Origin of the sequence: Variovorax multivorans (genome assembly GCF_051216835.1) — a bacterium.
Classification (GTDB): Bacteria; Pseudomonadota; Gammaproteobacteria; order Burkholderiales; family Burkholderiaceae_C; genus Variovorax.
Genome location: NZ_JBPJZL010000010.1, coordinates 169,361 through 223,597, shown reverse-complemented (window position 1 = coordinate 223,597; position 54,237 = coordinate 169,361). Strand labels below are relative to the sequence as shown.

Genomic DNA, 54,237 nt, shown 5'->3' with positions numbered 1-54,237 from the left:
GTGCAATTGGGTCGAGCAGCCCAACGCGCCTTCTCGTGCCAAGTTTTCTTGGGGTAACAGTCGAACCTACCGTCAGTACTTTCAAGACTATCGTGCGTTCCTGGCAAGGCCGCGACAAGTGTGCGCCGAGTTGCTGTCGCAGTTGCCGCCCAGACGCGAGCTGTTTGTGGTTTCTCTCGACATCAAATCTTTCTTCGACAGGATCGATACGGCGGCACTCTTGCAGGAACTCCGCCGGATTGAAGTGGAGCATCGGCAGGCCTTCGGGCTGCCTGACAGGACGGCAGCGGATGAGGCGTTCTGGCAGCGCGCCGAGCGCATCTTTCGTTGGCAGTGGCGGTCGGAAGATCACAAGCAAGCAGAGCTGGTTTACGGGGCTGGTCAAGAAGAGCTGGAACTGGGCCTGCCACAAGGGCTGGTTGCCTCCGGTTTTCTGGCGAATGCGTACCTGCTGAGGCTGGACCGCCAGCTTTATCAAGCAGCAGCTCAGACAACCAGCGTCGGTAACGATGTCAAGCTGCTCGACTACTGTCGATATGTGGACGATATGCGCATGGTCGTCGAAGCCCCCAGCGGCACGGGTGGCCTGGGACAAGATGCGATCCTGAGGCTCGTGGTCGCATTTGTCACCGACGCCCTAAAGAGCCACAGCGAACTGCTGAAGGCACAGAAGGTTCTTGAACTGTCGCCCGACAAGTGCGTTGTGACGCCCTACCGCTCGATTTCGGCTCAGAGCAACATGTCTGCCCTCATGGACGTGCTCAACGCGGAACTCAGCGGAACCTTCGACCTGGAGTCGCTGGCCCAGGCTGCTGGCGGGCTCGATGGCCTGTTGTGGATGTCGGACCAGATTGACGATGCTGAGGAGCCCAAGCCCTCGCGACTGCGTTTAGCCACTGTCGCGGCGCCCAGCACGGACGTACGCGACGACACGGTCAAGCGCTTCGTGGCGACGCGTTTGGCACAGCTGATGCGACATCGCCTGGCGATGACGGATGCCACTGCACACACGTCCGCTGGCAACGTGCTCAGCGACCGTGTGACCAATGGCATGGCCCTGGCCCATGAGTTCGAATCCACGGCGCGCAAGCTCATCAAGTGCTGGGCCGAAAACCCATCACTGGCCCTCTTACTGCGCTGCGGACTGGATCTGTTTCCACATCCCAGATTGTTGTCGCCGGTTACCGAAGCGCTCAGCGTCAAGTTGTTCTACCCTCAGGTCGGCCTCAATTCAGCTCAGCTGAGGCAGGTGCGGGTCGCCGAGTACGTTCTCGCAGACCTTCTGCGCGCAGGTGCGGTCGAAACTGGCTTTCGTGCAGAGGAGGACTATCCCGAGTCCGTCGATATTGCCGGCTATAGAGAGGATTTGGGCGCACTGGCTCGTCGTGTTGTTCTTGAGCGTGCGGATTCCCCCTGGTATCTGCTGCAACAGGCGCATCTGTACCTGTCCTCCATTGGCGATGTCTCGCTGGCGGTGACGGACGAAAGCAGCTTCGCATTGGTCCAGCCTTACAGGGCGCTCAACCGCGCAATCATGTTCGAACCCGCGCATTCCGAAGCGCTGATGGAGGTGCTTCCGTTGGCGCTTGTCGCCCAGCAGTTGCACCCCAATCCGAGGCGATTCGGCGTCTGGTTGGCAGAAGGCCTGCGTCTAACCAAGGACGACGCCATGCAGGCGGAGGTGGTGACGACCGTCTCGCTTCACCGACCAGACCTCATGTTGGCGGCCTTGAATGGGCGGGGCAGCAGGGCTCCGCGCTGGCGCAAATTTGTGCCCCCCGCACTGATAGAGACCAGCAAGCGAACGTCTTCCCGCCGCACCAGTGGGGCGCGCCGGAGTGTCCGGCCGCTCCATCACGTCATGATGGAAGCCGACAATGTGTTCGCGCAGGAGAACGGAGTCCTGATGCTTGCCAAGGCACTGCTCGGCGTAGACGGCATAGAGGCGCACCTGAGCTCAGGCTTGAGCGCGATGGACATCACGCTCGCCTGCGACGACTGGACACGGGTTCATGCGCTGCCCGACGAGAAGGATTTCTTGTCTGTGCAGCCCTTGGTGCGCACCGAACCGGCAAGTCCTCTGTACGGCAACCCACCTTGGGTCGACGACGATAGTGCGTGGCTATACGGATTGGGCCGGATTCTGCGAGCGGCGCTGACCGGCGAGTTTGACTTCACGAGCCGACGCTACCTCGTGACTGAGGAGGTAGGTCACTACACCGGTCTTCGGAGCAGCTGGTTCAAACGCAGATTCGGGCTAATGAACTCTGGGCGCGGACTGTTGGATGAACCGGGGCCTGTGTCTCCGTGGCTATCGGGGTTGCTTTCCACATTGCTGCGCTGGCCTGGGGTCGAGTTTCGTGCGCATCACGCAGCCGCGGCAGGGACGGCCCGAACAGCCGATGAGTTGCTTGCGGTATTTGAGGAGCGGATTGCCGTACAGCGGGCCCTGTTCGGGACGCGAAGCAAGACACCTATGTACGTTGTGCCCACCGACGACCACGCGCCGTTACAAGACAGGCCCTTGCGTATCGCCATCGTTCAGCCGATGCGTCCACGCAGGGACGAGTTTGATGTCAAGGACCCCACGCACTGGACCCCCGGTGTCCTCGCTGAGCACCGTAGGCATTTGGCGGAGGTTTGCAGGCTGACTTTTCAAAAGCTTCGAACCTGGGCCTCGGCACAGAGCTCAAAGTCGGCCGGCGAAGAAGGGGATGGACCGATCGTGGATGTCATCTTGTTCCCAGAACTGGCCGTACACCCCGAGCATGTTTTTTTGCTTCGCCGACTGTCCGACAAGCTTGGCGCGAACATCTTCACTGGGCTGACGTTCCAAGCGTCGGCCAAGCTGGGCGCACCGATCAACCAGGGGCTGTGGTTAATACGCACAGAGTCTCCCGATCATGGTCGCAGCATCCAGTACGTGTGGCAAGGCAAGCTTCATCCGATGAAGCTGGAACGAGCGATGGGAGTGAAGGGATATCGGCCACACCTGACGCTGGTCGAACTACCGGTCGGCTCGAAGACGCGAACACGGATTGCCGCTGCCATTTGCTACGACGCAACAGACCTTGACTTGGTTGCCGACCTTCGGGATCGATCCGACGTGTTCTTGGTGGCAGCACTCAATCAGGACGTCCAGACCTTTGACAACATGGTGGCGGCGCTTCACTTTCACATGTATCAGCCAGTGGTGTTGGCCAACTCCGGCGAGTTCGGAGGCTCCACTGCCCAAGCGCCGCTCCCGAAGCATGAACGCCTCATTGCACATGTTCATGGGAACAACCAAGTCGCTGTAAGCGTGTTCGAGGTTGACCCCGCGCCCTTCAAATCGACCAATCCTGCAAAGGCGCCGAAGGAGCTCAAGGCAGCGCCGGCCGGCTACAGGGGAAGACCGTCGTGATGCGTCCTTCGGCTGAACGGCCAACACACTGCCGGCGAAAGCGCGGTGGCGCCGCAGCCTGGGCGCAGATGTGTGCTCAGTGGGGCATGTCCTGCGCGGAGTTCCAGACGACGCGCCAACTGCCTGCCGCAGGCGCCGTGCGTGCAGGCCGGCAAAGTTTTAATGGAGGCGCTGCATGACCCCTCTGGACCGCCTGCGGCTGGAGAAGGCCGGGTCAGATTGCGGCTTCGAAATGACACCTCGCATGACCGATAGTGGCGTGCTTGAGCTGCGATCGGCGGCATTTCCAGAGACCATTTGTGTCTCGGTTTTGATCACTGAGGCTGCCAGTTTCAGGGTGTCGACATCATCGGGTGCTTTGTTGGACCGTGCGGTTGGTGATGCTGTCGAGGTCCATGCGTATGGCGAGCTTTACGCCGTCCTGCAACGCGCGTCAGCCGTCGCCAGGACGATGCCAAACCGGGTGGCCGACAAGTTTCGGCAAGAGAAGGCCAAGCTCCCGCAGTCGACCGAGGCAGAGCGCTTCGTTGTTCAACGTGTGGGGCAGGGCTTATTCAGGGACGCTCTGCTCGACTATTGGCAGGGGCGATGCTGCGTTTCGGGTTTGGCGTTTCCCAGCCTGCTGCGTGCTTCCCACATAAAGCCTTGGGGCAAGTGCGTGACCGATGACGAGCGACTGGACGTCTTCAATGGCCTGCTCCTGGCGCCGCACCTTGATGCCCTGTTCGATGGGGGCTGGATTTCGTTTGAAGACGACGGGACGCTGTTGACCTCAGCATCACTTCCTGGGGCAGCACGACTGCAACTGGGGCTGTCGGGCGATTGGCGCTTGGATGGCCTGAAGCAAGAGCACGCCGGCTATCTTGCCTTCCATCGGCAACACGAATTTCGGCCGGAGAAAACTGTATCAAGGTCGTCTGACTGGCAATAGAGATTGCTGTGGGCTTGAAGCTCTCCGGCTCGCTGGCTGATCGGGCCATCTGCTAGCCTCGAAAGAACAGCGTCCAGTGCCACGGAAAGGAGGGCCGAAGATGTGCAGAATGCTGTTACGAGCTTTGGCGATCGTTGACGATTGATGTGCTGGAGTAGCCGCCCCGCAAAACGAGTCCATCTCCCGCGCCAGCAAAAGCGCTCGTTTTTGGACGGTAGAAGTGACGGTAAAGTACGATGTCCCGACCCCACAAAGCTAGCATTCATGCGGGTTTTCGACCCTCGGAAACCATTGAGTGGGAGTGACGAGGTCGAGCAGTGGCAGCGGATTCTCCGGGACACCGGCAATCGCGGCCACTGACTCCGACATCTAGGCGTGCTTGCTGCGGGCCCGTGTCCTTCGGCGTGATGTGTATTTCAGAGATTGCCGGGCTGTTCATCCAAGTCGCCGCGTAGCAGTGAGATGTCGCGAATGGGGGGATTACCGAACAGTCGCCTGTACTCACGACTGAACTGGGTCACGCTTTCATAGCCGACACGATACGCGGCAGAGGTCGCGTCCAGCCCCTCGGTCAACAGCAAGCGTCGCGCTTCATGGAGCCGAATGTGCTTTTGATACTGCAGCGGACTCATGTGCGTGATGGCGCTGAAGTGATGGTGCAGAGTCGAAACCCCCATTGCAGCTATTTCCGCCAGATCCTCGATGCGGATCGCTTCAGCGTAATGCTCACGCAGCCAGGCGATCGCAGTCAGGATCTTGTCGCGCCGGGGGTCTTGTCTGGCAATGCGACGAAGATGACCGCCCGACGGCCCCATAAGCAGACGATAGGTAATTTCGCGCAGCACCAGGGGCGCCATGATCGCGGTGTCCTGAGGCTTGTCAGCAAGCGCGGAAAGTCGCACGAAAGCGTCAAGCAGCTCCGTGGTCATATGGCCGAAAGTCATGCCAGATTCGGCCTTGCCCGTCGCGGCGATGCCTTGCAGGTCGATCTCCCCTCCGATCGCCTGCACCATGGCAAAGTCCAGCTTCAGCATCATGGACAGGCAGGGGCGGCTGGGATTGGCCTCCAGTACATGCGAGATCGTGGGTAGATCCACCGCCGTCAGAACAAATTTGGCCGCGTCGTACTCATGTGCGTCCGAGCCCAGGACGACACGCTTGCGGCCCTGAACGACGAAGCCGACGCTGGACTCGTAAAGCATCGAGGCGGGTTCGGTCGGGCCATCGCGACGATACAGAGTCAGGCCCGGCAACGCGGATACGTGGTCGCCAGCTTTAGGCAAGTGCGCCAATAGATGCGAGCGAAGCCGCGCGCGCAGCCACGCTCCCTCCGAATCTTCATCGGGCCGAGCCGGCTGAAGCCGAGCGTCATTCATCAGAACCATGGAGTCATTGTGCCCAGCGGGCTGCTGCTCGGACGAGGAATCCGCGCCCGGCAAGACGATCGGGCAATGATCGGGAAGGATCAGGCTAACGACCACCTGCAGCCATGCATAGAGTTAGACCCCATCACAAACTGATGGATACGAGATCGAATATGTCTAAGGTATGGCTTGTTACAGGTAGTGGCTCCGGCTTGGGCCGGGCAATCACAGCTAAAGCACTGGAGGCGGGCCACCGTGTCGTAGCGACTGCGCGTGATGTGAGCCAGTTGGATGACTTGGTCAAGTCTTATGGTTCCCGCGTAATGCCGGTCCGTCTTGACGTTACCGATGAGCGAGAGGGCGTCGCTGCCGTAGACGCTGCCATCTCGGCTTTCGGACGCCTTGATGTTCTCGTAAACAATGCGGGGTTTGGTGAAACGCGGCCATTTGAAGAAGTTTCATCGGACGACTTTCGCCGCGTTGTGGAAACCAATTTCTTTGGTGTCGTGAACCTCACGCGGGCCGCCCTTCCTGTGATGCGCCAACAGAGGAGCGGTCACATCATCCAGATTTCATCCGTCGGTGGGCGGTCCGCCTTGGCCGGCAATGCTGCTTACGTTGCTTCCAAGTGGGCGGTGGGTGGCTTTGCCGAGACAGTCGCTCTTGAATCCGCATCGTTTGGAGTCAAAGTGACCGCACTCGAACCAGGCGGCATGCGCACGAATTGGGGTAAGCGAGCGTTTGGAAGCGTGCCTGCCATGCTGCCGGACTATGAAGCCTCGGTTGGGGAAACTGTCCGGCAACTCGCAGCATATTGGGGCAATGAACCAAGCGATCCTGAAAAGGTCGCGCAGGTTGTAGTCGGTGTTGCCGGAGCCGATCGTCTGCCGCCCCACATCCTCCTTGGCTCAGATGCATTCCAAGGAGCACTTGGAGCTGACGCGGCGAGAAATGCTGCTGCTGAGCGCTGGAAGACCGTAAGCGCATGGACGGATATTGCCTCCGAGGGGGCGCTGCCCGAATTCCCTTCCGAGTAACGGAGCGAGTCCTCCCGCTGGATGACTTCTCGGGTTGGCGGCGCGCCAAAGCGGCGCGCGCCTTTCTTCTTACTCAGAAGCTCGCCTTCAGACCCACCGTAAGCATCCCGCCCTTGGCCTGCTTCGACAGCTTGCCGAAGTAGTCGTAGTCCGCGGTGATCGCCAGGTTCTGCGTCACGCGGTACTCCGCACCAAAACCAGCCATCACGCCCGTGGAACTGCCCGAGATGCGCTGGGCGGTCGGCATCCAATTGTTGTTCTCGCCGGAGACGCGGCCGCGCGACACGCCGAGGCGTGCGTTGATAGCGAAAGCGTCGCCCAACGGCAGGCGCGCAGTGGCGGCTGCGTAGAAGGCCTGGCCGGTGCCGCGCTGGAGCCTCGAATAGCCGCCGGCCGACGACCACTGGCTCACGCTGCCGAGGCGTGCATAGCCGGCTTCGACACCGAAGTTTTCCGTAAGGCGATAGCCGCCGTAGAGCTTGTAGGCCGTGCCGGCCTTGTTGCTCTTCTGGCCGCCCCATGGCACGGGTACGCGATTGGAAGACGACAAGCTGTAGCTCGAGCGGCCGATGGCGCCGCCCACATAGAGTCCGGTGTCGGCGTTCGGGGCGGCGGCGTGCGCGCCGATGGCGGTGGTGCCGAGCAACAAGGCGGCGAGGGTGGTGCAGGCAAGCGAATGCTTCAAGATGAAATTCCTGGTTGGAGCTGTTGAGATCAATGCGACGCGTGACCGGCTGTTTCGCCCAGTCACCGACGTGCGACGATTCTCAAATTCCAATCTGAAGAAGAGCTTCGCGCTTGCTGAAGGGCTCATGAAGCGCACCCTCGATGCGCGATGATCGGAGCAATGCCAGAACAGCTTTTTCTTCCCGGAATCGATCCCCCGCCGCGGCCCCTGCCGCGTCCACGAAGCAAGGTGCGTCGCAACGAGCCACTGCCGCACGCGCTCTTTCTCGCACTGATTCCCGACACACAAGACGCCGCGACGATCGCCGCACTCGGCGAGCGCATGAATTCACAACACGCACTGAAGGGCACGCTGGTCGAGGCGCACCGCCTGCATGTCACGCTGTTCGATCTCGGCGATTACGCGCAGGTGCCGGCCGACAAGGTGGCGCAGGCTTCGAACGCTGCCGCCTCGGTGCCCATGCCGGCATTCGATGTCGTTTTCGAGAAGTCCATGAGCTACGCGAAGGGCGCCCTGGTGCTTTGCGCCGACGACGAAGCGAACGTCTCGGCCCTCCGGGTTTTCAGGCAGCGTCTGGGCGAGGCGCTGGCCGATGCCGGCCTGAAACCCTCGCGCTCGTTCACGTCGCACATGACCGTGGCCTACGCGCGGCGCAAGCTCGAGAAGCACGCGCTCGAAGCTCCGGTCCGATGGACCGCGGCTTCGCTCGTGCTGATCGACAGTCACGTCGGCGAGGGCGTGCACGAGGTGCTGGGCCGGTGGCCTGCCGCTGCGCAGAGTGAGACGACTGCCTGAGATGCGAACGCGCCACTGATCACCGCGCAGGCATGGCCGTCGATGCGGCCCAACGGCGCTGCAACAGCTTCACCTTCCGAGCGCTCTGCTCATCGACCGGCGTGTAGACCACCAGCCGCATGTCCGGCGACTCCTCGACCATGAAGGAGCTTTGTTCCAGTTCCATCCGGCCGACGCCGCGCACCTCGAAGCGCTTGGCCCTGTCGGTGCGCATGCTGACGTCGTGGTCCGGCCACCATTGCCTGAACTCGGGGCTGGCGATCTGCAAACGCTCGATCAATGCCAGGAAGGCCGGATCGTCGCGGTGCCGGCCGAACTCGACGCGAAAGCGCGCGAGCATGGCGCGCGCATCGGTCTCCCACCGCGGAATCGCAGCGCGGTGTACCGGGCTGGCGAACACCAGCCACAGCATGTTCCTGTCTTCGGGCGCAAGCGCTGCGAGGTCACCGAACACGGCAGCAAGCGCGGCGTTCCACGCGATCACATGCATCGAGGCGGTAGCCAGGTAGGCCGGGCCGGTGACCGCATCGAGCATGCGGCGCAGATGCGGCGTGACCGTGAGAGAGGGGCCGGGCACGATCGGCGGCGGCCGGTTGTGGGCCAGCGTGAAGAGATGGGCGCGCTCGGTTGCATCGAGTTTCAGTGCCCGCGCAATGCGATTGAGGAAATGCGCCGAGACATCGATCTCGCGTGCCTGCTCCAGCCACGTGTACCAGGCCAGTCCGACGCCTGCGAGCTGGCAGACTTCTTCGCGCCGCAGACCCGGCGTGCGCCGCCTCGCCGTCGTCGGCAGACCGACTTCCGCGGGCTGCAGGCGCTCGCGCCGGCTCCTGAGGAATGCGGCCATTTCAGCGCGCGCAGGCTTGGTCAGCGGTGGGGTCATGGTGCGAGGCTGGTGGTTTTTATACCCGGATAACTTCTTGTCTTGTCGAGGGATGGTAGGCCTTCTACGCTGCCTTTTTCAACCGACCAAGGACCATTGAATGACATCCACCGCCCGCATCAGGGAACGCTTCCTCGACTTTCGCCGCCGGCTCTACAACGCACACGATCTCACTGCCATCGACGACCATCTGCATCCCGAGTTCTCGAGCCACAGCGCGAATGTGCGGCCACTGCTGGAGGCCGCGCGCCAGGCGGCGCTGGCGGCCGACGTACCGCATATCGACGTGCGGCCGGCCTACAAGGAGTTCGCGAAGACCTTCCATGTCGGCCTGCCCGACCTGAGACCGGTGCGCCAGGAGGTGCTGGTCGAAGAAGCGAGCCTCATGGCGATGACGTTCTGGGAAGGAACGCACACCGGTGTCTTCTTCGGCGTGCCGGCCACGGGCAAGGTGCTGCACTTCTCGACGGCAGACCGCTATCGGCTGCAAGACGGCCTGCTGATCGAACACTGGGATGTGGTGGACGCGCTGGAGGCATGGATCGCGCTCGGCATCGTCGTTCGTCCTGGGGGCGCCTAGCCGCCATCCGCGAAGTTGTCGAACAGCAATCCGCGCAGCCACTGGTTGCCCGGATCGCGGTGGGCCTTCGCGTGCCAGAACAGGTTGATCGCAATCTGCGGCAGCGCCACCGGGTGAGGGCGCCACACCAGCCCGAAAGGCTCTGCGATGCTCTGCGCGAGGCGCTCGGGCACGGTCGCGATCATGTCGCTGGAGCGCAGGATGTGGCCGATGGCCACGAAGTGCGGCACCTTGAGCTTGATACGCCGGTGAATACCCTGCGCCGCCATCACGTCGTCGGCCTTGCCGTGGCCCGTGCCGGCGGCCTGCACCTGTACGTGGTCGGCCGCGCTGAAGTCCTTGAGCGACACGCTGCGCTTGCGTGCGAGCGGATGCTCCTTTGAAAAGATGCACACATAGCGCTGCAGGAACAGCCGGCGCTGGAACACGCCGGCTTTCAGCTGCGGCAGCAGGCCGATGGCGATGTCGACGTGGCCGGCTTCCAGCTCGTCGCGCAGGCTGGCCGCGGTGTTGTTGCGCACTGTGCTGATGGTCACGCCGGGCGCTGCCACTGACAGCGCCTCCATCAGCCGCGGCGTGAAGTAGATCTCGCCGATGTCAGTCATCGCGAGTGTGAAGCCGCGCGTGCTCGTGGCGGGGTCGAACACCACTTGCTGGTTGAGCGCCGTGTGCAGCGCACCCATCGCGTAGGCCACCGGTTCGGCCAGTTGCAGCGCGAAGGGCGTGGGCTCCATGCCGCGCGCGGTGCGCAGGAACAGCTCGTCGCCCAGCAGCTTGCGCAGCCGCGCCAGCGCATTGCTGATGGCCGGCTGCGAGAGCCCGAGCGACTCGGCCACGGCCGACACGCGCTTCTCGGCCAGCATGCGGTCGAACACCAGCAGCAGGTTGAGGTCGATGTCCTTGAGTTGCATGGCACACCTTTATTCATCACGGTGATGGAGAGGATTCACCAAATTCTATTGGTCAATCGGCAGGGGCCGCGCATCATCCGGCCCCAGAGACAAGCCGGCCATGACGCTGGCGCAACAGAACCCCACGATGGACCTGCATATTCACCCCCTTGCCCGCACCCTCGAAGTTCGCCCCGGCGCGAACCTGCTCGAAGTGCTGCGCGAACACCATGTGCCGGTGTCGTACAGCTGCATGTCGGGGCGCTGCGGCACCTGCCGCTGCAAGGTGGTGTCTGGCCAGGTGCTCGACGCTGGCCAGGACGCGATCCGGCCAGACGGGCAGGGCGAGCGCTACGTGCTGGCCTGCCAGAGCACACTGACCGAAAGCTGCGCCATCGAGATCCCGGAGCCCGACGAAGTGGTGGTGCACCCGGCGCGCATCCTCAAGGCCACGGTCACGGGCATCGACGCGCTCACGCACGACATCCGGCGCTTGCGCCTCAAGCCGAACAAGCCGCTGGAGTTTTCTCCGGGGCAGTATGCGCAGCTGCAGTTCGCGCCCGACCTGGCGCGGCCGTATTCGATGGCGGGGCTGAGCCACGACGCGGAGCTTGAATTCCACGTGCGCAGGGTGCCCGGCGGGCGCGTGACGGCGCACATCTTCGAACAACTGCGCGTCGGCGATTCGGTGCGCGTGAGCGGGCCGCTGGGCACGGCCTACCTGCGCACCAAACACCGGGGTCCGATGCTCTGCGCGGCGGGTGGCACGGGGCTGGCGCCCATCCTGTCGATCGTGCGAGGCGCCATCGCGGCCGGGCTAACGCAGGCCATTCACCTCTACCTGGGCGTGCGCTCCGACGCCGACGTCTACGGCCTGCAGGAACTGCGCGAGCTGCAGGCGCAGCACCCCGGCCTGAAGGTGCATGTGGTCGTCGTTACCGGCCCTTCGCGCGACGGCCAGCGAATCGGCCTCATCACCGACGCCATCCGCGCCGACTGGCCCGGCAGCCTCGACGGCTGGCGTGCCTACCTCTGCGGCTCGCCGCCGATGGTCGAGGCCGTGACGCAGTTGGTGCGCGGCCGCGGCCTTGCCCCCGAGCAGACCCACGCCGATGCCTTCTACCTGCAAGGCACCTGAAGCGAAAACCCACGAGAAAAGAAAAGGAGACCCACGATGACCACGCAAGCCGTGTTCCCCGTCGAGCTGAAATGGGAAAGCGAGAAGAGCAACCGCATTCCCTTCATGGCCTACACCGACGAGGCGTTGCACAAGAAGGAGCTGCAGCGCTTCTTCTATGAAAAGCACTGGTGCTACGTCGGCCTGGAAGCCGAGATTCCGAACCCGGGCGACTTCAAGCGCACCACCATCGGCGAGCGCTCGGTCGTCATGTCGCGCGACGAGGAGGGCGTGATCCACGTCTTCGAGAACGTCTGCGCCCACCGCGGCATGCAGTTCTGCCGCGAGCGCCAGGGCAACCGCAAGGAGTTCGTCTGCCCCTACCACCAGTGGAACTACACGCTCAAGGGCGACCTTCAGGGCGTGCCGTTTCGCCGCGGCGTGAAGCAGGACGGCAAGGTCAACGGCGGCATGCCGGCCGACTTCAAGACCGAGGAGAACGGTCTCACCAAGCTCAAGGTGGCCTCGCGCGGCGGCGTGGTGTTCGCGTCGTTCGAGCATGAGATCGAATCGCTCGAAGACTTCCTCGGCCCCGACATCCTTCATTACTTCGACCGCCTGTTTGATGGGCGCAAGCTCACCATCCTGGGCTACAACCGCCAGCGCATTCCGGGCAACTGGAAGCTCATGCAGGAGAACATCAAGGACCCGTACCACCCGGGCCTGCTGCACACCTGGTTCGTGACCTTCGGGCTCTGGCGCGCAGACAACAAGTCGGAGCTGAAGATGGACGCGCGCGGCCGTCACGCCGCCATGATTTCCACGCGCGGCAACGCCGGCAAGGCTGCGCAGGTCACGCAAGTGTCGAGCTTCAAGGAGAGCATGCAGCTGAAGGACCCGCGCTTTCTCGACATCGTGCCCGAGCCCTGGTGGGGCGGGCCGACCGCGGTGATGATGACGCTGTTTCCGAGCCTGATCCTGCAGCAGCAGGTCAACAGCGTCTCGACGCGGCATATCCAGCCGGTGGGGCACGACGCCTTCGATTTCGTCTGGACGCATTTCGGCTTCGAAGACGACACCGAGGAGATGACGCAACGCCGCTTGCGGCAGGCCAACTTGTTCGGGCCAGCCGGCTTCGTCTCGGCCGACGACGGCGAGGTGATCGAGTTCTCGCAGGAAGGCTTCGAGCAGAAGCCTTTCCACCGCACGCTTGCCGAGCTCGGCGGGCGCGAGGTCGAGAACACCGACCACATGGTGACGGAGACGCTGATCCGCGGCATGTACCGCTACTGGCGTGAGGTGATGGAAGCATGACGAACCTCGACGCCGACACCTACCTCGATCTGTCGCGGCTCTATGCGGCCTACGCGCACGCCGTCGATTCCGGCAACTGGGACCTGTGGCCCGCGTTCTTCATCGAGCAATGCAGCTACCGCCTGCAGCCGCGCGAAAACCACGAGCGCAACCTGCCGCTGGCCACGCTCTCCTTCGAGAGCCGCGGCATGCTGGAAGACCGGGTCTACGGCATCAAGGAGACGCTGTTCCACGACCCGTACTACCAGCGCCACGTCGTCGGGCTGCCGCTGGTGCACAAGGTCGACGACGACGGCACGATCCACAGCGAGGCCAACTACGCGGTGTTCCGCACCAAGCTCGACCAGGCCTCGACCGTGTTCAACGTGGGGCGCTACCTCGACACCGTGGTGCCCACGCACGAGGGCCTGAAGTTCGCCACGCGCCTGTGCGTGTTCGACAGCGAAATGATCCCGAACTCCATCATCTACCCCATCTGAAAGCAACCATGAGCACGATGACCTGGGTCGACGCCGCGGCGGTCGACGACGTTCCCTCCGACGACGTGGTCGGCATCGAGGTGCAGGGGAGGGATATCGCCCTCTACGGCACCGAAGACGGCATCCACGCCACCGACAACATCTGCACGCACGGCCACGCGCGGCTGTGCGACGGCTTTCTCGAAGGCCATGAGATCGAATGCCCGCTGCACCAGGGGCGCTTCGACGTGCGCACGGGCAAGGCGATGTGCGCTCCGCTCACGGAAGACCTGCGCAGCTACCCGGTGAAGATCGAAGGCGGGCGGGTGTTTCTCGCGTTCGAGGGCTGATCTGTTCTGCCTCTTGTCCGCGCCTTCTGTATCTGTTCTGCCGTGAAAGGGCTGGCGACAATGACCCTCCCTTTCACGGAACAGCCATGACAGCAGAAAAGACCCGGGACCAGATCGCAGACCAGATTGCCGCCGAGCTCGGCCACAGCTTCGACGGCGAGATCATCGCCGGCGGCCACTACGTGCCACTGGTGCGCGATGGCCGCACGATCTACCTCAGCGGCCAGGTGCCGCGCGTGGGCACCACGGTTGTGGTTACCGGCCGTGTCGGCGACGCGGTGTCGCTCGACAAGGCTCGCGAAGGCGCGCAGATCAGCACACTGCGCAGCCTCGCGCTGCTGCGGCGCGCGCTCGGTTCGCTCGATGCGGTAGAGAAGGTTTTGCGCGTCGGGGTGTTCGTGCAGTGCACGGCCGACTTCACCCAGCAGAGCGAAGTGGCCGATGCTGCATCCGACCTGCTGCACCGTGTGTTCGGCGAAGCCGGCGTGCATGTGCGCACGGCGGTCGGTGTCTATGCGCTGCCGAAGAACGCGACCGTCGAGGTCGAGATGACGGTCGCTGCCAAGCAGAACATCGGCTAACGCGACGTCAGGCCGGTGAGGTCGCGCGCCAGTTGGGCAATGGTCAGCGGCGCGCAGCCTTCGGCGTTGTTGCTCACCGTGACGAAGGCGTTCTGGCCCGCGCGGGTGGTGCCCGCGATCACCTTGGCCAGCGCCTCGCGCGTCTCTGGATCGGGGTCGACGATCTTGTCGAAGGGGCCGTAGAGTTTTTCCGCGTCTTCGTAGCCGAAGCGGCCGTGGCGCCGGTGCAGGTTCCAGCGGCACACCAGCGGGCCGGGCCACAGCGCGCGCAGCATGGGCAACTGGTCTTCGATGGGCGGCATCTTGGCGTGCAGGCCCATGCAGAAGGTGGCGCGCACGCTGCGCAACATTTCGGCGAAGGCGGGGTTCAGCAACTGCGGGTCGCGCACCTCGACGGCGATCACCGCGTCGGGCGCGACCGATGTGATGTCGGGTAGCGATTCGAGCATTGCCGCAATGCGCGCCAGCAGCGCGGGCTGGTCGGCCAGAATGTGCCCCGGGATCGGGCTCAGCTGGAACACCAGCACGCCGATGCGATGGCCCAGGCCTTCGAGCGCGGGCAGCACGAATTCCTGCCGCGCGATCTCGCTGCTGAGGAACACGGGGTTGGCCTGCATGCCGCGGCCGCTTTCGTCGCGCACGGTGGCATCGGTGACGAGGCTCGGCGCTTTCACCACGAAGCGGAAGTCGTCGGGCACCATGGCCGCGTAGCGTGCGTACTGGCTGGCAGTGAGGGCGCGGTAGAAGTTGCGGTCCAGGCTCACTGTGCGGAACAACGGGTGCTTCGCCAACGCGGAGAGGCCGTTTTTCGACAGCACGGTTTCTGCGTATTCGCCGTCCCACACCAGGTTGGCCCAGCCCGGATAGCTCCACGACGAGGTGCCGAGCCGTAGCTTGGGCGGCAGTGCCGCGGCGAGCTCGACCAGTTCCGGGTCGGTAGGCGCAGGCTCGACCGTGCCGGTGCGCGATTTCTTTTTCGCGGGAGGCTCGGGGGCGGGGGCTGCAGCCGTCTCTTGAGGGCGCGGCAGTTCGGGGAAAAGGGAGTCCTGTACTTCAGCCATGTCTGGGCTCGCATTCTGGGCCAACATCGAACACGCCTGCCGCGCCGGGCACAATCCGCGCCATGAAACAGTGGTTGCGGACGCAGGGTGGTTGGTGGCTGGCATGGCTGGCGCTCACCGCCGTGGGCGCGGTGTGGATTGCGCGCGCCGAGCTGGCGCAGATGCACCAGGACTTCGAGACTGACGTGCGCATCGCGCACCGGCTCATGAGCCAGCAGATGGTGCAGTACGACGCGGTGCTGGCCACGCTTGCGCTGCTGGAGCCAAGCACCGGCGCGGACCATCCGGAGCAGCGCCTGCCTTCGGTGTACTCGTCGATCCTGCGCGTGCAGCGGCGCGACCGCGACGAGCCCTGGGCAGACAGCACGCAGGCCAGCGCACTGGCCGCGGCGGAGGCGCGCTCGCGCAGCCAGCAGCGCGCAGAGTTGGCGATTCTCGACCTGGCCCGCGGCCGCTACGTGCTGGTGATCGGCGCCACGCCGTTCAGCTATGCACTCGACATCGACCTGGCCGGCTCCGTGCCTTGGCGTGACTGGCCAATGAACCCGCAGCGCAGCCCGGTGCGGCTGAGCCTGCAGCGCGACGGTCAGCAACTGGTGCTGCAACCGGGCGTGCCGGCCGCGAACGGCTGGCGCTTCGACCTGACAAAGCCGCTGGCGTCGCCGAGCCAGCCGTTCGACCTCGTCGCCGAGCGGCAGGTGGGCTGGGGCGAACTGCCGTGGCGTGGCATCGCCGGCTGGGCCGCAACCATGGCCGCGCTGCTGGCTGGCCTGTGGGCCGCGCAGCGCCAGCGCGTTGCACGGCGCCGGGCCGAAGAACTGCTGCGGCTCGGGCAGGTCGCGCGGCTCAATGCGCTGGGTGAGTTGTCGGCCGGTCTGGCGCACGAACTCAACCAGCCGCTCACGGCTGTGCTGGCCAACGCGCAGGCCGCGCGCCGCCTGCTCGACGACGACCCTCCTGACCTGGTCACGGCACGCGATGCGATGGGGCAGGCCGTGGAGCAGGCGCGCCGCGCGGCCGGTGTGGTGGGGCGCTTGCGCCGGGTCATCGAGCGGCCCGAGGCGAGTGGCGAAGAAGCGAAGCCGCTGGTGCTGCAGGAAGTAGTGCGCAGCGCCATGCACCTGCTGGTGCCGGAGTTCACAAAACACGCGATCAACGCGCAGTTCGACGCTACCGCGCAGGCGCCGGTGCGCGTACAGGCCGAGGCGGTGGCGCTGGAGCAGATCGTGCACAACCTGCTGATGAACGCGCTGCAGGCGCTCGACCTCGTGCCGGCGGCCGAGCGGCGCCTCGTCGTGTCCGTCGGCCGCAACGGGCAGGAGGGCGTGCTGACCGTGACCGACAACGGGCGCGGCATCGCCCCCGAAGCCCTTCCGCGCCTCTTCGAACCTTTTTTCAGCACACGCGAAGGCGGGCTGGGCCTCGGCCTGAGCCTCAGCGAAACGCTGGCCAGCGGCATGGGAGGCAGCCTGAGCGCGGCCAACGCCTCGCCGCGCGGCGCGCGCTTCACCTTGCTGCTCCCTCTCGTCGCACCGTCTCCATGAACACGCCGAGCATCCATCCGCCGCAATCTCCGCTGATCCACCTGATCGACGACGACCAGGCGGTGCGCGACAGCCTGTCGCTGCTGATCGGCACAGTCGGCCTGCGCGTGCAGAGCTGGGCCGATCCGCAGGCCTTCATCGACGGGTTCGATCGCGCGAGCGTCGGCGCCATCGTGCTCGACGTGCGCATGCCCGGCATCAGCGGTCTCACGGTGCTCGACCGGCTGATGGAGCAGGGCGTCGACCAGCCCGTGATCATGCTGACGGGCCACGGCACGGTCGAGATGTGCCGTCGTGCCTTCAAGGCCGGCGCGGCCGAGTTCCTCGAAAAACCGGTGGACGACGAGCAACTGCTCGAGGCGCTGCAGCAGGCGGTGCGGCAGCACGTGCGCTCACGCCAACGCTCGCAGGCCGACAACGCGGCGCGCGAGCGAGTGGCGCAACTGTCGGAGCGCGAGCGCGAGGTGCTGGCCTTCATCGTGCAGGGGCTCACCAACAAGGAGATTGCGCGCACGCTGGCGCTGTCGCCGCGCACGGTCGAGACGCACCGCGCCAATCTGTTCGCCAAGCTCGACTGCGATTCGCTCGCGCAGCTGATCCGGCGCTATGCCGTGCTGGTGGACAGCGCTCCGTAGTTCTACGGAGCGCCGGGCGTAGCCGTACGAATGGTTGCGGCGGCGCATGTTTTCTACAGTGGCGCAGCCGTCGGCAACAGCTGGCGCAACCACCCGTTTCACTGGAGAAAACGAACAATGCAATCCATCCTTCGCCTCGGCGGCCTCGCCGTTCTGCTCGCAGCTTCCGTCGCCCAGGCCCAGACGCCCGCACCTGCGGTGCGCACCGAAAAGAACATGTCGCTCGTGCTGGCCAACCAGATCGCGGCTGAAGCCGTGGCGGCCTGTGCTGCCAACGGCTACAACGTGGCGGCAACCGTGGTCGATCGCGCGGGCACCGTGCGTGCCGTGCAGCGCGCCGACAATGCCGGCCCGCACACGCTGGCGTCGAGCGAACGCAAGGCCTGGACTTCGGCTTCGGCCAAGAGCCCGACGCAGGCCATGATGGAAGGCGCACAGAAGAACCCGGCCGCCGCCAACCTGGTGTACCTGCCGGGCTTCCTGGTGCTGGGCGGTGGCGTGCCGATCAAGTCGGGCAATGAAGTGATCGGCGCGGTCGGCGTGGGCGGCGCGCCCGGCGGCCACCTCGACGAGCAGTGCGCCAACGCGGCGCTCGAGAAGGTCAAGGGCCTGCTCTGATGGTGGCGCGCGGTATCTGGTCGGGGGTGCTGGCGGCTGCGCTCGGGTTGGGCGTGACGGTAGGCGCGTTCGCCCAGGTGCCGCCGCTGGCGGCCGAGGTGCTGGCCTACGAGGGGCTGCACCAGGCTGCGTGGCATGGCGACCTGCCAAAGCTGAAGGCGCTGATCGCCTCGGGCGCCAATCTCGATGTGCGCGACACGCGCGGCCGCACGCCACTGCATGTCGCCACGCATGCGCGGCAGCGCGAGGCGATCAAGCTGTTGGCCAAGGCCGGCGCCAACCTCGACCTGCTCGAAGACGACCGCTACGACGCGGTCACCATCGCCTCCGTGGCCGACGATGCCGCGACGCTCTCGCTGCTGCTTTCGCTCGGTGCCAAGCCCGGGCAGACAACGAGCCGCTACGACGGCACGGCGCTGATCGCGGCGGCACACCTCGGGCATGACGAGGTGGTGCGCAAGTTGATTGCCGCCGGCGCGCCGCTCGACCATGTCAACAACCTGCACTGGACGGCAGTGATCGAATCCATCGTGCTCGGCGACGGCGGCCCACGCCACCAGCGCACGCTGGCCGCGCTGGTCGAGGCTGGCGCCAATCTCAAGCTGACCGACCGCCAGGGCAACACGCCGCTGCAGCTGGCGAAGGCGCGTGGCTACATCGCCATGGTGAAACTGCTGGAAGCTCCGCGCGCAAGATAGGCGGCTCGGGGACAATGGCGTTTCTCCACGAGGAAACCGCCCCATGTACATGCCCCCGCAGTTCAATGCCAAGGACCCGGCCATCGCGCTGGAACTGATGCGCTCGCACCCGTTCGCGAGCCTGATCTCGAACGACGACGACGGACTGCCGTACGTCACGCACCTGCCACTGGTGGCCGAGCAGCGAGAGGGCGATGAGCTTGTGCTGTGGGGCCATTGCGCCAAGCCCAATCCGCATTGGCGTTATCTGCAGGCGCGGTCCAAGGCGGCAGTGACCTTTCTCGGTCCGCACTCGTACCTGTCGCCTTCGGTCTACCCCGACCTGGCCCGCGTGCCGACATGGAACTACCTGGCTGTGCACTGCACCGTCGAAGCCCGGCTGATCGAGGAGCCGTCCGACAAGGACACGCTGCTCAAGAAACTCATCGGCGAGCACGAGCCCGCCTACGCGCAGCAGTGGCGCGACCTGGGCGAGGAATTCCAGCTCAAGATGCTTGCCGGCATCGTCGGCTTCGAGCTGCGCGTGACGGCGCTGCAATGCAAGATCAAGCTCAACCAGCACCGCCGCGAGTCGCATGCGGCAATGCACGCGGTCTACAGCGCAGGCACGCCAGACGAGCAGGCGCTTGCCGTGTGGATGGATCGCCTCGGCATGAACGCCGCGGCAACCGTGGCGGAAGGACGCTGAGATGCGCACGTTCGGGCTGATCGGCCTTGTGCTGGCGCTGGTGATCGTCGGGCTGGTCGCGAAGAAGCAGATGACGAGCATGGCTTCTTCCACGCGGCCGGCCGTGCCCGGCGTTGCCGCACCGGCCACCGGCGAAGCGCCTGCGAATGTGCGTGATCAGGCGCAGCAGGTGCAGCAGCAGGTCAAGGAAGCGCTCGACGCGGCGGCGAAGGCGCGGCAGATGCCGGATGACAACTGAGGCCCTTCCAACGCCGGCGGCGAGCGATGCTCACTGGATGGCGCTCGCACTTGCCGAGGCACAGCTTGCCGCCGAGGCGGGCGAGGTGCCCGTCGGCGCGGTGCTGGTCAAGGATGGCCAACTGATCGCGAAGGGCCGCAACACGCCGGTCGCACAGCACGATCCGAGCGCGCATGCCGAGATCAACGCACTGCGCGCCGGTGCCACAGCGCTCGGCAATTACCGGCTCGACGGCTGCGAGCTGTTCGTCACGCTCGAGCCTTGCGCGATGTGTTCGGGCGCCATGCTGCATTCGCGCCTGGCGCGCGTCGTGTACGGCGCGACCGATCCGAAGACCGGCGCGGCCGGCTCGGTGCTCGATCTCTTTGCCGAGCCGCGGCTGAACCACCACACGCAGGTGCAAGGCGGTGTGCTGGCCCAAGAGTGCGCTGCGGTGCTGCAGGCCTTCTTCCAGCAACGCAGAAGCGCCGCGCGCGCACAGGCCGAGCCCTTGCGCGACGACGCGCTGCGTACGCCGCCCGAGCGCTTCGAAGCGCTGGTCGGTTACAGCTTCGCACCGCACTACGTGCAGGACCTGCCGAGCCAGCAAGGCTGGCGGATGCACTACGTCGACGAAGGCGGCGAGGGCGATGTTGCCTGCTGCCTGTGTCTGCACGGCCCCGGCGAATGGGGCTACTTCTTCCGGCATCTCGTGGGCCTGCCCGGGTTGCGCACGCTCGTGCCCGACCTGATCGGCTTCGGCAAGAGCGACAAGCCAAAGCGCGAAACACCGCATCGCCTCGAATGGCATCGCGACGTGCTGCTCGAATGGTTGGCCCACGTGCAGCCCGCGTCGGCGGCGATGGTGCTTGCGCACAGCGCGACCGCCGCCGACCTGGCCGCGCTGCTGATGGCCGCGGCACCTGAACGCTTCGCGGCGGCGCTCGTCGTACCTGAGGGCCACGAGCACATCGAAGACGCGTGGCGCGCACCTTTCCCCGACCGGGGCTACGAAGCCGCGCTGCGCGCGCTCGGCCCCATCGCCACGTCGTCGGGACCAACGCTGGTGCAAGCCCGAACGTTCGTGCCGCTGGCGCGAAACGCAATGGGATACTCGAACACGTGACCAAACACATCTACATCTATTCCCCCTCCAGCGCGGTGCGCGACAAGGCCGCTTTCCGGCGCGGCGTGAAGCGGCTCAAGGCACTGGGTCATGAAGTCGAAGTCGACGATGCGGCTCTCTCGGTGCATCAGCGTTTTGCGGGTGACGACGCCACGCGGCTCGCCGCGATTTCACGCGCGGCCGCGAGTGGCGCCGACGTGGCGCTCATCTCACGCGGCGGCTATGGCCTCACGCGCATCCTCGACGCCATTCCGTACAAGGCCGTGGCCAAGGCGATCGACAAGGGCACCGAGTTCGTCGGCTGCAGCGACTTCACCGCGCTGCAGAACGCACTGCTGGTCAAGACCGGCGCCGTGACCTGGTCGGGCCCTGCGGTCGGCGAAGATTTCGGTGCCGAGGCCGGTTCCGACGACATCATGGAAGCCTGCTTCGACGACCTCGTCACGGGGCAAGGCGAAGGCACCGGCTGGCGCATGCCTGCGCGCGATGCGGAGCTGAAGTTCAAGCCGGTGCAAGACGCGGTGCTGTGGGGCGGCAACCTTTGCGTGCTGGCCAGCCTGATCGGCACGCCGTACTTTCCCGTGGTGGACAAGGGCGTGCTCTTCATCGAGGACATCAACGAGCACCCGTACCGCATCGAACGCATGCTCGACCAGTTGAAGATGGCCGGCGTGCTGGCGCGCCAACGCGCCATCGTGTTCGGGCAGTTCACGGGCATTCGCAAGGCGCCGGGCTACGACCGGGGCTTTGGCCTGAACACGGTGATCGACCGGCTGCGCGCATCGCTCAAGGTGCCTGTGCTGGCAGGCCTGCCGTTCGGCCATGTGCCCACGAAGGTACTACTGCCCGTGGGCGCGAAGGTGTCGATGGCAGCGGAAGGGCGCGATGTCTTTCTCGTCTGGGGTCATCGTCACGCGACGGCGCATGACGATCATCACGGCCATGACCATCATCATCACGGCCATTGAGCCGGCCATGGGGAGAAGAAAGCGGGAAAAAGAAAACGGCCCCGAAGGGCCGTCGCAGCTTCAACTGTTGTTGTTGGTAAAGCGCTGATGCGCGCGAGGCCCCATCGAGCCGGGCAATCCGCCCTTGAACATGCTGTTGATGGTTTTCATCTGGCGGCGTGCGGCGGTTTCGCCGTCGATGGCGCTCAGCGCCATCATCACGTCCTGCCGCAGATACCAGAGGGCTTCGACGTCGACCGCAAAGCGCACACGCTGGCTCACGCGCTGCACCGAGTGGCCGCCATGGCCCTGGAGCACCGACAGCATCGCCGTGCGAATGCGCCCCAGCTGGCTTTCCGTCGCCTGGCGGGATCCGAAGCCGGGTACGTTCAGCAGACGAAGAATGCGGCGGAAGAGCATGGGGTCGAAAAGCGTATTGCCGGAAGCCAGAACGGCCGCTACCTTAAGCCTCAGTTAAGCATTTCACAAGATCTGAAACGGTGTTTCTTGTTTGGAAACAACACGCTTTACTTAGCGTATTTAACAGACGTTGTATTTTGTAATCCAAAGTACTACAAATTGATGAATGACCCTCTTGCATCTGCTCCGTTGCCCGCGGCGTATACCTATGTGGTCAACACGATAGGTGCGAAGGCCGTTTCTCCCGTGCGTAAATGAACGTATGCCCTGAGCATTTACAACCTGCGATAGAAATCGAGAATCACAACAGTATGGGTGTCAATTCCACAGTCGTATTCGCGGACTTGACGGGGAGCACCAGGGTCTTCGAGGCCATGGGGAATGCTCGAGCCACCGAGACCGTGACGCGGCTGACGCAATGGATCGGCGGCGTGTGCCAGGCGCACGGTGGCCGGGTGGTGAAGTCGCTCGGAGACGGTGTGTTCGCCATCTTCACCAGTGGTGCCGCCGCCACGCACGCGGTCGTCGAACTGCAGCGCTATCACCAGAAGCGCCTGCTCGCATGGCCGGCGCCGTTGCGCATGGCGTTGCAGATCGGCGTGGCCAGCGGCGAGGTGGTCGAGGTCGAGGGCGATTGCTACGGCGACGCCGTCAACCTGGCCTCGCGCCTGAGCGACCTGGCCGGCCCGGGCCAGATCTGGGTGACCGACGCTGTCATTTCCCAATTGCGCGAAGGCGCGGTGCAGCACCGCGACCTGGGCCTCATCAACATCCGGGGCCGAAGCGAGATGTCGGTCGTGCACCGGATCGACTGGCAGGATGAGGTGACGAGCTTCCTCACCGTGCCCGCCGCGCTCGCCCCGCTGCGCATGCCGGATTCTTCCTTCGGCCAGATCGAGCTGGCCTGGCTCGACGTGCGGTCGATGTTCCGCACCGAAGAGCTCCCGATTCACCTGGGTCGCGTCGACGACGCGCAGTTCGTGGTCAACGACCCCCGCGTCTCGCGGCTGCATGCGCGCATCGAGTTGCGGCAGGGCAGTTGCGTGCTGATCGATGTCAGCACCTACGGTACCTGGGTGCGCTTCCACGGCAACGGCGGGCCGAGCACCGAGATTGCCCTGCGGCGCGAAGAATGCGTGCTGCACGGCCGCGGTGAAATCGGTTTGGGCGCGCCGCTCAGCGACTTCAGCGCGCCGACCATCGCCTTCAACACGAACAGCGGCGACGTGATGTTGTCGCGCCGCGAAATCGCGGGTTGAGCGTTGGCTGCAACGCACCGCGCGGCGGTGACGTTTGGCAACCAGCCTTCGCGGTGACGGGTGCACCACGGGTACACGTCGGGCGTTGCGTATCAACCTGGGCGCTGTCCGCCCTTGGCCCTGGAGCCTCAGTGAACTTCAAACATCAATCTTCTGTTTTCAAGTGGGCCGCCATCGGCACCGTCTTTGCCGGCGCGCTGCTGGCCGCGGGTGCCGCCAACGCGCGCGGAAGCTGGTCAGTGCAGATCGGCACGCCCGGCTATGTCGCCGGCGGTTACCCGGCGCCGTACTACGCACCCCCGCCGGTCTATCCTTATCCGGCCCCCATCTATTACGAGCCACCTCCGCCGGTCTACTACCGGCCGCCGCCACCGGTTTACTACCGCCCCGCGCCCATCTACAGCCCGCCGCCCGGCCGCATCTACTACGGCCCCGGCTATCCCTATCGTCCGCCGAACGGCTGGGACGACGAGCGCGACTGACGACTGGCACTGTCACCTGAATGTTTGCTGAAACATTGGCATGCGCGCTGGCATGCCAATTTTGTTTCAAGGGGTGACTAAAAAGTCACATTGGCACACATTTGTGTGGCGACCGCGCCAGTTTTAGACACCCGTCTAGCTGTTTTTCGCAGGGCATGCCGCTTGCCTTGATTGCTCGACCGGCGTTGATGCGCCGCAGGAGCGAGGAACATGGTGGAACAGTTCGAGGCCGGCTGCGCAAGCCCGGTCGACGAGGTGGTGTGCGTTACTGCGCCGCCTGCGGATGCAGTAACAAGAACGACGGCGGCAATCGATGAAACAACGCGGCCCGTGAAGGCCGCGGCTGCGTTCTCCATCGCGGCGGCACTGGCCGCATGCGGCGGCGGCGGAGGCGGCGGTTCTTCCGGTGGCTTCGGCTTTCCCATCGGCGGCAGCCCCAACCCGGGCGAGCAGCCCGACACCGGCCCCTATCACTACACCCAGGCGCAGAACGACGCGGAGGCCGCGCGCTTCCTGTTGCAAGCGCAGTTCTCGGCCTCGGACGCAGAGATCGCCGCAGTGCGCGCCAAGGGCTACATGCCGTGGCTCAGCGAGCAGTTCAGCGCGGCGCGCGAGCCCACGGCCTGGGAGTGGGTCAACGGCAAGCTCTACGGGGCCGTCGACACCGACGCGATGATCTGGCGCCAGCTCATGGTCGCAGCCGACCCGGTGCGCAAGCGCATGGCTCTGGCGCTCAGTGAAATCTTCGTGGTCTCCGGCACCGAGATCGGGTCGAGCTGGCCCACCTCGATGATGGCCCAGTACTGGGACACGCTGGCCAGCGGCGTCACTGGCAACTTCCGCCAGCTGCTGGAAGACGTCTCGCTGAACCCCGCGATGGGCTTCTACCTCAACACCCGCGGCAACCGCAAGGAAGACGCCTCGGGCCGCCAGCCCGACGAGAACTACGCGCGCGAAGTCATGCAGCTCATGACCATCGGCCTGTACCAGCTCGAAGCCGATGGCACGGTGAAGACCGGCGCCGATGGCCAGCCACTCGAAACCTACGTGCAGAGTGACGTGTCGAACCTCGCGCGCGTCTTCACCGGCTACGACCTCGACATCCGCTCCGCGGAACGCAATGCCTTTCTTCCGCCCGCCGCAAGCAGCCGCATCGAGACCAACGCCTGGACCACGCGCCCCATGGCGTACACGGCGGGCAATCACTCGATGCTCGAAGCACGCTTTCTCGGCGCCACCGTGCCCGCCGGCACGCCCGGCCCGGCGGCATTGAAGATCGCGCTCGACACGCTCTTCAACCACCCGAACGTCGGCCCCTTCATCGGCCGGCAACTGATCCAGCGGCTGGTTACCAGCAACCCCAGCGCGGCCTACGTCAAGCGCGTGGCCGACATCTTCGCCAACAACGGCGCGGGCGTGCGCGGCGACATGAAGAGCGTGTTCGCGGCCGTGCTGCTCGACGACGAGGCACGCGGCCCCGCCGGTCTTTCAGACCCGAACTTCGGCCACCTGCGCGAGCCGATGCTGCGGCTCGTGCAATGGGGCCGCACTTTCGGCATCGGCTCGGCGCAGGACACCTGGGCAATCGGCAATACCTCCGACACGAGTCAGAGCCTCGGCCAGTGCCCATTGCGCTCGCCCTCGGTGTTCAACTTCTTCCGGCCCGGCTACGTGCCGCCCTCGACCGCCATCGCCAGCAGCAAGCTGGTGGCGCCCGAGTTCCAGCTGGTCAACGAGACCAGCGTGGGCGGCTATCTCAACTTCATGCAGGGCATTCTGCAGAACGGCTTCAACAGCAAGGACGTGGTGGCGAACTACGCGGCCGAGAAGACGCTGGTGACCGATCCCGCCGCGCTGGTGCGGCGGCTCAACCTGCTGCTCACGGGCAACCAGCTGTCGGCCGCCACGGTGGCGTTGATCACCGATGCGCTGAGCAAGGCGCCGCTGCTGAACCCCACTACCGACGCCCGCAAGCTCGACCTCATCTGCTCCGGCGTGCTGCTGGTGATGGGCTCGCCCGAATACCTCGTCCAGAAATAAAGAAGAAAAGAAGCCGGAGCGAACCGAACATGCACCTGATCAATCCCGCCGCGCACACACGCCGCGCCTTCCTGCGCCGCACGGGCCAGCTCGCGATGGCCGGCACCGCGCTGCCGTTCGCGCTCAACCTCGCCGCCATGGGCGAAGCCGCCGCGCAGGCCGCGCCCGGGGACGACTACAAGGCGCTGGTCTGCGTCTTCCTGTTCGGCGGCAACGACTACGCCAACACCCTCGTCAACTACGACGCCGACAGCTACGCGAAGTACAGCGCCATCCGCGGCGCCATTGCGCTGCCGTCCGACGCCGCGCTCGCGGCGACCGAGCTCAAGCCCGCCGTTTCGCTAGCCAACGGACGCAAGTACGCGCTGAACCCGGCAATGACGAAGCTCGCGACGCTGTTCGACGAAGGCAGGATGGCGGTGCAGCTCAACGTCGGCCCGCTGGTCAAGCCGCTCACGCGCGCGCAGTTCAACAGCTCGAATCGCAAGGACTTCCCGATTCCGCCCAAGCTGTTCTCGCACAACGACCAGCAGTCGATCTGGCAGTCGTCCTCGCCCGAGGGCTCCACCATCGGCTGGGGCGGCAACCTCGGCGACCTGATGCTGGCCGGGCAGCGCAACGCGTCGCTCTTCACCTGCGTCTCGGTGGCGGGCAACGCGGTGTTCCTGTCGGGCGACGAGGCGCTGCAGTACCAGGTCGGCACGCGCGGCGCGGTGCGCATCAACAGCGTGAGCAGCGCCACGGGCAACGTCTACGGCTCGTCGGCGGTCAAGGCCGCCATGCAGCAGCTGGCGCAGCAGGCACGCAGCCACACGCTGGAGAACGAATACAACAAGGTCACGCTGCGCGCGGTCGAGGCGGAAGGCAAGATCACCACTGCCATCCAGCCTGACGACCTGAACGGCAACTTTCCCACCGGCAACAACCTGGCCGACCAGCTCAAGATGGTGGCCCGCCTGATCCGCGGACGCGTCTCGCTGGGCGTGAAGCGCCAGGTGTTCTTCGTCTCGATGGGCGGCTACGACCTGCACGACGACCTCGACACGAAGCAGGGCGGCCTGATGCTGCGGCTGTCCGAGGCCATGTTTGCCTTCCAGCGACAGATGAAAGCTCTGGACATCGACGACAAGGTGACGGCCTTCACCGCCTCCGACTTCGGCCGCACGCTTTCGAGCAACGGCAATGGCTCCGACCACGGCTGGGGCAGTCATCACTTCGTGGTCGGCGGTGTCAATGCCGTGAAGGGCAAAGCGTTCTACGGCACGCCGCCGCCGGTGAGCATCGGCAACACCGCGGCCGACGACGACCAGTGGCACGTCGGCCAGGGCCGGCTGCTGCCGACCACCTCGGTCGACCAATACGCGGCCACGCTGGCCAAGTGGTTCGGCGTACCCGACGCGGACCTCAACGGCATCCTGCCCAACCTGAAGAATTTCAACAACGTGACCGCGCCCAGTGGCATCAGCTATCCGCGCGATATGGGGTTCATGACATGAACGCAATGAGCAGCATGACCGCCATCGGCGGCCTCAACGGCATGGAAGGCGGGGCCAGCGTGAACTTCAGCGCGGACCCTCCCGAGGCGCCCGCACTGGCGCGCAGCAAGGCGGTGACGCACGTGCGCCCCTTCACCAACGTCGAGGCCGCCATCACGGCGCTGGAATCGCTGGACCGCGAGCTCAAGAAGTTCGAGCTCGCGGTGGCCGACAGCCTGCAGGACTACCTCGGCGTGCAGATGGCGCAGATCACCGACTGCGCGCTGGCACGCGGCTGGGAGCCGGTCAGCTTCTTGCAGAAGGACGGATTCCGCGTGTACCGCTACGAGGCCATGCGCAGCTACAAGGGGCGCAGCAAGAGGCGCTGAGTTTCCGGAGGCCGCAACGCCTCCACGACGAGCATCAAGGCTGGCGAGGCGCGTCGGCCGGCATAGTAGGCGTGATACCCGTCAAAGGTTGCCGCCCAATCGTCGAGTACCGGCACCAGCCGGCCTGCCTCGATGTGTTTCTCGACGAGGTCGCAGGGCAGCCATGCCAGCCCGTGCCCGGACAGCGCCGCAGCGACGATCAGCTCGCTCGAGTTGAAGACGAGCCGGCCCGAGACGTGGGCGTTGACGTGTTTCCGGCGATGCGTGAATTCCCATTTCAGAAGGCCACCGTGGGATGCCAGGCGCAATCCGATGCAATCGTGCAGGGTCAGATCCTGCGGGGTAGACGGCCGGGGGTGGCGCGAGAAGTAGTCGGGGCTGCCCACCACGGTCATGCGCATGTCGGGCGCGATGCGTACGGCGATCATGTCCTTGGCCACGTCGCCACCCAGGCGCACGCCGATGTCGAAGCGCTCGGCAACGATGTCGGTGAAACGGTTGTCGCCGCTGATCTCCACCTTGATGTCGGGGTACAGGGGCAGCCATGGTTGAAGCCTGGGCCAGATCAAGGTTCGCATCGAGTGTTCGGTTGCCGTGATGCGGACCATGCCGGCGGGCTTGCCGCGCATCTCGCCCAGAACGGCGAGTTCTGCTTCGATGTCCTCGAAGCGCGGGCCGACGGCTTGGTACAGGCGTTCACCCGCCTCCGTGGGAGCGACGCTGCGCGTGGTCCGGTTGAGCAGCTTCAGGTCGAGCCGGCGCTCCAGCGCTCGGACGGTCTGGCTGAGCGCGGACTGCGTCACCCCAAGCTGGGCCGCCGCTCGCGTGAAGCTGCCTGCGCGCACCACGGCCGCAAAACTGGCCAGGTCATCGAAGCGTGCCATTGATTAGCCTGCCTTCTAGGTACATGTCGATCCAGCAGTCTAGTCATTGGCAAGCAGGCTGCCTAAAGTTCTTGTGATCGGTTAGGGACAAGGACACACACCATGAAAACACGTCAACTGGGCCGTGGCGGCCTTACCGTTTCGGCCCTCGGTCTCGGCTGCATGGGCCTGAGCTTCGGGTTGGGCCCCGCTGCGGACAAGCGCGAAGGCATTGCAATGATCCGAGAGGCCTTCGAGCGGGGCGTGACCTTCTTCGACACCGCAGAGGGATACGGCCCCTTCACGAACGAACTCCTTGTCGGCGAAGCCATCGAGCCGATACGCGACCAGCTTGTCGTCGCGACGAAGTTCGGATTCAAGCTCGACGAGAACGGCGCGATGGTCGGGCTCGACAGTCGCCCGGAGCACATCCGCGATGTAGTCGAGGCCTCGCTGAAGCGCCTGCGCACCGACCGCATCGATCTGCTTTATCAGCATCGGGTCGATCCGGCGGTGCCGATCGAGGATGTCGCAGGCGCGGTCAAGAGGCTGATCGCCGAGGGCAAGGTCAAGTATTTCGGTCTTTCGGAAGCGAGCGCGCAAACGGTCCGCCGCGCGCACGCCGTGCAGCCCCTGGCGGCGATTCAAAACCACTACTCGCTGTGGATGCGCGAGCCGGAAATCGATCTGCTGGCGCTCTGTGAAGAACTCGGGATCGGATTCGTCTCGTGGGGCCCGCTCGGCCAGGGTTTTCTTACCGGCCAGATCACGCCGGACACGAAGTTCGACGACCCGAGCGACCTGCGCAGCAGCTTCCCCCGCTTCACGCCCGAAGCGCTGAAGGCCAACTTCGCGGTCGTCGACTTTCTGCGGGGTCTCGCTGCACGAAAGGGCAGCACACCCGCGCAGATCGCGCTCGCCTGGCTGCTTGCGCAGAAGCCGTGGATCGTGCCGATTCCCGGCGCCACGAAGCTCGAACACCTGGACGACAACCTGCCGGCGTGCGACCTTGAACTGACACCCGACGACCTGCGCGAGATCGATGCGGCGTTTGCAGCCATCGACGTGCAAGGCGCTCCTCTGTCGGAAGGCCTGACCTCCATGGCTGATCGATAAGGAGATAGACATGCAACATCGTCAACTTGGCAAGAGCGGCCTGAAGGTCTCGGCCCTCGGCCTCGGTTGCATGGGCCTGAGCTACGGCTACGGGCCAGCGACCGGCACGGCCGAAGCGGTCAAGCTCATCCGCGCGGGCTTCGAACGCGGGATCACGTTTTTCGACACGGCGGAAGTCTATGGGCCCTTCGTCAACGAAAGCGTGGTGGGGGAAGCGCTGGAACCTGTGCGCGATCAGGTCGTGATCGCGACCAAGTTCGGGTTTCGCGAGGGTGACGCCGGCAAGGGCCTCGACAGCCGGCCGGAACGCATCCGGCAGGTGGCCGACGAGGCGCTGAAGCGCTTGCGCACCGACCGCATCGATCTGTTCTATCAGCACCGTGTCGATCCGCAGGTTCCGATGGAAGACGTGGCGGGCGCCGTGAAGGACCTGATCCGCGAAGGCAAGGTGAAGCACTTCGGTCTTTCCGAGGCCGGCGTCGACAGCATTCGCCGCGCGCACGCGGTTCAGCCGGTCGCTGCCCTGCAGAGCGAATATTCCCTGTGGTGGCGCGAGCCGGAGAAAGAAATTCTTCCGCTGCTGGAGGAACTGGGCATCGGCTTTGTGCCATTCAGTCCGCTCGGAAAGGGTTTTCTGACGGGAGCGATCGACGCACAGACATCGTTCGGCGCGGCAGATTTCCGCAGCACAGTGCCTCGTTTTGCACCGCAGGCGCGCCAGGCGAATCGCGCACTGGTCGATGTTCTGGCGGAGATCGCCGCGCGCAAGCAGGTCACGCCTGCCCAGCTTGCACTCGCCTGGCTGCTCGCCCAAAGGCCGTGGATCGTGCCGATCCCCGGCACGACGAAGCTGCACCGCCTCGAGGAAAACGCCGGTGCCGCCTCTGTCGTGTTGTCGCCAGAAGACCTGAAGGAAATCGAGGCGGCCGTCTCGGGTGTTCAGGTCCAGGGCGACCGCTATTCGGCGGATCGACAAAAGCTCGTCGGCCGCTGAGCGACGACGACTAACGCCGAGCAAAAGGAATTGATCATGACCCAAGTAGTTGTTGTCATCGGAGCAGGGTCCATCGGCCAGGCCATCGCCCGCCGTGTCAGCGCGGGCAAGCACGTTCTGCTCGCCGACCTGCGGCAGGAGGGGGCCGACGCAGCGGCCAAGGTGCTCGCGAATGCCGGCTTCGAGGTGAGCACGGCAGTCGTGGACGTGTCTTCGCGCGCCTCGGTCCATGCGCTCGTGGGGACGGCCACCGCGCTTGGCAGTGTCACCGGCCTGATCCACGCCGCGGGCGTTTCTCCTTCGCAGGCATCACCGGCCACGATCCTCAAAGTCGACCTGTACGGCACCGCGCTCGTCCTGGAAGAGTTCGGCAACGTCATCGCGGAAGGCGGCGCTGGCGTCGTCATCGCGTCGCAGTCCGGACACCGCTTGCCAGCGTTGAGCCCTGAACAGAATGCGGCTCTCGCGACGACGCCGACTGAAGACTTGCTGGCACTGCCGATGCTTCAGCCCGAGCAGGTGAAAGACTCCCTGCACGCGTACCAACTTTCCAAGCGCGGAAATTCCCTGCGGGTCATGGCGGAGGCCGTGCGATGGGGCAAGCGTGGCGCCCGGGTGAACACCATCAGCCCCGGCATCATCTTCACGCCGCTCGCAAGAGACGAACTGACAGGCCCTCGCGGCGAAGGCTACCGGCGCATGATCGAAGCGTCGTCCGCCAAGCGCGGTGGCACACCGGACGAGGTCGGCAACGTCGGCGCGCTGCTGATGGGGCCAGACGGCGGCTTCATCACCGGCAGCGACTTCCTCATGGACGGCGGCGTCACCGCGGCCTACTGGTACGGAGAGCTCGCTCCGGCGAAGTGACTCGCCAGGCTCAGGTCTGTGCCAGGATTCGCCCCAGCTCGTCGATGTCGATCGGCTTCTGCAGATGGTGGTCGAACAGCCCCTCGGCCGCCTTGCCGCCCGCATCCTGCGCAGAGAAACCCGAGATCGCGACCAGCAGCTTCGGCGTGCCTTCCGTCGTGCTCGCGCGCAGCCGCCGCGCCACTTCCGTGCCCGGAAAGTCGGGCAGGGTGAGGTCGATCAGCGCGGCATCGAAGCTTTCGGCCGCTGCCGCGTCCAGCGCCTGCTGCGCGGTGTAGGTGCAGCGCGCGGTGTGGTCGTGCAGGCTCAGCAGCTCCTGCAGCAGATCGGCCGCGGCCTTGTTGTCGTCGACGATCAGCACGTTCACTGGGGTGTCTCCTTTTGGGTGTCGGCCGGGGGCGCCGGTGGTTGCAGCGGCAGGTCGACCACGAAGCGCGAGCCTTCGCCCGGCGCGCTTTCCACGCCGATCTGCCCGCCGTGCAAGGTCACGATCTTGCGCGTGATGTAGAGCCCGAGGCCCAGCCCCGCGGCGTGCTTGCGGCTGTCGTCGGTGCGCTCGAACTGCTCGAAGATGCGGCCCTGGTCTTCGGGCGCAATGCCTATGCCCTGGTCGCGCACGGCCACCTGCGCGGTGTTTCCCAGCTGTTGCACGACCATTTCGACCGGCTTGCCGCCGCCGTAGCGCAGCGCGTTGGTCAGCAGGTTGGTCAACACCTGTTCGATGCGGAACTCATCCCATTCGCCGCGCAGTTCGGCCGGCGCCGCGAGCGTGATGACCGAGCCCGCGGCCTCGGCCTGGTGCCGCAGGCTCTCTACCACCGCTTGAGCCAGCGTCGCGAGGTCCACCGGCGTGGTCTTGATCGACAGCGCATCGCGCCGCATGCGGGTGACGTCGAGCATGTCGTCGATCAGCCGCACCATGTTGCGGATCTGCCGCTGGTCGCGCTCGATCATCGTGGGCAGCCGCTCGGGCGCGAAGCTGGCGAGGTTGCCCTTCGACAGGTGCAGCTGCCGCAACTGCGCCTCGAGGTAGAGCGTGTTGAGCGGCGTGCGCAGCTCGTGCGACACCATCGACATGAAGTCGTCGCGCATGCGCACGGCGCGTTCCAGCTCGTGCTGCGTCTGCTGCAGCTGCTGCACCAGCTCTTCCTGCTTCCTGTGCGCGGCCGCGAGCGATTCCATTTCGTGGCGCAGCGCCTTGCGGTGCTGGTACAGGTCGACGAACACGTTCACCTTGCTGACCACCGCGTGCGGATCGAGCGGCTTGTGCAGGAAGTCGACCGCGCCGCTCTCGTAGCCCTGGAAGGCGTAGTTCAGCTCGCGCCCGGCGGCACTCACGAAGATGATGGGAATGTGCCGCGTGCGCTCGGTGCCGCGCATCAATTCGGCCAGTTCGAAGCCGTTCATGCCCGGCATCTGCACGTCGACGATCGCGAGCGCGAATTCATGCTCCAGCAGCAGCGCCAGCGCCGCATCGGCCGAGTCGGCGCGGTACACGAGGCGCCCCGGCGCGCGGATCAGCGCTTCCAGCGCCAGCAGGTTCTCCGGCAGGTCATCGACGATCAGCAGCTTGCTTTCGATGTCAATGTTCATGGGCGGCCTCCAGCTGGAGCAGCAGCGTGCGCAGTTCGCGCAGGGGGAGCACGTAGTCGGGAATGTGGCGCGCGATGGCGGCTTGGGGCATGGTTGGAATAAGAGCTTCTTTCGGTTCCTGGACGGCGGTGAGCCCGCCGGCCAGATGAATGCGGTGCAGGCCTTCGGCGCCGTCGTCGTTCGCGCCGGTCAGCAAAAAGCCGGCGAGGGCGGGGCCGTAGACGTCGGCGGCGGAGCCCATCAGCACGTCGATGGACGGCCGCGAGAACAGCACCGGCGGCTCGCAGCTCAGCGAGAAGGCGCGCTCGCGCTCGATCGACAGGTGGTAGCCGGGTGGCGCGAAGTACAGGCTGCCGGCCGCCAGCGGCATCTTGTCGTTGGCCTCGTGCACCGGGATCGGCAGGCGCTGCGCGAAGATCTCGGCGAGATGGCTCTCGTGATCCCCGGGCAGGTGCAGCACCACCGCCATCGGAATGCGCCAGCTGGCGGGCAGGTCGTGCAGCAGGGTGGAGAGCGCGTCGATGCCGCCGGCCGAGGCGCCCAGCACCACGGCGTCCACGCGCTTGCGAACGGGGGAGCGAAGGTGGTGCTTCATATTGCCCGTCATGCGGCTTTCTTGCGGTAGATGCGCTCGACGCGCGCGTGCGTGTCGAAGCGGTCCGAGTAGCCCGAAAAGTCGATGCTCTCCTTCGAGCCCAGACCGAGAAAGCCGCGGTGCGACAGCGACTCGTGGAACAGGCCCAGCGCCCGGTCCTGCAGCTCCCGATTGAAGTAGATCAGCACGTTGCGGCACGACACCAGTTGTGTTTCCGCGAACACGCTGTCGGTGGCCAGGCTGTGGTCGGCAAAGATCACGCCGGCGCACAGAGAGGGGTCGAAGCGCGCGGCGTCGTAGGCGGCGGTGTAGTAGTCGGAGAACTCGCCGCGTCCGCCCGCGCGCTGGTAGTTGGTGGTGTAGCCGCGGATCGCCTCCAGCGGAAAGATGCCCTGGCGCGCCTTCTCCAGCGAGGCGGGGTTGATGTCGGTGGCGTAGATCTGCGTACGCGCGAGCAGGCCTTCTTCGCGCAGCAGGATGGCCAGCGAGAACACTTCCTCGCCCGTGCTGCAGCCCGCCACCCACACCTTGACGGACGGGTAGGTGTGAAGGATCGGCACCACGTGCTGGCGCAAGGCCAGAAAGTAGGCCGGGTCGCGGAACATCTCGCTCACCGGGATCGTCAGGAACTGCAGCAGCCGGCCGAACAGCGAAGGGTCGCGCAGCACCCGCTCCTGCAGCGCCGAGATGCTCGGCAGCCCGAGCTGGTCGAGCGCGTGCAGCACGCGGCGCTTCTGCGAGGCCACGGTGTAGTTGCGGAAGTCGTAGCTGTACTTGAGATAGATCGCCTCCATCAGCAGGCGCAGCTCGATCTCCGTGTCGCTCAGCGGATGCAGCGGCGGCGTGTGAGTGGCGGTCTTCGAGTTGCCGGGGCGTGTTGTCACAGGCGCTCCATCTTCGGCATCCACACGCGCAGCAGCGAGAACAGGCGCTCCAGATCCACCGGCTTGGCGAGGTAGTCGTTGGCGCCGGCGGCCAGGCATTGCTCGCGGTCGTCCTTGGTGGCCTTGGCGGTGATGGCGATCACCGGCATCTTCTCGAAGCGCGGGTCGCCGCGCAGGCGGCGCGTGGCTTCCAGGCCGTCCATCTCCGGCATCATCACGTCCATCAGCACGAGGTCGATCTCGCTCACCTGGTCGAGCCGCTCCAGCGCCTCGCGGCCGTTGCGGCCGATCTCGACGATGGCGCCGCGCTGCTCCAGCGCGCTGGTCAGCGCGAAGATGTTGCGCACGTCGTCGTCCACCAGCAGGATGGTGCGGCCCTCGAAGATGCGGTCGCGTCCGCGCGCCGTCTTCAGCATGCCCCGGCGCTCGCTGGAAAGCTCGGCCTCCACCTTGTGCAGGAACAGCGTCACTTCGTCGAGCAGGCGCTCGGGCGAGCGCGCGCCCTTGATGATGATCGAGCGCGAGTAGCGCTGCAGCTCGGCTTCTTCGTCGCGCGTAAGGTTGCGCCCGGTGTAGACGATGACCGGCGGGAACGACACGATTTCTTCCGCCGCCATGGCCTTGAGCAGCTCGCTGCCCTGCATGTCGGGCAGCTTCAGGTCGGTGATCATGCAGTCGAACACGCGGGTGCGCAGCAGCTCCAGCGCCTCTTCGCCGGAGCCGACGGCAACGATCTCGATGTCGTCGTCGCCGATCAGCCTGATGACGCTCTCGCGCTGCAGCTCGTCGTCTTCCACCAGCAGCACGACCTTGACCTTCTGCGTGAGCTTTTCTTCCAGCCGGCCGAACACCTTCATCAGCTCGTCGCGCGTGGCCGGCTTCAGCGCATAGCCGATGGCGCCCATCTGCAGCGCAGCGCCCTGTACGCCTTCGGCGGCGGACACCACGTGGATCGGAATGTGGCGCGTGTGCGGCGAATCCTTCAGCCGCTGCAGCACGTCGAGGCCGGTGCTGTCGGGCAGGCGCATGTCGAGCAGGATCGCGTCGGGCAGGAACTGCGTGGCCAGCTCGAAGCCATCGGCCGCGCCATGCGCCACCAGGCAGCGATAGCCCAGCTCGTGCGCCAGGTCGTAGAGGATGTGCGCGAACTGCGGCTCGTCTTCGATCACGAGCACGCGGCGCACCTGGTCGCGCGGGATGGAGCGGTCGTCGGCGAACTGCGGCGCGGGCACCGGGGCAGGGGGCTTCGGCGCCAGCGACGCAACGGATGGCGCATGTGCGGGCCGTGGCGTGTAGACCGCCGACGGCTGAAGCGCTGCCGGTGAAGCCTGCGGTGCCTTCGCCGGCAGTTGCAGGACGAAGGTGCTGCCCTGGCCCGGCTCGCTCTGCACCGTGAGCGTGCCGCCCAACAGCTGCGTGAGGTCGCGCGAGATCGACAGGCCCAGCCCGGTGCCGCCATAGCGCCGGCTGGTGGTGCCGTCGGCCTGGCGGAAAGCTTCGAAGATCAGCTCGTGCTGCTGCGGATCGATGCCGATGCCCGAGTCAGACACCGCGAAGGTGGCGCCGCCATCAGCGGCCGGCGAGACTGTCAGCGCCACTTCGCCGCGCTCGGTGAACTTGATCGCGTTCGACAGCAGGTTCTTCAGGATCTGCTCGACCCGCTGCCGGTCGGTGACCAGCGAGGCCGGCGCATCGGGCCGTACTTCGAGCCTGAAGCTCAGGTTCTTCTGCATGGCCAGCGGGCTGAAGGTGCTCTCCAGGCTGCGGGCCAGCTTGGCGAGCGTGACGTCTTCGGGTACCACTTCGAGCTTGCCGGCCTCGACCTTCGCGATGTCGAGGATGTCGTTGATCAGCACCAGCAGGTCGTTGCCCGACGAATAGATCGACTCCGCGAACTTCACCTGCTCCGGGGAGAGATTGCCCTGCGGGTTGTCGCCCAGGAGCTTGGCGAGGATGAGCGCGCTGTTGAGCGGCGTGCGCAGCTCGTGCGACATGTTGGCGAGGAATTCCGACTTGTAGCGGCTCGCGCGCTGCAGCTCGTCGGCGCGGTCTTCGAGGTCGCGCTGCACGCGGCGCAGCGCGGTGTTGCGCTGGTCCAGCGCCTCGGTGCGCTCGGAAAGCTGGCTGTTGGTCTGCTCCAGTTCGGCCTGCTGGTTCTCCAGCATGGCCTGCGAGGCGCGCAGGGCGCGCGACTGTTCCTCGAGTTCTTCATTGGCGGTGCGCAGCTCTTCCTGCTGCACCTGCAGTTCCTCGTTGAGCTGCTGGGTTTCGCCGAGCACCTCCTGCAGTTGCTCGCGGTAGCGCGCCGCCGCCAGCGAGGTGCCGATGTCGTCGGACACCAGGTCGATCAGCTGGTTGCCGCGGTCGTCCAGCGCGCCTGGCAGGCCGAGCTCGACCACGCCGTTGACCATGCCGCTGCTCGCGACGGGCACCAGCAGCACCGACTTGGGCGCCATCTCGCCAAGGCCCGAGTTGACCTTCAGGTAGTCGGCATCGACCGGGTCGATCAGCATGCGCCGGCGCTCGGCGGCCGCTTGGCCCACCAGGCTTTCGGTGGGGGAGAAGACCTGCGGCGTGGCTTCGGCCGCGCTCGAGAAGCCGTAGCTCGCCGCCCGGCGCAGCGGGCCGTGGCGCTCGCGCACGTACATGGCGCCGACCGAGGCGCCCAGGTAGCGCGAGAAGAACGCGAGCACCTTGCGGCCCATGTCCGGCGCGCTAAGTTCGCCGACCAGCTCGCCCACCAGCCCGGTCTGTGCGTTGCGCAGCCAGGCCTCGTGAGCGAGCCGCTCGGCGTGCGCAGCTTGTTCCTTCAACACCACGTCGTAGCTGTCGGACAGCAGCACCAACTGGCGCCGGCCGAAGTAGGCCATCAACCCGGTGAAGCTCAGGGTGAACAGCAGGAACAACCCGACAACCCACCAGGCAGTGCTGTTGGCGGCGTTGTTGCGCTGGAAGCGCAGGGCCTGCTCGGTCTCCATGAAGGCGGTGAATTCGGCGCGCATGTCGTCCATCAACCGCTTTTCGTCGCCGAGGCGCATGGCGGTCTGATTGCCGCTGCTGGCGTCGCGCGCGGCAATCATGCCGTTGGCAAATTCGAGCCAGGCTGTCTGCAGCGTGGCGAGGCGGTCGATGCGCTCCACCTGCTGGGGGTTGTCCGACACCAGGTTGCGCAGCCCGACCGTATCGCCCTTGAGGCGGGTCAGGGCGCCTTGGTAAGGCTCCAGAAAGCTCCGCTCACCGGTGATCAGGAAGCCGCGCACACCGGTTTCCATGTCGATGGTGCGGCGCTGCAACTCGCTGGCGGCGCGGGTGACGCGGTCGGTGTGCTCGACCCAGCCGATGCTGTTGAGCAGGAACAGGATCAACCCCACGAACACCACGGCACCGAATACGCCGCCGATCAGGGGCAGCTTGATGTTCCGGCTGAGCAGGCGCTCGAAGTCGTCGGGGTCGATCGCGGTGGGAGTGTTCATCGGTCGCAGTTGTAGGCAAAACTTGTCAAGTTTTGTCGATAAATCGAAGAGGCCCTGTCGGAGAAGGCCCCGTCACGGTCTTGACGCGGATAGGGAAACCGCAGGCGCCGTATTCGCGTGGCTATACTGTAAATTCATACAGCATTTGCCAGATGGGCCCCGAACCCTCCAACCCGCAAGACGCGGCCTCCATGATCGCGCATGTAGTCTCCGTCAAGGCCCTGTGCGCCTTCGGCGCGAAGGCGGGCGACCTCGACCTGCGCTTCGTGCCCGCACCCAGCGCGCTCGAAGGCATGGCCGGGCACGCAATAGTGCAGCACCGGCGCGATCCCGAGCACTACGCCTGCGAGGTCGGGCTCGAAGCCACCTGCGGCGCGGTCCGCGTGCGTGGCCGGGCCGACGGCTACGAGGCACGCGCAGCCCGCGTCGAAGAAATCAAGACCTTCCGCGGCGACTTCGACGCCATCCGCGGCAACCATCGCGCGCTTCACTGGGCGCAGGCCCGCACCTACGGCTGGATGCTGTGCGAGCTGAACGGCCACGAAGAAATGACCGTGGCGCTGGTGTACCTTGACCTTGCCACCGGCGACGAAACCGTGCTCGAAGAGCACCACACCCGCGAAGCGCTGCGGGAGCACTTCGAGCAGCTGTGCGGCCGCTACAGCGCCTGGGCGCGCAGCGAAGCCGGCCACCGCGCCGCGCTCGACGCCACGTTGGCCCAGCTCGAATTTCCGCACCGCGCTTTCCGCACTGGCCAGCGCGAACTGGCCGAGGCCGTCTACCGCGCAGCCGTGGGCGGGCGCTGCCTGATGACGCAGGCTCCCACGGGCATCGGCAAGACGCTGGCCACCATCTTCCCGCTGCTCAAGGCCCGCGCGGCACGCAAGATCGACAAGCTTTTCTTCCTTACCGCCAAGACATCCGGCCGGCCGGTGGCGCTCGATGCGCTTCGCGTGCTCGACAAGGGCAGAGGGCAAGGGCGCCTGCGCGTGCTCGAACTCGCGGCCCGCGAGAAAGTCTGCGAATACCCCGATCGCGCCTGCCATGGCGATGCGTGCCCGCTCGCCAGGGGCTTCTACGACCGCTTGCCCGCTGCGCGCGAGCAGGCCGCGCAGGTGGCGTGGCTCGACCGCGAAGCGCTGCGCAACATCGCGCTCGCACACGAGGTGTGCCCCTATTTCCTTGCGCAGGAAATGGCGCACTGGGCCGATGCCATCGTCGGCGACTACAACTACTACTTCGACAGCAGCGCCTTCCTCTACGCCACCATGCGCGATGCCGACTGGCGCGTGGCTGTGCTGGTGGACGAGGCCCACAACCTGCTGGAACGTTCGCGCGGCATGTATACCGCGCAGCTCGAAGGCGCGGCGCTCGAAGAAGCGCACCGCGTGGCGCCCGCCGCGCTGCGCGGTCCGCTGGCGCGGCTCTTCCGCGAATGGGACACGGTGCAGCAGTCGCAGGTGGCCGACTACGAAACCGCCGATGAAATTCCCGAGCGCTTCCTGCGCACCCTGCAGGCCGCCAACACTGCCATGGCCGAGTATTTCGCAGCGACGCCCGATGCTTCGCAGGGGCCGCTGCAGCGCTTCTTCTTCGACGCACTGCACTTCGCCCGGCTGGCCGAGGCCTTTGGCGACCACTCGGTCTTCGAGCGCACGCTCGGGGCCACGCAGCAGGATCGCAGCCTGGCCATCCGCAACCTCGTGCCCGCGCCGTTCCTCGAGGCGCGCTTCGGCGATGCGGTGTCGGTCACGTGCTTCTCGGGCACGCTGTCGCCTTTTGCTTTCTACCGCGATGCGCTGGGCCTGCCCGAAGACACCGCGCTGCTCGACGTGGCCTCGCCCTTCGACAGCCGGCAACTGCGCGTCGAGGTGGCGATGCATGTGTCGACGCGTTTTCGCGACCGCGCGGGGTCGCTGCGCAATGTGGCGGACATCATCGGCGCGCAGTTCGAGCGCCTGCCGGGCAACTACCTGGCCTTCTTCAGCAGTTTCGACTACCTCGAAAAAGCCTGCGCTGCGTTCTCGCTGCGACACCCCGGCGTGCCCGTGTGGACGCAGACGCGCGGCATGCGCGAGGCCGACCGCCACGGCTTCATCGCGCGCTTCGAGGAGGGCGGGCAGGGCATCGGCTTCGCGGTGCTCGGCGGCGCGTTCGGCGAGGGCATCGACCTGCCGGGCAGCCGGCTGATCGGCGCCTTCGTCGCCAGCCTGGGCCTGCCGCAGTACAACGAACTCAACGAGATCACGCGCGAGCGCATGCAGACGCGCTTCGGCAAGGGCTACGAGTACACCTATCTCTATCCTGGCCTGCAGAAGGTGGTGCAGGCGGCCGGCCGTGTGATCCGCACCGAGGAAGACCGCGGCGTGTTGCACCTGCTTGACGACCGCTTCGCGCGCGCCGAGATCCGCGAGCTGCTGCCGCGCTGGTGGCACGTGCGACTGGCGGGTCTCGCAGACCCAATTCGAACAAACACCGAATAGAGGCTATTGAGACCTCACTCGCTATCCACGGCCAGAGAGAATGAATTGTTGTCGATTGATTGCAATTGAATATGAAATGTAATTGAAAGGAATTTGGTTCTGCGGAAAGCAGCTCTTTCTCGTAACTGCCTTAGTTGGTACTTAGACTCAGGAAGGAAAATTCAACAAAGGAACAGCCTCTTTCATGAAATCAAATTGTTTGGTAACAGAGTCGGCGGTCACGGAAAATTCGCGCAGGCAGTTCTTGCAAAAGAGCGCACAAACTGCGACGGTACTTTGGAGTGGCTCGATGTTGGCCGGTTGCGGGGGTGGCGATTCGGGCGGCGACACGGGTTTGAATGGGGGGAATTTGTTTCCTTCTGCAAACAATCCCGCCAGCGAAAATTCGTTGCCATCCTCTGAAAGCGGAAATTCAACACCACCTCCTGTAAACACTCCAGCCGGTGAAAATTCGTCGTCACCCCCTGCATCCAACTCGACCAGCGAGAATTCTTCGCCTTCCGAAACAAGCCCGACGGTCCAGTCTTTCTCTCCGTCCGCCGAGGCTCCGGGCGGAGTAATTGTTATCACCGGCTCCAAATTCGATTCAAGTGCTTTCGTAAGCTTTGGAGGCGTAGCGGCAGTGCAATTCAGCGTGGACTCGGCGACGCAAATTTCGGTGACTGTGCCCGCTTTGGCGATCACAGGTCCGGTCACCGTCAGGACGGCTGGAGGAACGGGCCGATCCAGCGCGCCGTTCTCTGTGCTGACTGCGCCCGCGCCAGCACCCGGTTATCGACTCGCCTGGCACGATGAGTTTGAAGGCAATGGAGTGAACAGCCGCAATTGGCGAATGCATACCTCCATGCGAGACCAAGCACAGCAAACAACCGATGCTGCCGATGTCTCCAACAGTGTCTTGACGATTTCGACCTATACGGACCCTTCGACAGGTGCGCATCACACGGGTTTTCTGGATACGAAAACAAGCCCGGGCTGCGAATTCACCTTCGGGTACGTCGAGGCTCGCGTTCGCTTTGTGAACAGACCCGGGCAGTGGTCTGCATTCTGGTTGCTGTCGGACCAGAACAGGGCATACACGCCGCCCAATCCGGCTGCAGGCGTGGAGATCGACATCATCGAGCACCGTGCGGTCGAGGCGAACAATGCGGCAGACGTCAGCAATGGGCATTCGAGCGCAGTGCATTGGAATGGCTATGCCGCAGCAGAGATAAAGAGCATCGGCAGCGGGGTGAGGACACTGCCGGCAGGCAAGTCGTTCTCCGACTGGCATACGGTAAGCCTGCTTTGGACCCCGACCAAATATCAGTTCTATCTCGACGGGACGCAGTTCTGGGAGACCACGGAAGGCATTTCCCAGAGCGACGAATACATCCTGCTCACCAGCGAAATCAAGGACAAGGCGTGGGCAGGCGATATTCCTCCAGACGGCTATGGCCCGCGCGGCGCCAGCACGAATCCGGTCATGCAGATCGATTGGGTTCGCGTTTGGCAACTGCCGTGACCCGCATGGCGAATCACGGGGTCATGGCCGCCAAGCACGCAGGAAGCCGACTGCGCCATCCCCCGATGGCGTTCTTCCCACTGCCGAAGGCGGGCACCGTCCGCAAGATCGACAAGCTGTTCTTCCTTGCAACCTGCCAGAGATGACGAAGATGACGCGCGCCGCCAGACGCCTCGAACACGCCGGCCAGCCCGACCTGTTCGGCGAAGCGGCCGTGGCTGCCATCGAAGGCTTGCGCTACGAGCGCGACTTCCTGTCCGCCGAGGAAGAAACCGGCCTGCTGCACATCGTGCAGGCCCTGCCGCTCAAGGAGATGCGCTACAAGGAATACACGGCACGGCGGCGCGGCACCAGCTTCGGCGGCAGCTACGACTTCGAGAACAACCGCCTCAAGCCCGGTGCGCCGCTGCCCGAAGCGCTGCATCCACTGCGGGCAAAAGCGGCCGCATGGGCCGGCATCCCGCCCGAAGACCTCACCCACATGCTGATCGCCGAGTACCGTCCCGGCACGCCGCTGGGCTGGCATCGCGATGTGCCTGACTTCGAGGACATCATCGGCGTTTCGCTGCACAGCGACGCGGTGATGCAGTTCCGGCCCTACGTGCCCGGCGCACGGGCCTCAGGCCCCGCCACGCTCGAATTCCTGATCGAGCCGCGCTCCGTGTACCTGCTGCACGGCCCGGCGCGCTGGGCATGGCAACATGCCATCGCACCGACCGAGGCCTTGCGCTATTCCATCACCTTGCGCACACGGAGAACCCGCGCCCCATGAACCGCAGCACCTTCCTCAAGCTCCTCACGCAAAAACTCTTCCCCGTGCTGAAGGCCGAAGGCTTCGAGGGTTCGGGCCAGACGCTGCGGCGCATCGATGGGCCGCTGATCCATGTGTTCAACGTGCAGGGCGCGAGCGGGGGGAAGGCGTGCTACCTGAACCTCGGCGCGCATCTCGACTTCCTGCCGACCGAAGGCGGCGCCCAGGTGGCGCCGGATGCGCTGGAGGAATCGCACTGCGTGTTCCGCGACCGGATGGAGCCGCCGCCCGGCGCCGCTTTCGGATGGGCCTATGGCGTGACGAAAGAGCAGGCGGAAGAGAACGTCGAGTTCATCGTGAGCGAATGGGCGGGGCCGGGGCACGCTTTCTTTGCACGGCATGGCAGCTACCCGCAAAGTTTCGAGCAGATGCTGCGCGAGACCGACCCGAACCAGATCCATGCGCGAACGGCTCTGCATCTCGCGCGGATCGCGGTGCACCTGGGCGACCGCGCACGGGCGCAGGCCCTGGTCGATGCAGGGCTGGCGCGCGCACCGGAGCGGGCCACGTCCTTGAAGGCGGACCTCGCGAAGGTCCTGACGGCCTAGCGCTCGGCCAGCTGCGCGCAGCAGCAGCTGAAACACCCCACATGCGCGGCTTTCCTTCCCACACCGCAAAGCCGCTGATGCGCTTGCGCACCGCCCAAGCGTCGAGGCCGTTGAACAGCATCACCATCGGCACCTGCTGGATCATCAGCGAGTGGATCTGGTCGAACAGGGCCTGGCGCTTCTTCGGGTCAGACTCGGCGAAGCTGTCGTCGATCAGCTTCAGCGCCTGCGGGTCTTCCCACACCTTGCGCGCCTGCTTGTCCTTCGGGCCCGAGAACTGTTCGTAGCTCAGCGCCGGGTCGAGGCGGGAGGAGTAGCTGAACGAGCTCATCTGGTAGTTGCCGCTGTTGTAGCGGTCCAGCTGCGTGGCCCATTCGAGCACCTCGATCTGCGCGTTGATGCCCACGGCCTGCATCATGGCCTGCGCCAGCACCGCCACGGTATAGCTGGGCACGCGCGCGCTTGTTGTTCTGGATGGTGATCTTCTCGCCCTTGTAGCCGGCCTCGCGCAGTTTCTGGTACTTCAGCTGCGCATCGCTCGACGTGATCCGGCCCGCGTCGATGGCGCCCGACTTCAATCCGGCCGCCGCAGTGGCCGCATCGGGCACGACGATGAACTTCACCGTGTCCCTGCGCCGCATGAAGCCGGGCACCTGACACGCACGACAGACAAGGCTGACGCGCAGCGCGTGCGTTCTCCGACCCACGGCGCGCCTCGCGTGCCCAGCATGAAGGCTTCTCATCGAGCAGGAGCAATGCCATGCCAAGAGGCGACAAGTCGTCCTACACGGACAAGCAGAAGCGACAGGCCGAACACATCGAGGAAGGCTACGAACACCGCGGCGTGGGCAAGGCCGAAGCCGAGCGCCGCGCTTGGGCCACGGTGAATGCCGAGACTGGTGGCGGCAAGAAGTCGGGCTCCGGTCGTGGCAAGGCCGAGAACCATGCGCCGGCGCGCAAGGGCGGCCGCCTTGGCGGTGCTGCCGCAGCGCATCGCCCAGCGGCCGCACGCTCGGCTTCCGCGATGAAGGCTGCCGCCACGCGCAGGCGCAACGCCGAAAAGCGCGGCTGACCCGGAGCCGACGATGCACATCATCCTGGGAGCGACGGGCCACGTCGGCTCGGCGCTTGCGCAAGACCTGCTCGCGCGCAGCGAGCCGGTGACGGTGGTGACGCGCGATGCGCACAGGGCCGAAGCCCTGCGGACAAAAGGCGCGCACGTGGCCGTGATCGACGTGTTCGACACGCATGCGCTGCACCGTGTGTTCAAGGGCGGCCACCGGGTCTTCGTGCTGAATCCGCCGGCGGCACCATCGACCGACACGGTGGCCGAAGAGCACAGGAGCTTGCGCGCCATTCTTTCCGCGCTCGAAGGCTGCAGGCTCGAGAAGATCGTCGCCGAGTCGGCCTATGGCGCGCAGCCCGGTGAGGGCCTGGGCGACCTGGGCGTGCTGTACGACATGGAGCAGGCGTTGCGCGCCGGCCCGACACCGTTCAGCGCCATTCGCGCCGCCTACTACATGAGCAACTGGGACGCCTCGCTGAAGACAGCGCGTGAAGAGGGCAAGGTGCACAGCATGTATCCCGCCGACTTCAGGTTGCCGATGGTGGCGCCGCACGATCTCGGCCAGTTCGCCGCCAGGCTGATGCTGGGCCCGCCCGAGTCTTCGGGGCCGCATCACGTCGAGGGGCCGGAGCGCTATTCGGCGGGCGATGTTGCGCAGGCTTTCTCGCAAGCGCTGGGGCGACCGGTGGAGGTGGTCGAGACGCCGCGTGAGCAGTGGGAGCAGGCGTTCAGGTCGCTGGGCTTTTCCGATGCTGGAGCCAGGTCGTATGCGGCCATGACGCGCGTCACACTGGACCAGCACTACGAGCCGTCCGAGAAGCCGGAGCGCGGCGTGATTTCGCTGGGCGAGTACATCTCCGCGCTGGTGAAGAAGAGTCCGGACCGCTGAAACCCGCCAATACGCTGTCCGATATCCGGGTCTCAGGCCGCGAAGCCGCTAAAACCGGACATTCGTGACCTGTTTCTGGCGGCAGCCGGACAACTTGCGTTTTCCCGCCATGGCGGCCCGGGAGCGAGAAGCCGTCTTGTTCGGTGACGTTGCTCCGAACGCGGCTTCTACGCCTGCAAACGTCGCTGATTCGCCCGTCATTTCGCAAGCCGTCTGGCGGTTTGCCGCACGGTGAACGCATCGATACGATCCCGCGCCTTGCCCTCACGAAAGGAATGCGCGGGTGCTTTCTACGACTGCTTCTTCCTCATCACCCAATGCCGCCTTGCAGCAACGCAGCCAGCGCCATGTCTGGCATCCGTGCACGCAGAGCATTCGCCTCGAAGCAGTGCCGCCGTTGCCCATCGCGCGAGGCGAGGGCGTCTGGCTCTCCGACCATGAAGGTCGCCGTTATCTCGACGCCACCAGTTCGTGGTGGGTCAATCTCTTTGGCCACGCACACCCCGCGCTCAACGCTGCGCTGAAAGACCAGCTCGACAAGCTGTCGCACGTGATGCTCGCGGGCTGCACGCATGCACCGGCCGTGGAACTGGCCGAGCGCCTGTCCGCGCTGACGGGGCGCGCGCTGGGTCATTGCTTCTATGCCTCCGACGGCGCATCGGCGGTGGAGATCGCGCTGAAGATGAGCTTCCACGCCTGGCGCAACGCCGGCCACGCTGGCAAGCAGCGCTTCGTCGCGCTGAAGCAGGGCTACCACGGCGAGACGCTGGGGGCCTTGCACGTGACCGACGTGCCGGTGTTCCGCGATGCCTACGCGCCATTGCTTGCGAACGCGCACCTCGTTGCATCACCTGATGCACGCAACGCCAGACCGGGCGAAGACGCGGCCGCCATCGCACGCCGCGCCGCAGCCGAACTCGAAGCTCTGCTGGCCGAACAGCACGACACCATCGCCGCCGTGATCGTCGAGCCATTGGTGCAATGCGCCACCGGCATGGCGATGCACGACCCCGAATACCTGCGGCTCGTGCGCGCCCTGTGCGACCGCTACCAAGTGCACCTCATCGCTGACGAGATAGCGGTGGGCTGCGGCCGCACCGGCAGCTTCTTCGCCTGCGAGCAGGCCGGCATCTGGCCTGACTTCCTTTGCCTCTCGAAAGGCATCAGCGGTGGCTATCTGCCACTGGCTCTGGTGATGACACGCGACGCCATCTACGAGGGCTTTGTCGACGACGACGTGGCGCGCAGCTTTCTGCATTCGCATTCGTACACCGGCAACGCGCTGGCCTGCCGTGCGGCGGTGGCCACGCTGGATCTGTTCAAGAGCGAAGACGCGCTGCAGCGCAACCGTGGCCGCGCAGTGCGCCTGCTGCAGCGGCTGCACGACGGGCTCGAAGGCCAGCCGATCGATCACCTGCGCCAGCGCGGAATGATCACGGCCTTCGACGTGCGCGAGCCGGGCGCGCGCTTTGCCGAGCGCTTCCACATGGCGGCGCGTGCACAGGGGCTGCTGATGCGGCCTATCGGCAACACCGTCTACCTTATGCCGCCTTATGCGATCAACGACAGCGAGATCGACCAGTTGGTCGACGGTACGCTGGCCACGCTGAAGGCCGTCACGGCCATGAGTTCAAAGGAAGGAGCCCGCGATGTCGCGCTTGCTTGACCGCCTGCAGGGCGAGATCCACGCGCTCGACGCCCAGTCGTTGCGCCGTCGCAGGCAGATTGCCGAAACCGCCTGCGCGCCCGAACAGACCCTGACGCTGGCCGGCGCCACCGCACCGCGCACGATGCTTGGGTTCAGCAGCAACGACTATCTCGGCCTCGCCGCGCATCCCGCATTGGCGAAGGCATGGGCAGAAGGCGCCGCGCTGTACGGCACGGGCAGTGGCGGTTCGCACCTGATCCTCGGCCACTCGCGTGCCCATGCACTGCTCGAAGAACGGCTGGCCGGCTGGATGGCGCCCTTCATTCCTGAGGCGCAGAGCCTGTTCTTCTGCACCGGCTACATGGCCAACCTCGCGGTGTTGTCGGCGCTCGGCGGAGCCGAGGCGGTCATCTTCTCGGAGTCGCTCAACCATGCCTCGCTGATCGACGGCGCGCGGCTGGCCAAGGCGCGCGTCGAGCGCTATCCGCATTGCGACGTGGCCGCGCTCGATGCGCAACTCGCCGCCTGCGACGCGCCGGTCAAGCTCATCGTGAGCGATGCGGTGTTCAGCATGGATGGCCACATCGCGCCCGTGGCCGAACTGCTCGCACTGGCCGAGCGGCACGACGCCTGGCTGGTGATCGACGACGCGCACGGCTTCGGAGTGCTGGGGGGCACCGGGCGCGGCGTAGTCGAAGCCCTGGGCTTGCGCTCGGAGCGGCTGGTGCTCGTGGGCACGCTGGGCAAGGCGGCGGGCGTATCGGGTGCCTTCGTGGCAGCGCACCGCACCGTCATCGACTACCTGGTGCAGCGTGCGCGGCCGTACATCTTCACGACAGCCGCGCCGCCGGCCGTCGCACACGCGCTGCTCGCGAGCCTGACGCTGATCGAGGGCGAGGAGGGCGCGGAACGCCGTGCTCGGCTGCTGGCCCGCATCGCGCAGTTGCGCAAGGGTTTGAAGGCGGTGCTGCCGGCAGACGGCAGCGCCTGGCTGCCGGAATCGCCCACCGCGATCCAGCCGCTGATCGTCGGCGACAACGCACGCGCGATGCGAGTCATGGCGCAACTCGATGCACGGGGCCTGCGCGTGGGCGCGATCCGCCCGCCGACCGTGCCCGCCGGCACGGCGCGGCTACGCATCGCGCTGTCGGCCAGCCACAGCGAGGCCGATGTCGCTCGGCTGGTCGATGCATTGGGCGAAGCCCTCGCGCAGCCTTTGAAGGAAGCCGCATGACGCGCCGGGCCTGGTTCGTGACCGGCACAGACACGGGCATCGGCAAGACGCTGGTCAGCAGTGCCATGTTGAGCCTGCTGGCCGGCTCGGGCCTGCGCGCGGTCGGCATGAAGCCGGTGGCCGCGGGGCTGGAAGACATGAATGGCGAATGGCGCAACGAAGACGTGGAGCAGCTGCACGCGGCCGGCAACGTCGATGCGCCGCTGGCGCTGCGCTGCCCGTACCTGCTGCGCGCGCCGATGTCGCCACACCTGGCGGCCAGGGAAGAGGGCGTGCACATCGCGCTGCAGCCGATGCTCTCGGCCTTCGCGGAACTGTCGGCGCGTGCCGATGCGGTGGTGGTCGAAGGTGTGGGGGGCTTCTGCGTGCCGTTCGGCGACGACCTCGACAGCGCCGATCTGGCCGTGGCGCTGGGCCTGCCCGTGATCCTCGTGGTCGGCCTTCGATTGGGTTGCCTCAACCACGCGCTGCTGAGCGCCGAGGCCGTTCGCGCGCGTGGCCTCGTGCTGGCGGGCTGGGTGGCGAGCATGGTCGATCCGTCGATGCTCGCGCCGCAGGCCAATCTGCAGACGCTGCGCGCGCGTCTCGGTGCGCCCTTGCTCGGCATCGTGCCGCACCTCGAACACCCCGATGCGGCCAGCGCTGCCCGCCACATCGACCTGCGCGCACTGCGTGCGACGGCGGCGCATGCCGCGCGTCGCGCTGCCGCATCAGAAGTCTCAGCCGCGCTGGCCTGATTCCGCCAGCCGCTTGCCGCGCACGCCGCCCTGGCGTTCCAGCATCCAGCCCGGGTACTCGGCCGGCAGCGCGCTCACCTTGTCCAGCGTGGCGAGTTCATCGGCCGTGAGCTTGATGGCGGTGGCGGCGATGTTGTCGTCCAGCTGCTCGGCGCGCTTGGCGCCGATGATCACGCTGGTCACCACCTGCTGGTGCAGCAGCCAGGCCAGCGCGATCTGCGCGACCGACACCTTGCGCGCCTCGGCCAGCTGGCGCATCACGTCGATGCAGTCGTAGGCGCGTTCGACGTTCACCGGCGGAAAGTCGAAGGTGGTGCGGCGGCTGCCTTTTTCTGCTTCGGTGTTGCGGCCGTACTTGCCGCTCAGCAGGCCGCCCGCAAGCGGGCTCCAGACCATCAACCCGACGTTCTCGCTGCGCAGCATGGGCGCCAGCTCGCGTTCCAGGTCGCGACCGGCGATCGTGTAGTAGGCCTGCAGCGATTCGAAGCGCGCCAGCCGGTCGCGCTCGGCGATGCCCAGCGCCTTCGCGATCTGCCAGGCCGCCCAGTTCGACACGCCCACGTAGCGCACGTGGCCCTGGCGCACGAGGTTGTCCAGCGCGTGCACGGTTTCTTCGATGGGCGTGGCCGGGTCGAAGCCGTGAATCTGGTACAGGTCGATGTGGTCGAGCTGCAGGCGCTGCAGGCTGGCCTTCACGCCATCCATGATGTGAAAACGCGAGGCGCCGGCCGAGTTGACGCCCTTGCTGCCGGTTTCGCCCAGCACCTTGGTGGCCAGCACGAAGCTGTCGCGCGGCGCCTTGAGGTTCTTCAGCGCCTGGCCGGTGATGATTTCTGACTGGCCGTCGGAGTACACGTCCGCCGTGTCGATGAAGTTGATGCCGGCGTCCATCGCACGGCCGATCAGCCCTTCGGCCTCGGACTGCTGCAGGTTGCCGATCTGGCCCCAGATGCCGGAGGAGCCGCCAAAAGTCATGGTGCCGAGGCACAGCTCGGAAACGAAGAGGCCGGTGCGGCCGAATTTGCGGTATTGCATGGAGGAATCCTTTGCGGTGGAGGCGCCCGAGGGAGGCCGAAAGGGCCGGAAAGCCCGGGCGGCTGCAAAAAGTATCCGGCTGCGGCCCCCGGCGTGGCGAGCGCGTTCCTGCAAAGTATTTGCCTGATTCTCCAGACCTCCCCGCCGGCAGGTGCGAATCCAAGGGAGGCGCGCTAAGCTACAAAACCGCTCAATCCTCCATGGTGGCCATTCCCAGGCCCTCCTACCGCGACAAGGCCCCGAACATGTCCGACGAAACACCCGAAATCGCCGCCGTCATCGCCCAGCCGATGCCGCTGGAACCCGAACTCGATGAAGCCCGCAAGGAACTGGTGGCGCTGATCGAGCACATCACCCAGGGGCAGGACGGCACCGTCATCACCGCCGTGCCCGGCCTGCAGGTGTTCTGCATCAGCAAGCCCGAAGGCCCCAAGCACGGCTTTGCGTCGCCGGCGCTGGGCCTCATTGCGCAGGGCTCCAAGCGGATCATCGTGGGCGACGACATCTACGTGTACGACCCCATGCACTACCTCGTCACCTCTGTCGACCTGCCGGTGTGCGGCCAGGTGTGCGTCACGAGCGAGAAGGAGCCGTACCTCGGCGTGCGGCTGGAGCTGGCCCTCGACGAAATCGGCGACCTCATCGGCGACGAGAAGCTGCCGGCCAAGGCCAACAACGCGCCGGCCTCGCGCGGCATGTACGTCAACCGCATCGCCATGCCGGTGCTGGAGCCGGTGCTGCGCCTGCTGCGGCTGCTCGACACTCCGGAAGACGTGCCGATCATGGCGCCGATGATCAAGCGCGAGATCATGTATCGCCTGCTGGTCAACGGCGAGGGCGCGCGGCTGCGGCAGATCGCGCTGCAGGACAGCCACACCCAGCGCATCGCCAAGGCCATCAGCGCGCTGCGCGTGAACTACGCGCAGTCGCTGCGGGTGGAAGACATGGCGCGGGCGGTGCACATGAGCGTGTCGTCGTTCCACCACCACTTCAAGGCCGTCACCGCGATGAGCCCGCTGCAGTACCAGAAGCAGCTGCGCCTGCAGGAGGCGCGCCGGCAGATGCTGATTGCAGGCGCCGACGTGGCGAGCGCCGCGCACAACGTGGGCTACGAAAGCCCGTCGCAGTTCGCGCGCGAGTACGGCCGCATGTTCGGTGCGCCGCCGCTACGCGACAAGCGCCGCTGGCTCGGCGAGGCGGGCAACGATGCGATGGGCGCCGAGTCGATGGAAGCGGCATGAGCCGCATGAGCCCGCCAGAGCGCTTGGCCGGCGTGTCGCATGGCTGAATCGAAGATCGCCATCTACGGCGCCATTGGCGCCAACGTGGCGATCGCGGTCACCAAGTTCATCGTCGCGGGTGTTACCGGCAGCTCGGCGATGCTGTCGGAGGGCATCCACTCGGCGGTCGACACCTTCAACGGCGTGCTGCTGCTGGTAGGGCTGCGCCTGAGCAAGCGGCCCGCGACGGTCGAGCATCCGTTCGGGCACGGCAAGGAGCTGTACTTCTGGAGCCTCATCGTCGCGGTGCTCATCTTCGGGCTGGGCGGTGGCATCTCGTTCTACGAAGGTATCCAGCACATCCGCCAGCCGGAGCCGATGCGCGACCCGACGTGGAACTACGTCGTGCTCGCGGCGGCGGCGCTGTTCGAGGGCACGAGCTTTCTCATCGCGCTGAAGCAGTTCCGCGCGCAGGCCCGCGGCCAGCCGTTCTGGCAGGCGCTCGACCGCAGCAAGGACCCGACCACCTATACCGTGCTGGCCGAAGACTCGGCCGCGCTGGCGGGCCTGGCGGTGGCCGCGCTCGGCATCTACCTGAGCCACGCGCTGGACATGCCGGCCCTCGACGGCGTGGCCTCGGTGGTCATCGGATTGCTGCTCGCGGGCGTGGCCGTGCTGCTCATCGCGCAGTCGCGCGGGCTGCTGATCGGGGAAGGCGTCCGCCCCGAGACCGCGCGGGCCATTCGCGCGCTGGCCATGGAACAGCCCGGCGTGGAAGACGTGGGCCATGTGCTGTCGATGTACATCGGCCCGGAAGACGTGCTGGTGATCGTCGACGTCAACTTCAAGGACGACACGCCCACCGGCGACGCGGCCGAGGCCATCGCGGCCATCGAGAAGCAGGTGCGCGCGCGGTTCCCGATGATCAAGCGGATCTTCATCGAGGCGAGCGATGCGCCTTCCGGCGACACGGGCGCCGAAAGAAAGAGCGGTGCCTTGTAGCACTTGCTGCAATTTCTTGCGTCGTCCCGACCATGCCGGTTTTGCAAAATTTCGCTATTGTTTTGTTCGCTGCAGCAGCCCGTTCATGTGATCGGGAGAACCAAACAACACGGAGAAATGCATGCTTTGGGAAAAGAAGCTGGCGCAGTGGAGCGCCGCCGTTCGTGCTCGCGCCAACCTGCCTGCGCGGCTTACCTTGTGGGACGGCCAGTCTTATGACTTCGGCACCTTCAGCGGGCCTTCGGTCACGCTGCACGTGAAGTCGCCCGCGGCGCTGTCGCTGATGCTGCAGCCCACGCTCGACAACCTGGGCGAGGCCTACGTCAAGAGCAAGATCGACATCGAAGGCAAGCTCAGCGACGTCATCGACATTGCCTACGGCCTTGCGAAGACATCGATGGACAAGCCCGGCGGCGCGCTGCGGCACATGGCTCGCTACTTCGCGCACACCAAGTCGTCGGACAAGAAATCCATCGAGTACCACTACGACGTTTCCAACGACTTCTACCGGCTGTGGCTCGATCCGAACATGGTCTATTCGTGTGCCTACTTCGAGAACGGCGATGAAGACCTCGCCACCGCGCAGCTGAAGAAGATCGATCACATCCTCACCAAGATCGAGCTGAAGCCGGGCCAGACCCTGCTCGACATCGGCTGCGGCTGGGGCGCGCTGGTGATTCGCGCGGCGCAGAAGTTCGGCGCCCGCTGCGTGGGCGTGACGCTGTCGCAGAACCAGTTCGACCTGGCGACCGAACGTGTGAAGGCTGCCGGCCTGCAGGACCGCATCGAGATCCGCCTGCAGGACTACCGCGACGTGACCGGCCAGTTCGACCGCATCACCAGCGTCGGCATGTTCGAGCACGTGGGCCGCAAGAACCTGCCGGCGTACTTCAAGCGCGTGCAGGAGCTGCTGGCCGACGACGGCGTGGTCATGAACCACGGCATCACTTCGTCCGACCCCGAGGGCGGCGGCGTGTCGTATGGCGGCGGCGACTTCATCGACCGCTACGTGTTCCCCAACGGCGAGCTGCCGCACATCAGCCTGGCGTTGCAGGCAATGCAGCAAGGCGGCCTCGAAGCATTCGACGTGGAGAACCTGCGCCGCCACTACGCGCAAACGCTGCGCTGCTGGAGCGACGCCTACGAAGCCAACAGCGAGAAGGCGCACGCCTTCGTCGACGAGGAGAAGTTCCGCATCTGGCGCATCTACCTCGCGGGCTGCGCCTATGCCTTCGAGAACGACGACGTGGCCATCTACCAGATCGTCGGGCGCAAGGCGGGCAGGTCGGCGAAGACACTGCCCTGGTCGCGCCGCTACATCTACGACGGCACCTCGGCGTTGAATGCGGGCTGACGGCCGCAGGTGAAGCCGCTTCAGTAGCCCAGAAGACCGTCCCAGATGGCGAGTTGCGCCAGCTTCGGCACCGTGCCTACGGCCACGCTCCCGCTGCTGCCTTCGCCCATGCGCACCGCATTCGCCAAGGGGCCGGTGTAGCGCGGCCATGCAGTACCGGCGCCGAATGCCGTGGCCTGCGGCTCGCGCGCGAAAGACACCAGCGCCGCTGCCATGCTTGCCGACAGCTGCGCTTCCGCGGTGCCGTTGCCAACCTTGTCCTTGTAGTAGTCCAGCCCGTAGGTGCCGAAGAGCAATGGCAGGTCGGCGCAGTGCGGCACGCCGTGTCCCG

At 65.7% G+C, this 54,237-nt stretch carries 55 protein-coding genes and 1 pseudogene (2 of these 56 only partly in view); 40 read left to right on the top strand and 16 right to left on the bottom strand.

Features of this window, described 5'->3' with window-relative positions; all coding sequences use genetic code 11:
* Together ACSFCA_RS25850 and ACSFCA_RS25845 are read left to right on the top strand one after the other, a co-directional pair.
* Nucleotides 1-3,403: the 3' portion of an RNA-directed DNA polymerase gene (locus ACSFCA_RS25850; RefSeq protein ID WP_435461510.1), read on the top strand. 575 nt of this gene lie to the left of the window's left edge; 3,403 of the gene's 3,978 nt are visible here — the last part of the coding sequence; its start codon lies off the left edge, out of view; its stop codon occupies nt 3,401-3,403.
* Between the two features lie 175 nt (nt 3,404-3,578).
* The gene (locus ACSFCA_RS25845; RefSeq protein ID WP_435461509.1) at nt 3,579-4,334 is read left to right on the top strand and encodes an HNH endonuclease; all 756 of its coding nucleotides are present in this window, start codon (nt 3,579-3,581) and stop codon (nt 4,332-4,334) included.
* A gap of 416 nt (nt 4,335-4,750) precedes the next feature.
* Here the strand turns inward: ACSFCA_RS25845 and ACSFCA_RS25840 are convergent, their stop codons facing one another.
* A complete protein-coding gene (locus ACSFCA_RS25840) occupies nt 4,751-5,719 on the bottom strand; it encodes an AraC family transcriptional regulator (RefSeq protein WP_435461508.1) in 969 nt (322 codons plus the stop codon).
* A gap of 152 nt (nt 5,720-5,871) precedes the next feature.
* On the opposite strand from ACSFCA_RS25840, the gene ACSFCA_RS25835 reads away from it, so the two are divergent.
* Nucleotides 5,872-6,735 (top strand): SDR family NAD(P)-dependent oxidoreductase, encoded by an 864-nt coding sequence (locus tag ACSFCA_RS25835; RefSeq protein ID WP_435461507.1) that lies wholly within the window; start codon nt 5,872-5,874, stop codon nt 6,733-6,735.
* Between the two features lie 73 nt (nt 6,736-6,808).
* Here the strand turns inward: ACSFCA_RS25835 and ACSFCA_RS25830 are convergent, their stop codons facing one another.
* Complete coding sequence (locus ACSFCA_RS25830; protein WP_435461506.1) at nt 6,809-7,420, bottom strand: porin family protein; 612 nt, start codon at nt 7,418-7,420, stop codon at nt 6,809-6,811.
* A 1-nt stretch (nt 7,421) separates the two neighbouring features.
* Between ACSFCA_RS25830 and ACSFCA_RS25825 the strand changes: the two genes are divergently transcribed.
* Both ACSFCA_RS25825 and ACSFCA_RS25820 read left to right on the top strand, forming a co-directional pair.
* Entirely contained in the window at nt 7,422-7,574 is a 153-nt protein-coding gene (locus ACSFCA_RS25825) for a hypothetical protein (RefSeq protein WP_435461505.1), read from the top strand.
* A gap of 77 nt (nt 7,575-7,651) precedes the next feature.
* Nucleotides 7,652-8,218: a 2'-5' RNA ligase family protein gene (locus ACSFCA_RS25820; protein WP_435461504.1), complete on the top strand. Its 567-nt coding sequence runs from the start codon at nt 7,652-7,654 to the stop codon at nt 8,216-8,218.
* A 19-nt stretch (nt 8,219-8,237) separates the two neighbouring features.
* On the opposite strand, the gene ACSFCA_RS25815 is transcribed toward ACSFCA_RS25820, so the two are convergent.
* Nucleotides 8,238-9,101 carry a helix-turn-helix transcriptional regulator gene (locus ACSFCA_RS25815; protein WP_435461503.1) on the bottom strand — a complete coding sequence of 288 codons (864 nt, stop codon included), beginning with the start codon at nt 9,099-9,101 and terminating at the stop codon, nt 8,238-8,240.
* Nucleotides 9,102-9,201: 100 nt separating this feature from the next.
* Between ACSFCA_RS25815 and ACSFCA_RS25810 the strand changes: the two genes are divergently transcribed.
* Nucleotides 9,202-9,681 carry an ester cyclase gene (locus tag ACSFCA_RS25810; protein WP_435461502.1) on the top strand — a complete coding sequence of 160 codons (480 nt, stop codon included), beginning with the start codon at nt 9,202-9,204 and terminating at the stop codon, nt 9,679-9,681.
* On the opposite strand, the gene ACSFCA_RS25805 is transcribed toward ACSFCA_RS25810, so the two are convergent.
* Nucleotides 9,678-10,592 (bottom strand): LysR family transcriptional regulator, encoded by a 915-nt coding sequence (locus ACSFCA_RS25805; protein WP_435461501.1) that lies wholly within the window; start codon nt 10,590-10,592, stop codon nt 9,678-9,680. The genes ACSFCA_RS25810 and ACSFCA_RS25805 overlap by 4 nt on opposite strands.
* Nucleotides 10,593-10,719: 127 nt before the next feature.
* Between ACSFCA_RS25805 and ACSFCA_RS25800 the strand changes: the two genes are divergently transcribed.
* From ACSFCA_RS25800 to ACSFCA_RS25780, 5 genes are all read left to right on the top strand, one after another.
* Nucleotides 10,720-11,709, top strand: a complete 990-nt coding sequence (locus ACSFCA_RS25800) for a 2Fe-2S iron-sulfur cluster-binding protein (protein WP_258355299.1) — start codon at nt 10,720-10,722, stop codon at nt 11,707-11,709.
* A 36-nt stretch (nt 11,710-11,745) separates the two neighbouring features.
* The gene (locus ACSFCA_RS25795; RefSeq protein WP_435461500.1) at nt 11,746-13,002 is read left to right on the top strand and encodes an aromatic ring-hydroxylating dioxygenase subunit alpha; all 1,257 of its coding nucleotides are present in this window, start codon (nt 11,746-11,748) and stop codon (nt 13,000-13,002) included.
* Complete coding sequence (locus ACSFCA_RS25790) at nt 12,999-13,481, top strand: aromatic-ring-hydroxylating dioxygenase subunit beta (RefSeq protein ID WP_435461499.1); 483 nt, start codon at nt 12,999-13,001, stop codon at nt 13,479-13,481. Before ACSFCA_RS25795 ends, ACSFCA_RS25790 begins: the two co-directional genes overlap by 4 nt.
* A gap of 8 nt (nt 13,482-13,489) precedes the next feature.
* The gene (locus tag ACSFCA_RS25785) at nt 13,490-13,810 is read left to right on the top strand and encodes a non-heme iron oxygenase ferredoxin subunit (protein ID WP_093074550.1); all 321 of its coding nucleotides are present in this window, start codon (nt 13,490-13,492) and stop codon (nt 13,808-13,810) included.
* 86 nt (nt 13,811-13,896) lie between these two features.
* Nucleotides 13,897-14,391: a RidA family protein gene (locus ACSFCA_RS25780; RefSeq protein ID WP_435461498.1), complete on the top strand. Its 495-nt coding sequence runs from the start codon at nt 13,897-13,899 to the stop codon at nt 14,389-14,391.
* Here ACSFCA_RS25780 and ACSFCA_RS25775 read toward each other — a convergent pair.
* Nucleotides 14,388-15,452, bottom strand: coding sequence for a DUF72 domain-containing protein (locus ACSFCA_RS25775; RefSeq protein ID WP_435461497.1), 1,065 nt, complete (start codon nt 15,450-15,452; stop codon nt 14,388-14,390). The genes ACSFCA_RS25780 and ACSFCA_RS25775 overlap by 4 nt on opposite strands.
* A gap of 62 nt (nt 15,453-15,514) precedes the next feature.
* Here ACSFCA_RS25775 and ACSFCA_RS25770 point away from each other — a divergent pair, with 62 nt between their 5' ends.
* The 8 genes from ACSFCA_RS25770 to ACSFCA_RS25735 all read left to right on the top strand — a co-directional run bounded on the left by ACSFCA_RS25770 (nt 15,515) and on the right by ACSFCA_RS25735 (nt 21,946).
* The gene (locus tag ACSFCA_RS25770) at nt 15,515-16,996 is read left to right on the top strand and encodes a sensor histidine kinase (RefSeq protein ID WP_435461496.1); all 1,482 of its coding nucleotides are present in this window, start codon (nt 15,515-15,517) and stop codon (nt 16,994-16,996) included.
* Nucleotides 16,993-17,631 carry a response regulator transcription factor gene (locus ACSFCA_RS25765; RefSeq protein WP_258355043.1) on the top strand — a complete coding sequence of 213 codons (639 nt, stop codon included), beginning with the start codon at nt 16,993-16,995 and terminating at the stop codon, nt 17,629-17,631. Before ACSFCA_RS25770 ends, ACSFCA_RS25765 begins: the two co-directional genes overlap by 4 nt.
* Nucleotides 17,632-17,748: 117 nt before the next feature.
* A complete protein-coding gene (locus ACSFCA_RS25760) occupies nt 17,749-18,249 on the top strand; it encodes a GlcG/HbpS family heme-binding protein (protein WP_093054817.1) in 501 nt (166 codons plus the stop codon).
* Nucleotides 18,249-18,947, top strand: a complete 699-nt coding sequence (locus ACSFCA_RS25755) for an ankyrin repeat domain-containing protein (protein WP_435461495.1) — start codon at nt 18,249-18,251, stop codon at nt 18,945-18,947. The genes ACSFCA_RS25760 and ACSFCA_RS25755 overlap by 1 nt, the downstream gene beginning before the upstream one ends.
* Nucleotides 18,948-18,990: 43 nt before the next feature.
* Nucleotides 18,991-19,635, top strand: coding sequence for an FMN-binding negative transcriptional regulator (locus ACSFCA_RS25750; RefSeq protein WP_093074539.1), 645 nt, complete (start codon nt 18,991-18,993; stop codon nt 19,633-19,635).
* A gap of 1 nt (nt 19,636) precedes the next feature.
* Nucleotides 19,637-19,873, top strand: a complete 237-nt coding sequence (locus ACSFCA_RS25745; RefSeq protein WP_258355040.1) for a hypothetical protein — start codon at nt 19,637-19,639, stop codon at nt 19,871-19,873.
* Complete coding sequence (gene tadA / locus ACSFCA_RS25740; RefSeq protein ID WP_435461494.1) at nt 19,863-20,978, top strand: tRNA adenosine(34) deaminase TadA; 1,116 nt, start codon at nt 19,863-19,865, stop codon at nt 20,976-20,978. Before ACSFCA_RS25745 ends, tadA begins: the two co-directional genes overlap by 11 nt.
* Nucleotides 20,975-21,946 carry an LD-carboxypeptidase gene (locus ACSFCA_RS25735; RefSeq protein ID WP_435461493.1) on the top strand — a complete coding sequence of 324 codons (972 nt, stop codon included), beginning with the start codon at nt 20,975-20,977 and terminating at the stop codon, nt 21,944-21,946. The genes tadA and ACSFCA_RS25735 overlap by 4 nt, the downstream gene beginning before the upstream one ends.
* A gap of 60 nt (nt 21,947-22,006) precedes the next feature.
* On the opposite strand, the gene ACSFCA_RS25730 is transcribed toward ACSFCA_RS25735, so the two are convergent.
* Nucleotides 22,007-22,345 carry a hypothetical protein gene (locus tag ACSFCA_RS25730; protein WP_258355037.1) on the bottom strand — a complete coding sequence of 113 codons (339 nt, stop codon included), beginning with the start codon at nt 22,343-22,345 and terminating at the stop codon, nt 22,007-22,009.
* Nucleotides 22,346-22,656: 311 nt separating this feature from the next.
* On the opposite strand from ACSFCA_RS25730, the gene ACSFCA_RS25725 reads away from it, so the two are divergent.
* From ACSFCA_RS25725 to ACSFCA_RS25705, 5 genes are all read left to right on the top strand, one after another.
* A complete protein-coding gene (locus tag ACSFCA_RS25725; RefSeq protein ID WP_258355036.1) occupies nt 22,657-23,604 on the top strand; it encodes an adenylate/guanylate cyclase domain-containing protein in 948 nt (315 codons plus the stop codon).
* 131 nt (nt 23,605-23,735) lie between these two features.
* Nucleotides 23,736-24,086, top strand: a complete 351-nt coding sequence (locus ACSFCA_RS25720) for a hypothetical protein (protein WP_258355035.1) — start codon at nt 23,736-23,738, stop codon at nt 24,084-24,086.
* A gap of 210 nt (nt 24,087-24,296) precedes the next feature.
* The gene (locus ACSFCA_RS25715; protein ID WP_435461492.1) at nt 24,297-26,126 is read left to right on the top strand and encodes a DUF1800 domain-containing protein; all 1,830 of its coding nucleotides are present in this window, start codon (nt 24,297-24,299) and stop codon (nt 26,124-26,126) included.
* A gap of 29 nt (nt 26,127-26,155) precedes the next feature.
* Nucleotides 26,156-27,622: a DUF1501 domain-containing protein gene (locus ACSFCA_RS25710; RefSeq protein WP_435461491.1), complete on the top strand. Its 1,467-nt coding sequence runs from the start codon at nt 26,156-26,158 to the stop codon at nt 27,620-27,622.
* A gap of 5 nt (nt 27,623-27,627) precedes the next feature.
* The gene (locus ACSFCA_RS25705) at nt 27,628-27,990 is read left to right on the top strand and encodes a hypothetical protein (RefSeq protein WP_435461490.1); all 363 of its coding nucleotides are present in this window, start codon (nt 27,628-27,630) and stop codon (nt 27,988-27,990) included.
* Here ACSFCA_RS25705 and ACSFCA_RS25700 read toward each other — a convergent pair.
* Nucleotides 27,963-28,874 carry a LysR family transcriptional regulator gene (locus ACSFCA_RS25700; RefSeq protein ID WP_435461489.1) on the bottom strand — a complete coding sequence of 304 codons (912 nt, stop codon included), beginning with the start codon at nt 28,872-28,874 and terminating at the stop codon, nt 27,963-27,965. The genes ACSFCA_RS25705 and ACSFCA_RS25700 overlap by 28 nt on opposite strands.
* Nucleotides 28,875-28,976: 102 nt before the next feature.
* On the opposite strand from ACSFCA_RS25700, the gene ACSFCA_RS25695 reads away from it, so the two are divergent.
* Genes ACSFCA_RS25695 through ACSFCA_RS25685 form a run of 3 tightly spaced genes read left to right on the top strand, consistent with a single transcriptional unit; the run spans nt 28,977 to nt 31,830 of the window.
* Nucleotides 28,977-29,969, top strand: a complete 993-nt coding sequence (locus tag ACSFCA_RS25695; protein ID WP_435461488.1) for an aldo/keto reductase — start codon at nt 28,977-28,979, stop codon at nt 29,967-29,969.
* 10 nt (nt 29,970-29,979) lie between these two features.
* On the top strand, nt 29,980-30,963 hold the full coding sequence (locus tag ACSFCA_RS25690; protein ID WP_435461487.1) for an aldo/keto reductase: 984 nt from the start codon (nt 29,980-29,982) through the stop codon (nt 30,961-30,963).
* Between the two features lie 36 nt (nt 30,964-30,999).
* Nucleotides 31,000-31,830, top strand: coding sequence for an SDR family oxidoreductase (locus ACSFCA_RS25685; protein WP_435461486.1), 831 nt, complete (start codon nt 31,000-31,002; stop codon nt 31,828-31,830).
* A gap of 10 nt (nt 31,831-31,840) precedes the next feature.
* On the opposite strand, the gene ACSFCA_RS25680 is transcribed toward ACSFCA_RS25685, so the two are convergent.
* From ACSFCA_RS25680 to ACSFCA_RS25660, 5 genes are read right to left on the bottom strand one after another with little or no spacing between them, the layout of a single operon-like run.
* The gene (locus ACSFCA_RS25680; RefSeq protein WP_258355027.1) at nt 31,841-32,197 is read right to left on the bottom strand and encodes a response regulator; all 357 of its coding nucleotides are present in this window, start codon (nt 32,195-32,197) and stop codon (nt 31,841-31,843) included.
* Nucleotides 32,194-33,423, bottom strand: a complete 1,230-nt coding sequence (locus ACSFCA_RS25675; RefSeq protein ID WP_435461485.1) for a hybrid sensor histidine kinase/response regulator — start codon at nt 33,421-33,423, stop codon at nt 32,194-32,196. Before ACSFCA_RS25675 ends, ACSFCA_RS25680 begins: the two co-directional genes overlap by 4 nt.
* Nucleotides 33,413-34,030: a chemotaxis protein CheB gene (locus ACSFCA_RS25670; RefSeq protein ID WP_435461484.1), complete on the bottom strand. Its 618-nt coding sequence runs from the start codon at nt 34,028-34,030 to the stop codon at nt 33,413-33,415. The genes ACSFCA_RS25675 and ACSFCA_RS25670 overlap by 11 nt, the downstream gene beginning before the upstream one ends.
* Nucleotides 34,027-34,902: a CheR family methyltransferase gene (locus ACSFCA_RS25665; RefSeq protein WP_258355024.1), complete on the bottom strand. Its 876-nt coding sequence runs from the start codon at nt 34,900-34,902 to the stop codon at nt 34,027-34,029. The genes ACSFCA_RS25670 and ACSFCA_RS25665 overlap by 4 nt, the downstream gene beginning before the upstream one ends.
* Nucleotides 34,899-38,375 carry a response regulator gene (locus ACSFCA_RS25660; protein WP_435461483.1) on the bottom strand — a complete coding sequence of 1,159 codons (3,477 nt, stop codon included), beginning with the start codon at nt 38,373-38,375 and terminating at the stop codon, nt 34,899-34,901. Before ACSFCA_RS25660 ends, ACSFCA_RS25665 begins: the two co-directional genes overlap by 4 nt.
* 152 nt (nt 38,376-38,527) lie before the next feature.
* Here ACSFCA_RS25660 and ACSFCA_RS25655 point away from each other — a divergent pair, with 152 nt between their 5' ends.
* On the top strand, nt 38,528-40,858 hold the full coding sequence (locus tag ACSFCA_RS25655; protein WP_435461482.1) for an ATP-dependent DNA helicase: 2,331 nt from the start codon (nt 38,528-38,530) through the stop codon (nt 40,856-40,858).
* A 147-nt stretch (nt 40,859-41,005) separates the two neighbouring features.
* Here ACSFCA_RS25655 and ACSFCA_RS25650 read toward each other — a convergent pair whose 3' ends face one another.
* Nucleotides 41,006-41,542, bottom strand: coding sequence for a hypothetical protein (locus ACSFCA_RS25650; protein ID WP_435477452.1), 537 nt, complete (start codon nt 41,540-41,542; stop codon nt 41,006-41,008).
* Nucleotides 41,543-41,702: 160 nt separating this feature from the next.
* Here ACSFCA_RS25650 and ACSFCA_RS25645 point away from each other — a divergent pair, with 160 nt between their 5' ends.
* The 4 genes from ACSFCA_RS25645 to ACSFCA_RS25630 are packed head-to-tail and all read left to right on the top strand — an operon-like array spanning nt 41,703 to nt 43,721.
* A complete protein-coding gene (locus ACSFCA_RS25645; RefSeq protein ID WP_435461480.1) occupies nt 41,703-42,362 on the top strand; it encodes a glycoside hydrolase family 16 protein in 660 nt (219 codons plus the stop codon).
* 23 nt (nt 42,363-42,385) lie between these two features.
* Nucleotides 42,386-42,508 carry a hypothetical protein gene (locus ACSFCA_RS25640; protein WP_258355019.1) on the top strand — a complete coding sequence of 41 codons (123 nt, stop codon included), beginning with the start codon at nt 42,386-42,388 and terminating at the stop codon, nt 42,506-42,508.
* Complete coding sequence (locus ACSFCA_RS25635; protein ID WP_435461479.1) at nt 42,505-43,134, top strand: alpha-ketoglutarate-dependent dioxygenase AlkB; 630 nt, start codon at nt 42,505-42,507, stop codon at nt 43,132-43,134. Before ACSFCA_RS25640 ends, ACSFCA_RS25635 begins: the two co-directional genes overlap by 4 nt.
* Nucleotides 43,131-43,721 carry a DUF4304 domain-containing protein gene (locus ACSFCA_RS25630; protein WP_435461478.1) on the top strand — a complete coding sequence of 197 codons (591 nt, stop codon included), beginning with the start codon at nt 43,131-43,133 and terminating at the stop codon, nt 43,719-43,721. Before ACSFCA_RS25635 ends, ACSFCA_RS25630 begins: the two co-directional genes overlap by 4 nt.
* A 22-nt stretch (nt 43,722-43,743) precedes the next feature.
* Here the strand turns inward: ACSFCA_RS25630 and ACSFCA_RS25625 are convergent.
* Nucleotides 43,744-44,350 (bottom strand): annotated as a pseudogene (locus tag ACSFCA_RS25625) (ABC transporter substrate-binding protein); the annotation flags it as partial.
* Between the two features lie 131 nt (nt 44,351-44,481).
* Here ACSFCA_RS25625 and ACSFCA_RS25620 point away from each other — a divergent pair.
* From ACSFCA_RS25620 to bioD, 5 genes are all read left to right on the top strand, one after another.
* Nucleotides 44,482-44,793, top strand: a complete 312-nt coding sequence (locus ACSFCA_RS25620; protein WP_435461477.1) for a plasmid stabilization protein — start codon at nt 44,482-44,484, stop codon at nt 44,791-44,793.
* Nucleotides 44,794-44,806: 13 nt separating this feature from the next.
* Nucleotides 44,807-45,676, top strand: a complete 870-nt coding sequence (locus ACSFCA_RS25615) for an NmrA family NAD(P)-binding protein (RefSeq protein WP_435461476.1) — start codon at nt 44,807-44,809, stop codon at nt 45,674-45,676.
* A 283-nt stretch (nt 45,677-45,959) separates the two neighbouring features.
* On the top strand, nt 45,960-47,342 hold the full coding sequence (gene bioA / locus ACSFCA_RS25610) for an adenosylmethionine--8-amino-7-oxononanoate transaminase (RefSeq protein ID WP_435461475.1): 1,383 nt from the start codon (nt 45,960-45,962) through the stop codon (nt 47,340-47,342).
* Nucleotides 47,326-48,558 carry an 8-amino-7-oxononanoate synthase gene (gene bioF / locus ACSFCA_RS25605; RefSeq protein WP_435461474.1) on the top strand — a complete coding sequence of 411 codons (1,233 nt, stop codon included), beginning with the start codon at nt 47,326-47,328 and terminating at the stop codon, nt 48,556-48,558. Before bioA ends, bioF begins: the two co-directional genes overlap by 17 nt.
* Nucleotides 48,555-49,295 (top strand): dethiobiotin synthase, encoded by a 741-nt coding sequence (bioD, locus tag ACSFCA_RS25600; RefSeq protein ID WP_435461473.1) that lies wholly within the window; start codon nt 48,555-48,557, stop codon nt 49,293-49,295. Before bioF ends, bioD begins: the two co-directional genes overlap by 4 nt.
* Here bioD and ACSFCA_RS25595 read toward each other — a convergent pair.
* Nucleotides 49,278-50,330 (bottom strand): aldo/keto reductase, encoded by a 1,053-nt coding sequence (locus ACSFCA_RS25595; protein ID WP_435461472.1) that lies wholly within the window; start codon nt 50,328-50,330, stop codon nt 49,278-49,280. The genes bioD and ACSFCA_RS25595 overlap by 18 nt on opposite strands.
* Nucleotides 50,331-50,575: 245 nt before the next feature.
* On the opposite strand from ACSFCA_RS25595, the gene ACSFCA_RS25590 reads away from it, so the two are divergent.
* From ACSFCA_RS25590 to ACSFCA_RS25580, 3 genes are all read left to right on the top strand, one after another.
* Nucleotides 50,576-51,571 (top strand): AraC family transcriptional regulator, encoded by a 996-nt coding sequence (locus ACSFCA_RS25590; RefSeq protein WP_258355010.1) that lies wholly within the window; start codon nt 50,576-50,578, stop codon nt 51,569-51,571.
* A gap of 39 nt (nt 51,572-51,610) precedes the next feature.
* Nucleotides 51,611-52,552, top strand: a complete 942-nt coding sequence (locus ACSFCA_RS25585) for a cation diffusion facilitator family transporter (RefSeq protein ID WP_435461471.1) — start codon at nt 51,611-51,613, stop codon at nt 52,550-52,552.
* A gap of 121 nt (nt 52,553-52,673) precedes the next feature.
* A complete protein-coding gene (locus ACSFCA_RS25580) occupies nt 52,674-53,906 on the top strand; it encodes an SAM-dependent methyltransferase (protein ID WP_258355008.1) in 1,233 nt (410 codons plus the stop codon).
* 20 nt (nt 53,907-53,926) lie between these two features.
* On the opposite strand, the gene ACSFCA_RS25575 is transcribed toward ACSFCA_RS25580, so the two are convergent.
* Nucleotides 53,927-54,237: the final stretch of a carboxylesterase family protein gene (locus ACSFCA_RS25575; protein ID WP_435461470.1), read on the bottom strand. Its footprint extends 1,432 nt past the window's final position; only the last 311 of its 1,743 coding nucleotides appear in the window; the start codon falls outside the window, past its right edge — the gene reads right to left on this strand; its stop codon occupies nt 53,927-53,929.

What these genes read in the sequence shown, in the direction of transcription:
- ACSFCA_RS25845 (WP_435461509.1), top strand. Translation starts at nt 3,579, where the DNA reads ATGACCCCTCTGGACCGCCTGCGGCTGGAGAAGGCCGGGTCAGATTGC.
- ACSFCA_RS25840 (WP_435461508.1), bottom strand. Translation starts at nt 5,719, where the DNA reads ATGGTTCTGATGAATGACGCTCGGCTTCAGCCGGCTCGGCCCGATGAA.
- ACSFCA_RS25835 (WP_435461507.1), top strand. Translation starts at nt 5,872, where the DNA reads ATGTCTAAGGTATGGCTTGTTACAGGTAGTGGCTCCGGCTTGGGCCGG.
- ACSFCA_RS25825 (WP_435461505.1), top strand. Translation starts at nt 7,422, where the DNA reads ATGAAATTCCTGGTTGGAGCTGTTGAGATCAATGCGACGCGTGACCGG.
- ACSFCA_RS25815 (WP_435461503.1), bottom strand. Translation starts at nt 9,101, where the DNA reads ATGACCCCACCGCTGACCAAGCCTGCGCGCGCTGAAATGGCCGCATTC.
- ACSFCA_RS25810 (WP_435461502.1), top strand. Translation starts at nt 9,202, where the DNA reads ATGACATCCACCGCCCGCATCAGGGAACGCTTCCTCGACTTTCGCCGC.
- ACSFCA_RS25805 (WP_435461501.1), bottom strand. Translation starts at nt 10,592, where the DNA reads ATGCAACTCAAGGACATCGACCTCAACCTGCTGCTGGTGTTCGACCGC.
- ACSFCA_RS25800 (WP_258355299.1), top strand. Translation starts at nt 10,720, where the DNA reads ATGGACCTGCATATTCACCCCCTTGCCCGCACCCTCGAAGTTCGCCCC.
- ACSFCA_RS25795 (WP_435461500.1), top strand. Translation starts at nt 11,746, where the DNA reads ATGACCACGCAAGCCGTGTTCCCCGTCGAGCTGAAATGGGAAAGCGAG.
- ACSFCA_RS25790 (WP_435461499.1), top strand. Translation starts at nt 12,999, where the DNA reads ATGACGAACCTCGACGCCGACACCTACCTCGATCTGTCGCGGCTCTAT.
- ACSFCA_RS25785 (WP_093074550.1), top strand. Translation starts at nt 13,490, where the DNA reads ATGAGCACGATGACCTGGGTCGACGCCGCGGCGGTCGACGACGTTCCC.
- ACSFCA_RS25780 (WP_435461498.1), top strand. Translation starts at nt 13,897, where the DNA reads ATGACAGCAGAAAAGACCCGGGACCAGATCGCAGACCAGATTGCCGCC.
- ACSFCA_RS25775 (WP_435461497.1), bottom strand. Translation starts at nt 15,452, where the DNA reads ATGGCTGAAGTACAGGACTCCCTTTTCCCCGAACTGCCGCGCCCTCAA.
- ACSFCA_RS25770 (WP_435461496.1), top strand. Translation starts at nt 15,515, where the DNA reads ATGAAACAGTGGTTGCGGACGCAGGGTGGTTGGTGGCTGGCATGGCTG.
- ACSFCA_RS25765 (WP_258355043.1), top strand. Translation starts at nt 16,993, where the DNA reads ATGAACACGCCGAGCATCCATCCGCCGCAATCTCCGCTGATCCACCTG.
- ACSFCA_RS25760 (WP_093054817.1), top strand. Translation starts at nt 17,749, where the DNA reads ATGCAATCCATCCTTCGCCTCGGCGGCCTCGCCGTTCTGCTCGCAGCT.
- ACSFCA_RS25755 (WP_435461495.1), top strand. Translation starts at nt 18,249, where the DNA reads ATGGTGGCGCGCGGTATCTGGTCGGGGGTGCTGGCGGCTGCGCTCGGG.
- ACSFCA_RS25750 (WP_093074539.1), top strand. Translation starts at nt 18,991, where the DNA reads ATGTACATGCCCCCGCAGTTCAATGCCAAGGACCCGGCCATCGCGCTG.
- ACSFCA_RS25745 (WP_258355040.1), top strand. Translation starts at nt 19,637, where the DNA reads ATGCGCACGTTCGGGCTGATCGGCCTTGTGCTGGCGCTGGTGATCGTC.
- tadA (WP_435461494.1), top strand. Translation starts at nt 19,863, where the DNA reads ATGACAACTGAGGCCCTTCCAACGCCGGCGGCGAGCGATGCTCACTGG.
- ACSFCA_RS25730 (WP_258355037.1), bottom strand. Translation starts at nt 22,345, where the DNA reads ATGCTCTTCCGCCGCATTCTTCGTCTGCTGAACGTACCCGGCTTCGGA.
- ACSFCA_RS25725 (WP_258355036.1), top strand. Translation starts at nt 22,657, where the DNA reads ATGGGTGTCAATTCCACAGTCGTATTCGCGGACTTGACGGGGAGCACC.
- ACSFCA_RS25715 (WP_435461492.1), top strand. Translation starts at nt 24,297, where the DNA reads ATGGTGGAACAGTTCGAGGCCGGCTGCGCAAGCCCGGTCGACGAGGTG.
- ACSFCA_RS25710 (WP_435461491.1), top strand. Translation starts at nt 26,156, where the DNA reads ATGCACCTGATCAATCCCGCCGCGCACACACGCCGCGCCTTCCTGCGC.
- ACSFCA_RS25705 (WP_435461490.1), top strand. Translation starts at nt 27,628, where the DNA reads ATGAGCAGCATGACCGCCATCGGCGGCCTCAACGGCATGGAAGGCGGG.
- ACSFCA_RS25700 (WP_435461489.1), bottom strand. Translation starts at nt 28,874, where the DNA reads ATGGCACGCTTCGATGACCTGGCCAGTTTTGCGGCCGTGGTGCGCGCA.
- ACSFCA_RS25695 (WP_435461488.1), top strand. Translation starts at nt 28,977, where the DNA reads ATGAAAACACGTCAACTGGGCCGTGGCGGCCTTACCGTTTCGGCCCTC.
- ACSFCA_RS25690 (WP_435461487.1), top strand. Translation starts at nt 29,980, where the DNA reads ATGCAACATCGTCAACTTGGCAAGAGCGGCCTGAAGGTCTCGGCCCTC.
- ACSFCA_RS25685 (WP_435461486.1), top strand. Translation starts at nt 31,000, where the DNA reads ATGACCCAAGTAGTTGTTGTCATCGGAGCAGGGTCCATCGGCCAGGCC.
- ACSFCA_RS25675 (WP_435461485.1), bottom strand. Translation starts at nt 33,423, where the DNA reads ATGAACATTGACATCGAAAGCAAGCTGCTGATCGTCGATGACCTGCCG.
- ACSFCA_RS25670 (WP_435461484.1), bottom strand. Translation starts at nt 34,030, where the DNA reads ATGACGGGCAATATGAAGCACCACCTTCGCTCCCCCGTTCGCAAGCGC.
- ACSFCA_RS25660 (WP_435461483.1), bottom strand. Translation starts at nt 38,375, where the DNA reads ATGAACACTCCCACCGCGATCGACCCCGACGACTTCGAGCGCCTGCTC.
- ACSFCA_RS25655 (WP_435461482.1), top strand. Translation starts at nt 38,528, where the DNA reads ATGGGCCCCGAACCCTCCAACCCGCAAGACGCGGCCTCCATGATCGCG.
- ACSFCA_RS25645 (WP_435461480.1), top strand. Translation starts at nt 41,703, where the DNA reads ATGCGAGACCAAGCACAGCAAACAACCGATGCTGCCGATGTCTCCAAC.
- ACSFCA_RS25640 (WP_258355019.1), top strand. Translation starts at nt 42,386, where the DNA reads ATGGCCGCCAAGCACGCAGGAAGCCGACTGCGCCATCCCCCGATGGCG.
- ACSFCA_RS25635 (WP_435461479.1), top strand. Translation starts at nt 42,505, where the DNA reads ATGACGAAGATGACGCGCGCCGCCAGACGCCTCGAACACGCCGGCCAG.
- ACSFCA_RS25630 (WP_435461478.1), top strand. Translation starts at nt 43,131, where the DNA reads ATGAACCGCAGCACCTTCCTCAAGCTCCTCACGCAAAAACTCTTCCCC.
- ACSFCA_RS25620 (WP_435461477.1), top strand. Translation starts at nt 44,482, where the DNA reads ATGCCAAGAGGCGACAAGTCGTCCTACACGGACAAGCAGAAGCGACAG.
- ACSFCA_RS25615 (WP_435461476.1), top strand. Translation starts at nt 44,807, where the DNA reads ATGCACATCATCCTGGGAGCGACGGGCCACGTCGGCTCGGCGCTTGCG.
- bioF (WP_435461474.1), top strand. Translation starts at nt 47,326, where the DNA reads ATGTCGCGCTTGCTTGACCGCCTGCAGGGCGAGATCCACGCGCTCGAC.
- bioD (WP_435461473.1), top strand. Translation starts at nt 48,555, where the DNA reads ATGACGCGCCGGGCCTGGTTCGTGACCGGCACAGACACGGGCATCGGC.
- ACSFCA_RS25595 (WP_435461472.1), bottom strand. Translation starts at nt 50,330, where the DNA reads ATGCAATACCGCAAATTCGGCCGCACCGGCCTCTTCGTTTCCGAGCTG.
- ACSFCA_RS25590 (WP_258355010.1), top strand. Translation starts at nt 50,576, where the DNA reads ATGTCCGACGAAACACCCGAAATCGCCGCCGTCATCGCCCAGCCGATG.
- ACSFCA_RS25585 (WP_435461471.1), top strand. Translation starts at nt 51,611, where the DNA reads ATGGCTGAATCGAAGATCGCCATCTACGGCGCCATTGGCGCCAACGTG.
- ACSFCA_RS25580 (WP_258355008.1), top strand. Translation starts at nt 52,674, where the DNA reads ATGCTTTGGGAAAAGAAGCTGGCGCAGTGGAGCGCCGCCGTTCGTGCT.